Source organism: Streptomyces sp. NPDC107559, assembly GCF_055657365.1.
Genome location: NZ_JBVKBD010000008.1, coordinates 55,472 through 113,142 on the forward strand (window position 1 = coordinate 55,472; position 57,671 = coordinate 113,142).

A 57,671-nucleotide genomic window follows, 5' to 3' on the forward strand; every position below is an offset into this window, starting at 1 on the left:
TGGGGTCGCCGCCCGTAGCGTCCTTGACCTCGGCCTGAGCGCTGCGCGGATCCCCGGCACCCCCGCCACCGCCCGTGCCCCCGCCGCCGGCCCCGCCCGTACCGCCGCCGGTGCTCCCGGCCGTCGAGCCCGCCGCGGCACCGGAGCTCGGTGAGCCGCCACCCGCCGCGTCCTGTCCCTTTCCGCCGGCGCCCGCCGACGCACCGGACGAGCCACCGCCGCTCGCGGCGCCGGACGCCCCGGGGCTGGGCGACAGCGCGGCGGCCACCTGCTTCTTGGATTCCTCCCGCGCCGCCGACTGCACCACCGGGCGCAGCAGCGCGAACCACACGACGGCCAGGGCCGCCAGCGCGGCCACCGCCGCCACCAGGGCGCGCGGCAGCCAGCGCGGCAGTATCGCGTTCTGCTGGTAGGTGCCGTCCAGGACGACCGACTCGTGCGGCACGTCGCCCATGGGCGTCGCCACCACCTGGAAGGGATGCACCACGGGGGTGCCGCGCCACAGCCGCCGTGCCGGACGCACGGTGAGCCGCGACAGTTCGGCCGCGCCCGGCGCCAGCTCGACGGTCTCCCGGGAGAAGCGCAGCCGCACCCGGGAGCTGTCGCTCTGGGCCGTCAGCTGCACCGTCACCGGGGTGTTGCCGTGGTTGTCGACGGCCACGTCCGTGTTGCCGCGCCAGGCGCCGTCGAACCCGCGGGGCACCAGTTCCCCGGTGATCGAGGCGAACGGCAGGACCGTGAGCACGCCCTCGGGCACGACCGTCGTGTCGGGGGCGCTGGTGGGCACCACCCGCACCCCGAACGGGACGTCCCCGGCCAGTGCCTCCGAGCTCCGGGGCGGGCTCAGCGCGAGGACCGCGGTGCCCGTACTGCCCGGGAACAGCGAAAGGCTCGCCGGTTCGACGGTCGCCCAGGCCGCCGCCGGGCCCACGACCTCGAAGCGGTACTCCTCCACCGTGCTGCCGGAGTTGCGTACCTGAAGGGGAACGTCGATCCGCCCGCCGGGCTCGGCCGTCACAGCGGTCGTGTCCAGGCTTGCCGCAGTTGTCATGAGCGGCACGGTAAGGCCGGTGACGGCGGTTCACACGGGCCGCTCAGGAAGACTTTCGGGAAGCTGATGTGCCCATTGATGCCTTGTTGACTTCGTGTGGAGTCGCCTCCCGCATACTGCTCGACGCGCCGCGATGCGCTCGACCTGGGGGGAGACCGTTGTGGACCGGATAGTGGTGTGCCTGCGCGCGGATGACCCGATCTCCAGAGCGGGGGTCGCCTCACAGTTGCGGCCCCGGCCGGAGATCCGGTTGCAGGAGGAGGGGGAGGAAACGGCCGCCGCCGTGGTGGTGGTCGTCGTGGAGACCATAGACGAGGAGTCGCTGCGGATCCTTCGGCACATCAGGCGGACGACGGCGGCCCGGCTGGCGCTGATCGCCACCCGCATCGACGACCAGCAGGTGGTCGGTGCCGCCGAGTGCGGAGTGGCGGGCATCCTGCGCCGGTCCGAGGCGACGCCGGAGCGGCTGGTACAGGTGATCAACGCGGTGGCCAGGGGGGAGGGAAGCGTTCCCGCCGACCTGCTGGGCCGCCTGCTGGAACAGGTCGGTCAGCTGCAGAGCCAGGTCCTGGCGCCGCGCGGCCTGAACTTCAGCGGGCTCACCGACCGGGAGATCGAGGTCGTCCGCCTGGTCGCCGAGGGCTACGACACCGGGGACATCGCCGCGAAACTCGCGTACTCCGAACGGACCATCAAGAACATCCTGCACGAGCTGGTCACCCGGCTGCACCTGCGCAACCGCTCCCATGTCGTCGCCTACGCGCTCCGGCAGGGGCTGATCTGAAGGCCGTTCCGAAGGGCCGTTCCGAAGGGGCCGTTCCGAAGGGGCCGATCTGAAGGGGCCGTTCCGATGGGGCTGGCCTGGTGGTGGGGTCGGTCCGATGGGGTCGGCTCGACGGGGGCGGTCCGCCTCGGTGGGGAGGGTGAGGAGCGGATTGCCCGGAGGGGCAGCCCGCGCTTCCCCCTCGGGTGTCCCATGCGCCGCTCCGCCGGGGAGCGGTGCCGGGGACGGTGGGACAGACGTAGATCTGGGAGGGGATGTCGTGCGGGTGTTCCGGCTGCGGGCGGGCCTGATGGCCGCGGTCCTCGCGTTCTGCGCGGTAGGAGCCGGCATCGGAGACTCGGCGCCGCGGGTCCGGACGACGGCTTCGTCCACCGACCCCTCGCCGTCCTCCTCTGCCTCCTCTCCCTCTTCTTCCGTGTCGTCCGCACCGTCCGCACCCTCCTCCTCGCCTTCACCGCCCTCCCCGTCCGCCTCGCCCTCGGCGTCTGCGCGGTCCGCGCGGTCAGCGGTGTCCCCGGTCACCCCGGCGCTGGTGCAGCGGTCGCTGGACCCCGGTGCGTCGATCAGCGTGGACAAGCAGGTGCAGACCCCGGCGGTGCCGCCGAAGCCGGATGTCGTGCTGCTGGTGGACAACACCGGGAGCATGGGCGAACCCATCGCCAATGTGCGCAACAACCTGTCCACGATCGTCAACCGGGTCTTCGACGCACAGCCCGACTCCCGGTTCGCCGTGGCCAGTTACGGAGACGAGAAGGACCAAAGCCGGCTCTTCCTCCTGCACCAGGCGTTCACCGCCGATCGCACGGCCATCCAGAACGGTGTCAACGCCCTGACCGCCGGCGGTGGTGGCGACACGCCGGAGGACTGGGGGAACGCCCTCGACGAGGTGGCGAACGGCGTCGGTGGCCGGAACACGTTCCGGGAGGGCGCCAGCCCCATCGTCGTCCTGGTCGGTGACGCCTCCAGCCACGACCCCAGCAACGGGCACAGCTTCACCGACGTCATCAGTGCGCTCAAGAGCCACGGCGTGAAGGTGCTCGCCGTCGACGTGGACAGCTACAGCGACGGACTCGACGGCCAGCGGCCCAGCGACGGCGACTACGAGAACGGCCAGGCCACCCGCGTCACCCAGGCCACCGGCGGTACGTACTTCCAGGGCGTCGACCCGACCCAGGTGTCGAACGCCATCATCCAGGGTCTGACGAACCTGCCCGTCGCCGTCGGCCACCAGCTCGTCGACTGCGACCGCTCGCTGGACGTCTCCCTGTCCCCGGCGAGCACCCAGGTGATCAGCGGCCAGACCGCCGGCTTCGGCGAGCGCATCACGGTGTCCCCGGACGCACCCCAGGGCACCACGCTGAACTGCACGGTCCAGTTCACCCTCGGCCCGGCGGCCGACCCGGCCTACCGGGAGCAGATCCATATCACCGTCAACGACGTGACCCCTCCGGCGGTGACCGTCGACGACCGCACGGTCGAGGCCACCGGCCCGGACGGCGCGGTCGTCGACTATCCGGCCACCGCGCACGACAACGTCGACGGCGACGTCCCGGTCTTCTGCGAGCCGCCGTCCGGGACGCGCTTCCCCATCGGGCGGACGACGGTCACCTGCACGGCGACCGACAAGACGGGCCACACCGGCCGGGGCACGGCCGTGATCACCGTGGTCGACACGACCGGCCCGGTCGTCACCGTCGAGGACCGCACCGCCCAGGCGACCGGCCCCGACGGCGCGGTCGTGGAGTACCCCGCGTCGGCACAGGACACCGTCGACGGGAAGGTGACGGTCACCTGCGATCCGCCGTCGGGTTCGGTGTTCCCGATCGGGGAGACCAAGGTGACCTGCACGGCGACCGACTCCCACGAGAACACCGGCACCGGCACCGCCGTGATCACGGTGATCGACACGACCGCGCCCGTCGTGACCGTCGACGACCGCACGGTGGAGGCCACCGGGCCCGACGGCGCGACGGTGGAGTACCCCGCCACCGCGGTCGACAGCGTGGACGGACCGACGCCGGTCACCTGCACCCCGCCCTCCGGCTCCACCTTCCCGGTCGGCCGCACGACGGTGACCTGCACGTCGACGGACTCCCGTGAGAACACCGGCACCGACAGCGCCGTGATCACCGTGGTCGACACGACCCCGCCCGTGGTCACCGTGACCGACCGCACCGTGGCGGCCACCGGGCCCGACGGCGCCCTGATCGACTACACCGCCACGGCCGAGGACCTGGTCGACGGACCCCTGGCCGTCACCTGCACGCCCCCGTCCGGTTCCACCTTCCCGATCGGGAAGACCACCGTGACCTGCACGGCGACCGACAAGGCGGGCAACACCGGCACCGACACGGCCGTCTTCACCGTGATCGACAACGCCCCGCCCGTCGTCCGGGTGGACGACCGCACCGTGCGCACCATCAGCCCGAGCGGTATCCCCGTCCGGTACACCGCCACCGCCCAGGACGTCGTCGACGGCACGCTCCCCGCCAGCTGCACGCCCGCCTCCGGGACGCGCTTCCCGATCGGGAAGACCACCGTCACCTGCACGGCGACCGACAAGGCGGGCAACATCGGCCGAGACACCGCCGTGGTGACCGTCACCCTGATGCCGCCCGGACCCGTCCCGCCCGCCGCCGACCTCGCGGTGACCGCCGCCGTCGCCCCGCAGCCCGCCTTCACCGGAGGCACCCTCACGGCGACGTTCACCCTCACCAACGCCGGACCGGACAACGCGACGAACGTCGTCCTGACCGCCGTACCCCCCGGGACCTCCACCGTGGTGAGCCCCCAGAACCGCTGCACCGCCGCCAGCCCCTGCACCCTGCCGGCCGGCGGCCGGATCGAGGTCACCACCCGGCTGTCGTACGACAAGGCCACCACCGGCACTCTGACGGCTCGGGTCGCCGGCACACCGACCGACCCGTTCCCCGGCAACAACACCGACACGGTCCGGATTCGCGTCCTGCAGCCCGTGCTGACCGTCGGACCCGTCGTCGCGCGGCTCGGCGACGTCGTCCTCGCCGAGGGCCGCGACTTCCCGGCCGGAACCGTCGTACAGCTGAAGTGGAACGTGGGCATCACCGCCGCGACGGTCCCGGTGCGGGTGGACGCGGACGGAACGTTCCGCACCCAGGTCCTCGTCCTGCGCAAGGACCGCACCGGACAGCGGCTGCTGCGGGCGACCGGGCCCGGATACGACCCGGTCAGCGCGAAGGTCCTCGTCGTGCCGCGCAGCCTCCAGCCGCCGGACTTCATCGGCCGCGGGTGACACGGATGACCAGGACGGAGGTGGAACCGTGATCCACGAGGTCGACGAAGCACTGCGCGCCCTCGTCCGCAACGACGCCCTGGGTGGCACGCAGATCAGCGTCATGTTCGACGCGCCCACCCGGGAGTGGGCGGCCAAGGTCAACGCCCCCACCGTCAATCTGTACCTCTACGACATCCGGGAGGACATGCGCCGCCGCTCCCGCGGCCTGTCCAACGAGTACGACGAACGCGGCACCGTCGTCGCCCGGCACCGTCCGCCCCGGTACTTCAAGCTGTCGTACCTGATCACCGCCTGGACCCGGCGCCCCGAGGACGAACACCGGCTGCTGTCCTCCCTCCTGCTGTGCCTGATCGGCAGCGACGCCATGCCCAGCCGGCACCTGACCGGCTCGCTGGCCGAGCTTCCGCTGCCGGTGCCGATGACGATCGCGCTGCCGCCTCCCGAGGACCGTTCGTTCGCGGATGTGTGGAGCGCGCTCGGCGGCGAGCTGAAGCCCTCCCTCGACCTCGTGGTCAGCGTGCCCCTGGTCGGCACGGGTGCCGTCGCGGTGGGGCCGCCGGTCACCGAGGAGGGCGGCCTGCGGCTCGGGGTGGAGAACACCGAGAACACCGGAAATACCGGGACCACCGGCCGGGGGCCCGCCGGAGCGGACGACCCGGCGGCGCGTCGCCCGCGGCCCGCGCTGTCCCGGCGAGTCCGTGAATGAGCCGGGTCCGTGAATGAGCCGAGTCCGTGCGTGAGCCGGGTCCATGGATGAGCACAGGCTGCCGGGTGCCCCGGTGGCGGGGGCCCGCGCCGGGATCCGGCGCGGGCTCGCCGATGCCGTACCCGCGGTCGTGCCCGGTCCCGGCGCGGCACCGTGCCCCGTGAGGGCCGCGCGGACCCGCGCGGCCGGCCACGCCCGGCCCATGCCACCCCACCCGCACCCACCGAGCGGAGCGAGGAGCCTCCCATCGCCGAGAACCCCAGCCTTCGCCACCTGCTGGACCGAGTGGTCCTCGTCGAGGAACGGGTACGCCGCGCCGTCGCCGCCCGCAGACAGACCGACCCCAACCCCGACGACGCCTTCCGGGGCCTCTACCTCACCGACGAGGCCGTGGAGCGCCTGCTGCGCACGCCCCACCTGCCCGCCGCCCCCGACCGTACGGACGCAGTCCGGCACGCCGAGGCCGAGACACGGGCCGACACCGCCGGCCCGCCCACCAGCCTGCGCCGGCTCACGACCGGACTGGGCCTGACCGACCTCGACGTCGAGATCCTGCTCATCGCCCTCCTGCCCGATCTGGACGCCCGGTTCGAGTCCTTCTACGGCTATCTCAACGACGACGTCACCCGGCGCCGCCCCTCCATCGGCCTGGCCCTGGAGCTGTGCGGACTGTCCCCGGCGGACGCCTCCGCCCGCGCCCGCCTCGGCGCCGGCGCGCCCCTGCGCTCCGGCGATCTGCTGCTCGTCGAGGACCCGGACCGCCCGTTCCTCGGACGCGCCCTGCGGGTGCCGGACCGGGTCACCGCACATCTGCTCGGCGACGACACCCCCGACCCCCGGGTCGCCGACCTGCTGACCCCGGCCCGGCCCGTGCCCGGCGCGGGCGACGCCGCCCCGCTGGCCCGGGCCCTGACGGCCGAGATCCACCTGGCCTACCTGCGCGAGGACCAGGGCGGCGCGGGCCCCGCCCTCGCCGCGACCGCTCTCGCCGCGGCCGGGCGCCCCGCCCTCGCCCTGGACCTGGCCCGCCTCGCCCGCGACCCGGCCCCGGCGGACGCCGTGCGCACCGCCGTGCGCGAGGCCCGGCTGACCGGCGCCGGTCTGGTCTGCGCCCCGGTCGACGCCCTGGACCGCGACCGCGAACGGGGCTCGCTGCTGCGGCAGTTGACAGACGTCCCCGTCCCCGTCGTCCTCGTCGGCCGCGCCCCGTGGGACGCCGCCTGGTCCACCCGGCCCCCGCTGCTGCTGCACGCCCCGCGCGTCGAGCCCACCGCGCGAGCCGCGCTGTGGCAGGCCGCGTACGGGCTCGCCGTGCCCGACGGCATCGACGTACCAGACCTGTTGGCCCCCTTCCTGCTCACCCCCGAACAGATCACCCGGGCAGCCCGCAGCGCCGCCCAGAACACCGTCCTGGACGGTGCCGGGCTGCGCCCCGAGCACATCCGCCGCGGCGCCCGGGCCCAGAACTCCGCCGGACTCGACCTGCTCGCCCGCCGCATCGAACCCGCCGTCGGCTGGAACGACCTCGTCCTGCCCCCCGACACCCTCACCCAGCTCAAGGAACTCACCGCCCGCGCCCGTCACCGCGACCGTGTCCTCGGCGAATGGGGGATGCGCCCCGGAGGTGCCCGCGGCCGGGGCGTCGTCGCGCTGTTCGCGGGCGACTCCGGCACCGGCAAGACCATGTCCGCCGAGGTCATCGCCGCCGATCTCGGCCTGGACCTCTACACCGTCGACCTGTCGACGGTCATCGACAAGTACGTAGGCGAGACGGAGAAGAACCTCGAGCGCATCTTCTCCGAGGCGGCCGGGGTCAACGGCGTCCTCCTCTTCGACGAGGCCGACGCGATCTTCGGCAAGCGCTCCGAGGTCAAGGACGCCCACGACCGCTACGCCAACGTCGAGAGCGCCTACCTGCTGCAGCGCATGGAGTCCTTCGACGGCCTGGCCGTGCTCGCCACCAACCTGCGCGCCAATCTCGACGACGCCTTCACCCGCCGCCTGGACCTCGTCATCGACTTCCCCGTCCCCGACCCCGTCCAGCGCCTGGCGCTCTGGCACCGCTGCCTGGCACCTCTTCTGTCCGGCACCGACGACCTCGATCTCGCCTTCTGCGCCGACTCCTTCGAGCTGGCCGGCGGCAACATCCGCTCCATCGCCGTCACCGCCGCCTACCTCACCGCCGAGGCCGGATCCCCGCTGACCATGCGACAGTTGATCCATGCCGTCCAGCGCGAGTACCAGAAACTGGGCCGACTGACGCTGGCCAGCGAGTTCGGACCGTACGTCGACCTGCTCGTCTCGTGACCCGATCCAAGGAGGACTCCCTGTGCGCGCTCACGACGAACGGCTTGCCGAGCAGGCCCCGGAGCGGACGCGCCGTGCGGGCACTGTGCGCGCGGGCGAACCGCACGCCTCACCGCTCGCCGCCCTGTCCGACCTGCAGCAGACGGCTGGCAACGCGGCGGTGGTCCAGTTGGTGACCGCCCAGCGGATGGTCGGCAGGCAACGGCCCCCGAAGCGTACGGCGGTCGCCGACTCGCCGTACGGCAACAGGCCGGTGTCCGCCCGGCAACAGGTCCAGCAGGGCTTCGACCCCGATGCGCCCCGGGCCGCGGAGCTCCCGAGCCGTGGACCCAGGGACGAGCACCTCTGGAGCGGCACCCGGGACGACATCGGATTCACCGAGGCGACGACGACCGCGGTGCTGGCCGCGGCGAATCCCCAGGCCGCCAACGGGCGGACCGAGTACGAGTGCGCGATGTGCGGCACGCACATCCCTCAGCTCAGGGACGCGACGGCGGCGGACGGCAACCGCACTGTCACCATCGACCACATCAGGGAGATCATCGCCTACGTCCAGGACAACGCCCGCGAGATCACCTGGCAGGTCGACGGCCGCGACGTCAGGGCCATCACCCGCGCCGAGGCCAAGCGCCTCGCCAACGACATCACCAACCTGCGTGTCCTGTGCGCCCAGCCCTGCAACGGCGGCACCCGAGCCGCCAACAGCGCCAGCCGCAACTACGACACGAACAAGGCGGTGTGGTGGGCGACGTAGGCGCGCCCGGGCCCGGCCGGATCACGGCGGACCTTTTCTCGGGAGTGACACCATGGCGCCATGCTGAACTACAACCTTGCCGTCTCCGATGCGGACGACGCAGATGTCCTGTCCGCCCTGGTGGCCGAGGGCGATGAACTCGACGCCCTGGTCGGGGCAGTTGACGATTGGTCTCTACCGACACCGGCAGCGGGCTGGACGGTCGCCCACCAGATAGCCCACCTCGTGTGGTCGGACGCCAACGTACTCAGCGCGTTACGCACTCCGGAAGCGTTCGGCACCGAGCTCGCGCGGGCCGAAGCCGAAGGCGGCGGGTACGCGGACAAGGCCGCCGCCGAGGGAGCGGCCAAACCGCGGCCGGTGCTCCTGGAGGAGTGGCGGGCCGGTCGGGCGGAACTGGCGGCGGCGCTGCGCGACACGCCGTGGGACCACGCCTTCCCCTGGTACATGTCGCAAGTGACCCCGGCCCTGATGGTGCCGCTCCGTCTGATGGAGACCTGGGCACACGGGCAGGACGTCTTCGATACCGTGGGCGTGGCGCACCGCCCGACGGATCGGCTGCAGCACGTGGCGTCGCTGGGGGTGCTGGGCCGGGCGCTGTCCTTCGCCGCCGTCGGACTTCCCGAACCGGCGGAGCCCTTCCGCGTCGAGCTGACAGCACCTGACGGCCGGACCTGGGTGTGGGGCCCCGAGACCGCCGCACAGCGGATACAGGGCGACGCCATGGACTTCTGCCTGTGCGTCACCCGCCGTCGCCCCTGGCCCGAGACCGCCTTGACGGCGACCGGCGAGGACGCCCAGAAGTGGCTGGAGGTGGCGCGGGTCTTCCTCTGACAGCGGGTCGGGGTGCTCGGTCATGGCGGGGTGGGCTGCGCGCCTGGTTGTGCCGTCTCATGACGTTGCCTACTCGCGGTCAGGCTTGGCGGGCGCAGGACGCGAGGCGATCGGCGAGGGCGATGACGAGGTCGCGCAGTTCGTCGGGGCGCTCGATGACGAACGGCCGGTCGAGTGAGGCGAGTACCGGAGGCAGCCAATCGAGCCGCTCCGCCCGCAGCTCGACGCGCAGCCAGCGCTCGGTGGCCCGGTCCTCGCCCGGCACGGGCGCGTACTCCTCCAGGCTGGCGACGCCGGCGGGAAGGCGGGCGCGGATCTGCTCGACCGTTCCGTGGATCCGCAAGGTCACCTCGTGCCGGTACTCGGCCGTGGCGAACGCTGACAACAGGCGATCTGCCGGATCGGGACCCACAGGAGCTTCGAACGAGCCGGGCAGGGTCCGCGCGTCTGCGATGCGATCGAGCCGGAAGGTTCGGTCCGCGCCGATCCGGGCGTCCTTGCCCGTGACGTACCACCGGCCCGCATGGGCGACGATCCCGTACGCGTGCAGCGTGCGTTCGCTGCGCCGTCCGTCGCGGTCGGTGTAGCGGATCGAGACCGGTCGGCGGTGGCGCACCGCATCGGCGATGGTGAGCAGGGCCTCGGCGTCCGGGGTTTCGAGATCATCGGGCTGATCCGTGAAGGCGAGAGCTTCCAGGAGTGTGTCGAGCCGGCGGGCGATGCGCTTGGGCAGCACCCGCCGGATCTTCGCCGATGCCGTCTCGCTCGCCGTACGTTGTGTCGTCGTCAACCCTGCTCGGCGGCCGGCGATCAGGCCGAGCAGCACGGCCAGCGCCTCGTCGTCGCCGAGCATGAGCGGAGGCAAGCGGTACCCGGGGGCGAGCCGGTACCCGCCGTAGCGGCCGCGCACCGACTCCACGGGCACGTCCAGGTCGATCAGCTGGTCCACATAGCGCCGTACGGTGCGTCCTTCGACGCCGAGCCGGTCGGCGAGTTCGGCCACCGTCCGAGTGCCGCCCGACTGCAGCAACTCCAGGAGGGTCAGCACGCGGCCGGTGGGTCGGGACATGTGCACAGCCTAATGCGAATAGAGGACCGATTCTGTCCACTATTTCTCCTAGCCTGCGACGTACCGCGATTCCGGCAACCCAGGAGAGCACCATGGACTTCGTTTCGATCCGCATCATCACCAGCGACGTCGCACGCCTCGTCGAGTTCTACGAGCGAGCCACAGGGGTGCGGGCGACGTGGGCCACCGAGGACTTCGCCGAGCTCAGGACCGCGGGCGCCGCCCTCGCGATCGCCGGCACCCGCACCGTCCCGCTGTTCGCCCCGGGCTCTGCCCGCCCGGCGGACAACCACAGCGTGATCACCGAGTTCCTCGTCGACGACGTGGACCGCGTTCACCGGAACCTGGCCGGCTTCGTCACCGACTTCGTCAACGAGCCCACGACGATGCCCTGGGGCAACCGGTCGCTGCTGTTCCGCGACCCCGACGGCAACCTCGTGAACTTCTTCACCCCCGTCACCCCGGCGGCCGTCGAAAAGTTCGCACGCTGACGCCACGCACAGCCGCTCACGCGGGAGCGCCGAGATCCCAGGGCTCCCGGTGAACGTGGCCGCCGAGTCCACTTACCGGGCGAACAGCTTGTGGACTTCTTCCGGGCCCCGTTCCAGGACCGCCTCCAGCTCGGCGGGGCCGATTTCCGCGTGTGCCGCGTTCGGCTTGTCGGTGAATTCCAGGCCGGGCCGGCACAGGAGGTAGGTGTCGCCCCGCCGGAAGTAGTCGAACGGCACCCCGGCGGCATAGAGCTTGCGGGTGATCTGCCACTCCCGTTCCTCGGAGACGGTCACGGTTTCCCTGACTCGCTGCCGCAGCTCGGGCACCACCTCGCGATAGCTCTCCTCGGAGAGCGGATTGCCCGTGAGGACGACCTCGCGCAGCTTGGGCATCCCGGACCGCAGGGCGGTGATGTCCTCGATGGCGTTGAGGGGCAGCTGGAGGCGGCGGATCATGGGCAGTGTCTGCACCGCGCTCACATCGGCGAGCGCACTGAACTCCATGGAGAGCGACGCCAGTCGCGGGTGGCCGGTCAGCGCCGAGAGGTCGCGTCCCCCGTAGCCGACCACGTGCAGCGCCCTCAACATGGGGAAACGGGCGAGGTCGTCGAGGTTGCGGGGGAAGAGGACGGCCAGAGCGTCGAGCTCGGCGATGTCGTCGTCGCTGAAGGGCGGATTTCTCTGCAGCCGAAGCTGAACGGCCCGTTCCAATTGGGGTTCGAGAAGCGGCATCGGTCAGCTCACCTCTTGCACAGCGTCGTCGGCGTTGTCGAGGTCGTCCATGATGATGTTGAAGTTGACTCGCTGCGCAGCACCGAGCTCCTCGACGGTCATCGGGACTATACCGGCAGCGGTCTTCACAAGCGCCGCGACCGGCTTGTCGAGGAACTGTGGGTCATGATTGTCGAGGTTTCCGTTCCAGATCAGAGGGTTGTTCGCGTCCTGCAACTGGGCTCGCAGGGCACTCACATACTGAAGTGCGCTGCCCTGGTGCTGGTTGAAGACGTCGCGCAGTCTCTTGTGGAAAGCGTCCTGGCCGTTGGTCAGAGTGAACTTGTACTTGGTCTTTCCGTCCTCGACGTACTGCTGCCAGAGGGCGCCGGAATGGCCGTTGGGTGATACTCCCTGGATGGCCCAGATGACGTGCTCGGTCTTCGACCGCAGGGCGTGGTGCAGCGCCACCCAGCGGGCCGCTTCGAGCTTGTCGCCCCGTGAGAGGTGGCCCATCGCGCGCGAGAGGACGGCCGGGATGTAGTCGGTGGGAATCCACTCGTGCTTGCCGGAGTCGGCCTGCCGGAAGAGATTCATCAGGAATTCCTTGGACGGCTTGTGCTTCGCCCACAGGTCGAGAGTCCTGGTGTTCCACTCCGAGCTCTCGGTGGCGACGAAATGCAGGAAACCGATGACGCCGCCCTTGGCGTTGACGATGGCCTCGAGGTCCTTGTTCACTTCGGAGCCGGAACCGGGCAGCGGCGCGAACTTGCCGTAGGGGCCCGACGCCTCTCCGTACCCCATGGTGTTGACCTGGTTCGTGGCGTTCTCCGAGCGGTCGGCGCGTGGCTTCTTGAGTTCTCGCAGCGCGGCCTCGCCGAGAGCCTTCAACATCTTCTGGCGCAGTGGCCCGCCGTCCTTGAAGGCGTGGTTGTAGAAGCTGGCGGTGCTGGCAGCGGTACCCGGATTGTCATCCTTGCCGCTTCTGCGGCGGGGCTTCTCCTTGAAGTAGCCGAGGAGTTGTTTCAGGACGGCCTGGTCGGTCAGGAGACCCGCAGCCTCGGCGGGGAGGCCGGCGAGTTGGACCGGAGGGTTGTCCCACACCGACTGCCCGTCGACCTCGGTCTCCTTCAGCGTCCTGTTCCACGCCTCCTGCGCCTCCTTGGAGAAGGCCGCGGCGTGCGCCGGCAGCGCCTGGCGGATCATCTCGAGGTAGCGGGCGTCCGACGGGTCCTGCGTTCCCTGCGCGCTGTCCTCGCCGTCGCGGGCCTGGACGCCGAGGCTGACCTCGTCGGTCGGGTTCACCGTTCCACGCGCCGACCAGCTGCCGCCCCGGACGACTGGCTCCAGGGAGGTCATGCCGTAGCGGACCCGGATCGCCGCGAAGGCCGCGCGCAGGGCGGCCCGGCTGACCCGGCCGCTGCCGTTCAGGCGCTGGGCGGCGGACCGGGCGGCGGCGAGACCCTTGGCGAGGCGCTGCCGCTTGCCCTCGGGACTGTCGTCGCCCCCACGGACCTTGCTCTTGAATTTGCTCCAGATCTTCTTGCCGAGGCGGACGATCTTCCCGACGATCCAGTCGACGGCCTTCATGACCGGCTTGGACAGCGCGGTGAAGAATTTCTTGACCTTGTCGGCGATGCCGCCGATCCCGAGGATCGCGGCCAGGGCCCCGATGAGTACGGGGATCGACTTCGCGAGGGCCGCCTCGATCAACCCGGGTACCCCGCCGGATCCTCCGTTGGCGATGGCGACCACCGCGTCGAGTACGGCGTTGACGAACTCGACGATCTGGGCGCCGCGTTCGACGATGAACGTGACGATATCGACGATCATCTTGCAGGCCTTGATGAACGCGCTGGCCGGGTTCAGCAGGCTGATGATCCAGGTGATCCCGGCGACCAGGACGGTCGGGATCAGGTACTGCGAGATCTTGCCGAACAGGTTCCCCTTCAGATCCCCGACCTGCTCCTTGACCTCCTCCGTCACTCCGGCGACACCCTCGGACTGCAGCTTCGCGACCAGCGGTACGCCCGATTCGACCGCGGACATGGCCTGTTCGGGGATGCCCTTGCGGGTGATCCGGGCGCGGATCGCCGACCAGGTCAGGCCCAGCAGCGAAGCGACCATGCCGAGGATGCCCCGCAGGTCGAACTTCGCGGGAAGCTGCAGGCCCGCGCCCGACATGGTGCCCAGCAGCCATCCGAGCAGGCCCTTCTTCAGGTGGGTGCCGATGTTCGCCATGAAGGCTTGCAGCCCGGCACCGACGGAGTGCACGAGGTTGCCGAGGAACCCGATCGGATCCTTGATGATCTTCATGACCGCGGACGCGGCCTTCGCCAGGACGCCGAGCAGCATGTTCTTCAGCTCGATGATGGTCTGGATGACCCCGACCACGGCGTCCTTGGCCTTGGCGATCAGGCCCTTGTTCTCCTCCTGGAGCTTCTTGATCTCGTCGTCGACCGCGTTCAGCGCCTGGGTGTACTTCTGGGCGAGGTCCTGGACCAGCTGGTCCGACTTCGCGTTGACGTCGGCTTCCAGTCCGTCGAACTTCTCCGTGAAGTCCTTGGCGGCCTGACTGCCGAACTTCTTCAGGTCGGCGGGGAGTTTGTCGACCTCGGCCCTGAGCTCGGCCCGGCCGCGCGCGATGCGGTCCTTCGCCTTGCCCAGTTCGGTGCCGATGAGGTCGGCGACGGAGGAGATGACCTGCTGCATCTGGGCCACGTAGAGCTTGCGGGACTCCTGGAAGAGAGCGTTGGCCTCCGCCGGCAGGCCCGCGAACTTGTCCTTGACCCACTTGAGCTTTCCGGACCAGCCCGAGTACCGCTTGTCCTTGTAGGCGTCCATCCGGCGCTTCTGGTCCGCCGTGAAGGCGTCCCGCGCGGCCTTCTCGCCGGCCGTGAAGCGCTCGTCGACGAGCTTGTCCAGACCGGAGAGCGTCCTCTCCACATCCGTCCTGGTGCCGTCGAAGACCTTCTGCAGGCGGGCGGTGACCTCGGCGCGTCTGCGTTCGTCGGCGGATTTGGTGGAGCTCTTGCCGCCGTCGACCTGCTTGCCGGTGGCGGTCCGGGCGGCGGCCAGACCGGTCATGGCCTGGGCGCCGGCGGCCGCCGCGCCCTGCTTGGCGGCGGCCAGTTGCTTCGCCTCGGCGCCGCGGGCCTGTCCCGGCGCCGCCGCGGAGTGCTGCTCGCCCTCCTTCTTCGCCGTCAGGGCATCGGTGAACTGGGGCTCGTTGCTCCTGGCCAGCTGGTCCTCGGTGACCTCGGCGTCGGCCATCTGCTCGTTGACCTGCCGCGGGCCGCCGGAGAAGTCGGTGACCGCATCCGGCTGCCTGGCCGGGACCGCGCCCGCCGGGTTCGGGGCGCCGGGGACGGGCGGGGGAGCGTCCGGAGTGAGCGGGGTGACCGGCTTGTCCTTGGCCTTGGACAGGTCCGGGGCCGCTTTGGTGGTGGTGTCGATCTCCTTGGCGGAGGCGGCCTTGCCCTGGCCGACCTGGCCGCTGACCTGATCCTTGACGGCTGCCGCCTTGCCGGACCCGGAGAAGTGGTCGGCCTCGTCGAGGTTCTTCGGAGCCTGGGCCGCGATGGCCTGGCCGACGGCGGCGATGAAGGCGGCCTTGTCGAACGTGCCGGGCTTGGCGGCGTTCATCTTCTCGGCCTGCGCGGCCTTGCCCTGGGCTTGCTTGTCGTCCGGCGGGGCGACGGCGGCGTCCTGCGCGGCCTTCGACTCCGATGCGGCGGGAGCGTGCCGGGCGGCCGCGGTCTTCTTCGCCCGCACCTCGGACTTCAGGTCCTGGAAGGCGGGTGACGCGGACGGCGGCGGCTTGACCGGCGGAGCGGGAGCCTCCGCGGAGGACGGGGCAGGGGCGGCCGTGGACGGCGGAGCCGCGGTCTGGCGCTGTGCGACCAGTCTGGCCACTGCCGCGTTCCCCGCCCGTGCCTGCAGCAGGCGCAACTGCTGCGGGGCGAGGTTCGCGGGAGGGGCGGTCTCCGGCCCGTCCGCCGTGATGGGTGAACCGGCTCCCTCGACCGTGGGCCGAGCGGTCTGGGCCTGGGCAGGGGCCGCCGGACGGGCCGGCGGCGCGCCGGTCCTCGCGCTGGTCTTTTTGTCCGGCACCGCCTTCATGGCCGAAAGCGTCGAGGTTCGTGGCCACTCGTACACGAGGACGGCGGGTACGGCCGGGGGAAGCACGGTCTGCCTCATCGGGCAGCGGGCTGTGCACCGTGACGCGGCCCGACGACGCGTTCCGGGTGATCGAAACCGGAGTCAGAATCAGCTTCGGCCGCTGGTCAAGGAGGAGTGGGTATGCCGTCGTATCTGTCCCCGGGCGTCTACGTCGAAGAAGTGGAGGCCGGGGCACGACCGATCGAGGGAGTGGGCACCTCGGTCGCCGCGTTTCTCGGCTTCGCCCCGCAAGGGCCCCTGAACGAGCCGACGCTCGTCACCAACTGGAGCCAGTACGTGGGGGTCTTCGGCGACTTCGTCGAGGGTTCCTACCTGGCGTCCGCCGTGTACGGCTACTTCGCCAACGGGGGCGGGAACTGCTACGTCGTCCGGATCGGGGACGGCGGGAACGGTGTCGCGGGGCAGCTGCCGGGCGGGGCCGCCGCAGGGACGGCGGGCGCAGGGTCCGCGGCCGAGGCGCTGCTCGGCGGATTCCGGGTCCGGGCACTGCCGGGCGTCACCGGTGAGATCACGGTCGAGGTCGGCGGGGCCGAGGGCGAGGCACCGCCCAACGAGGCGTTCAAGCTGGTGGTCAAGGTGGACGGGGAGGAGAAGGAGACCTACCCCTCGGTGTCCACCCGCCGTGGCAAGGACAACGTCGTCACGAAGGTCAAGGAGAAGTCGCAGCTCATCTCCTTGGAGGAGGTCAGCCGCGCCGCCGCGTCGGCCAAGCCCGACACCGGCACGGTCGTCCTCGCGGCCGCAGCCGCGGCCCCCGCCCCGGCCGGGTCCGGCACGGTGGCGCTGTCGGCCGACGACTACATCGGTGACGCGGACGAGCGGACCGGCTTCGGCGGGCTGGAGGCCATCGACGAGATCACGATGGTGTCCGTGCCCGACCTGATGAGCGCTCACCAGCGCGGCATCCTGGACGCCGAGACCGTCATCTCGGTGCAGCAGGCCCTGATCGCCCACTGTGAGCTGATGGGGGACCGGGTCGCGATCCTGGACGCTCCTCCCGGGCTGTCGCCGCAGCAGATCAAGAACTGGCGGATGGACACGGCCGGGTTCGACTCGAAGTTCGCGACGCTCTACTACCCGTGGATCAAGGTCTTCGACCCGTCGGTCGGCCGCAACAGCTTCGTCCCGCCGAGCGGGCACATCGCCGGTGTGTGGGCGCGCAACGACGCCTCGCGCGGTGTGCACAAGGCGCCGGCGAACGAGGTCCTGCGGGGCGCCGTCGGCCTGCAGACGCAGATCACCAAGGGCGAGCACGATCTGCTGAACCCGATCGGCGTCAACTGCGTCCGCGCCTTCCCGGGCCGCGGCATCCGGGTGTGGGGCGCCCGCACCCTCTCCTCCGACGCCGCCTGGCGTTACCTGAACGTGCGTCGGCTCTTCAACTACCTTGAGGAGTCGATCCTGACGGGCACGCAGTGGGTCGTCTTCGAACCGAACGACGACGCCCTGTGGGCACGCATCCGGCGCACCATCTCGGCGTTCCTGGTCAACGAGTGGCGCAAGGGCGCGCTGTTCGGACTGACCCCGGACGAGGCCTTCTACGTCAAGTGCGACCGGGAGACCAACCCCGCCGAGGGCATCGATTCCGGCCAGGTCGTCTGCGAGGTCGGGGTCGCTCCGGTCAAGCCCGCTGAGTTCGTGGTGTTCCGGCTGGCACAGCTGTCGGGCGGCACGGGATCGGTCGACGAGTAACAGGGCGACAGGCGGGTCACGGCCCCACGGCAGTGGGCCGGCCGCCGATCGGTCCCGGGGCGGTGGAGAACCGCCGCTCCCCACAGGATGAGCCTAGGAGGCTGGGATGGCACTCCCCGATCTTGACAGTTCTGTCGGCCACTCCTTCGGGCTGGAGTTCGACGGTGTGGTGATCAAGCAGATCACCGAGGTCAGCGGTCTGAAGATGGAACAGGACGTCATCGAGCTCAAGCAGAACACCGCCGACGGAAAGTACGCCATCAAGAAGCTGCCGGGCCGGCCCAAGGCCGGCGAGGTCACCGTCACCCGCGGTCTGACCGAGGACAACAGCTTCGAGACATGGATCAAGTCGTCCCGGTTCGGGAAGATGACCGACGCCCGCAAGAACGGCGCGATCATCGTCTACGACTACGAGGGCAGCGCGATCAAGCGCTACCAGCTGGTCAACGCATGGCCGAAGTCGCTGGAGATCGGCACCCTCAAGGCGGGCGACACCTCCGTCCTCACCGAGAAGCTCTCGATCACGTACGAGAGCATGGAAGTTGAGTGATGCGCAGGACGATGCCCGCCCAGACGCGGCAGGCGGTACAGCAGTTCCCGGACGCACCGGGGCAGGACCACACCCAGGGACCGGGTGAGAGCGCGAGCGGTGCGGGGCGTGACACGCTCCGCACCGAGTTCGCCTTCGAACTGCCCCGGGGCTACGTGGACGACTCCGGCACCGTGCACCGGCACGGTGTGATGCGGCTGGCCACCGCCCGGGACGAGCTCATCCCGCTGCGCGACGACCGGGTGCGGGAGAACTCCGCGTATCTGTCGGTGGTGCTGATCGCCCGGGTGATCACCCGGCTGGGCACCGTCGAGGACGTCCACGCGGGCATCGTGGAAGACCTGTTCGCCTCGGACCTCGCCTTCCTCCAGGACTTCTACCGGCGGATCAACGCGGAGGGCCACACCCGCGCCGCGGTCACCTGCCCCTCCTGCCAGGAACACTTCGCCGTGGACCTCGCCGGGGGCCGCCTGGGGGAATCGTGACGTACGCGGTCGAGCGCCTCTACGAGGAGATCGCGTACCTGGCCTACCACTTCCACTGGCCGCTCGACGAACTGCTCGATCTGGAACACCCCGAACGGCAGCGGTACGTCGAGCAGATCGCCCGTCTCAACGGGCGGTGAGAGGACACCGAGATGGGACTGCTGTCCTGGCTGACGAGGAGCGGTGACGGCTCGCGGGGTGCCGTGCAGCCCGGAACGCGAGCGGACGCCGACGCCGGGACGACATCCCCCGCCCCGGCGGCGACGGACCCGCAGGGCCCGGCCGGCTGGCGGTCGACGCCCCCTGTGCAGCGGGCGCTGAGCGCTCCCATGGGGCTGGTCAGCGACCCCGGCGGGTTCGGCCGTCGGCTGGGCGCCTGGCAGGACCCGACGGTCACCGGACCGCTCGGCCATCTGGTCAGCGCACAGGCGCCGTCCGGCGTCGGCCACGGGCTGGCGCAGCCCACCGTGCCGGTGCAGCGGACCGGCACACGGCCCCGGGCGCACGTCTTCGACGTACCGCGGGGCGTGCAGGACCCGGCCTCGGCGTGGGCGGGCGAGCCCGGCGCGGCGTCGGCCGTCGCCCACGGGGCCGGTGACCGGCATGGTGATGCCGGAGGGTCCGCGGACCGGCCGGGTGACCTGTCCGGCACGGCCGGCCCGGTCGTCCTGCGGTCGGTGTCCCCGGCCGGGGACACCGCGCGTCACCCGGAGCATGCCCCGACCTCTCCCGGACCGGCGCCGCTTCCCCTGGTGCCGCTTCAGCGGATCACCGACGCGTCGAGCGGCCCCGGACCGGACTCGGCACCGCCCGCCCCACTGATGGTCATGCGTGTGCCGTCCGCCCCGGCGGCCCCCGCACCCGCCCGCCCCCTGGTCGTCGCGGAGCCACCGGACGTACCGGCACGGGAACTCGCCGCGGCCCTTCCGGCCGGGCCCGACGAGCATCCCGGCTCACTGGCCCCGGACGCGCCGGCCGAGCCGGTCGCCGACCTGCTCGCGGCACCTGGCATGTCTGCGGGGCAGGACCGGCAGGGGGCTTTCGTCCAGCGGACCGAGGCGCCGGGTACCGCCGGGTCGACGGCGGGACGGGAGACGGCCCCGCTCCCGCTCACCACTCCGGGCCCCGGCACGGCGGCAGGCCGGGGAGGACCGGACGCGGCCGTCTCCACCGCGCCCCTGGTCGGCGGAGTGGACGGCACCGGCCCTGCCGTACAGCCGATGGTGCAGCGTGATGTCACGACCCCGCCGCGTCCGCGCCATCGGGGTCTGGGCGAGCCGCTCTCCGCGCTGCCGCCCACCGCCCTGCCGCTTCCCGGTCCCGCGGTGCCCCTGGTCGAATCCCCCGTGTCCCCCTCGATCCCTTCCATGCCGTACGTCTCCCGGACCGTGGCGGAGCCTCAGGTGCCGCAGACTTCGACGGCTTCCGAGGACCTGTACGCGCCGGACGCTCCGGCGGTGCCGGATCTGACGGCGGGCCCGGCCGGGCCCGAAGTGCCGTCGACCGGCGCCGAGGACACCGCGCCGCTGCTCGGTGACACACCACCGCTGACCACGGACCCGGTGGACCTCGGCACAGGCTTCCCGCCCGAGCCGGTGACCGGCACCGAAGCCATGCGGGCCGGTCCGGTGCCCGGCCTCGCACCGGGCCCCCGCGCCGGATCGGGCCCGGGAGCGGACGCTGTTCCCGGTTCCCCCGCCGCGTCCGACGGCGCCACGTCGCCGGGGCCGGTCGCGGTGCAGCGCCTCGACGTTCCCGGCGGCCCGCCCCAGGCGTCCCCGTCGACCGGCGCGACGCCCCAGCCCGCGCAGGCCGACCGGGCACCGCTGCTCGGTGACGCCTCACCGCTCGCGGTGAGCGACACGGTGGTGCCCGAGGCGCCCGGCCCGGGAGAGATGGTGACGGCCGCGACACCCATGCCGATGCGGCGGCTGGACGCCGTGGACGAGGCCACGCTGCCCGGCGGGCTGTCCGGGTCGGGCATCGGGTCGGCGGGGCAGGGCGCCGGTCCGGTGTTCCCACTGGTGGCGCAGCGGTCGCTGCCTCTGTACTCGGTGCCGGCACCCTCCGCCGAGGCACCGGTCGCGGCCGGGCCTCCGGCCGCGGTGCCGGTCCGCTGGGAGCCGGTCGGAGGCTCGCGGTCCGTCCCGGGAACCGGCGGTTCCGCAGGCCGTGCCCGGTCCGCCGACACCGCGGCCGAAGGCGTTGGCAGGTCCGGCGGCGACGGCGACCACGGCAGCTACGGCAGCTACGGCAGCTACGCCAGCTACGGCGGCCACGGTGGATCCGGAGGCCTTGGAGGCGGGCCCACCCCGACCGGCGGCAGCGGGTACCCCGACGCCGCCTTCGGCCACACGGGTGGCGTCGTGCAGCGGGTCATGAGCAGCGACAGCGCCGCCCCGTTCACCCCGTCCGCCCGGTCCCACGGCGTCTCGGGCGGACCCGGCGGATCCGCGCTTCCCGGCCGCCCGGGCCATTCCGGAACCACGGAATTCCCCGGCGCCCCCGGTGCGGTGCTCCCCGACGCCGCCCCCCAGCCGTACCTCCAGACGCTCCAGGCGCTCCAGGGCCCGGGCGCCCTCGGCCCCGCGGTCCCGCTGCAGCGGCTCGCGACGGTGCCGGGCGTCGCCGCGCAGCCCGTACGCCGCTCCGGCCCGCCGGTGCCCACCGTCCCGTCGGTTCCGGGACAGGCGCCGTCGGTCTCCGCACCGCCCGAGGTCAGCGCGGGGGCCGTGGCGGTCGCCGCCGGGGTGGCCCGGTGGATGCCGGACGGCTCCGTGGAGTTCACCGAACCCTTCGTGCAACGCGCCGAACAGGGCGCGCCGCCGCCCGAGCCGCCCGCCGACCCGCCGGCGCAGCCCGAGCCGGACGGTCCACCGGCGGTGGCGCCGCCGGCCCCGTCGGCCTCGGCCGACACCCCGGAGAAGGCCGGCGGCACGGGCGCGCCCAAGGTCACGGACGAACTCGTCCGGGCGCTGCTCGCCCCCCTCAGCCGACTGCTCAGGGCGGAGCTGCGCATCGAACGTGAGCGCGCCGGTTCCTTGATCGACATCCGGCACTGACAGAGCACCCGGTACCGACAGAAAGGCAGGGCATCGGATGTCCATCACCCAGGACCCGGCGGTCTCGGTCTGCTTCGTCGTCACGATCGACGGGATCGAGCTGGGCTCGTTCAACACCTGCGAGGGGCTGGGCTGCGAGGTGGTGATCGAGCCCCGCGAGGAGGGCGGGAACAACGGCCATGTCTGGCAGTTGCCGACGCGTCTGAAATACCCCAACGTCAAGCTCTCCCGGCCGCTGACCAAGGACACCCAGAAGGTGGCCAAGTGGTTCGCCAGCATGACCACCGGGTTCGCCCGCAAGACCGCGCACATCGAGGCGCGTACCGGCGACGGCGTGATGGTCGCCCGCTGGGGCCTGCTGGAGGTGGTGCCGGTGCGCTGGACCGGCCCGACGTTCAATCCCGAGTCGCCCAAGGTGGCCACGGAGACCATCGAGATCGCGCACCACGGTTACCTGATGGAGCCCGGAGCATGAGCGGGCCCGTGGCGTTCAGTGCGGCGGGCGGCGGCGCGAAGTCGGCGTCGGCCTCGGGCGGCGACGCGCGGCCCAAGCTGGAGCACGCCTACCTCGAACTGCGCACCCCGCCCTCGGGCGGCAGCCTCACCCCGGGCGGACCCTGCGGCCGGATCGACTTCCAGTTCAATCCCAAGGAACTCAGCCTGGGCAAGTCGGCGTCCTGGAAGCGCACCCCCGCCAAGGGCGCCAAGAGCGCGGGCCCGCCGGAATACCAGGGGCCGCAGCCCAGCAAGCTCACCGTCGAGATGTTCTTCGACGCCAGCGACACCCAGGACACCAGTGTCGTCAAGGCGGTGGAGAGCCTGTTCGCCTGCTGCGTACCGACCAACGAGACCCGGCAGGCGCAGCGGTCCTCACCGCCCTGGGTGGTCTTCCACTGGGGCGGCATCACCGGCTTCCCCGGCTACGTCAGCCAGGTCCAGGTGAAGTACACCCTGTTCACCACGTCCGGAGTGCCGATCCGCGCGGTGTGCCAGGTGACGATGGAGGAGATCAGCGGGGAGACGGCCGGCCAGAACCCGACCTCCGGCGCGCTCACCGCCCGCCGGGTCCACCGGCTGCGCGCCGGCGACACGCTGCAGGGTCTCGCCTGGGCCGAGTACGGCGACGCGGGGGCCTGGCGGGCCATCGCCGAGGCCAACAACATCGACGATCCGATGCGGCTGACCGAGGGGCGTGAGCTGCTGCTCCCCGCAGCCGACGAACTGGACACCGTGCCGGGCGGGGCCGCGCAACCCCTCGCTTCCGGGGCGGCCGGCGGACGGAAGGCCCTCTGATGGCCAATGACACCGTCGCCAAGGTCCTGGTCGTGGAGATCGGCGGGACCAGGCTGCCCGCCGACCTCGCCAACAGCCTGGTGGACGGCTACGTCGACGACAGCCGGACGCTGCCCGACACCTTCGTCCTGCGCTTCCGCGACCCCAGCAGGGTGCTGATCGACAAGGCCGGTATCAAGATCGGCTCCGAGGCGCGGCTGCTGGCCTCGTCCGGCGCGGGCGGCTCGCCCAAACCCCTGCTCAAGGGCGAAGTGACCGCACTGGAGCTGGAATTCGACGAGAGCGGCACGTTCACCGTGGTCCGCGGGATGGACAAGGCACACCGGCTCTTCCGGGGCCGACGGGTCGCCGCCTACCAGAACATGACCGTCGCGGACATCTGCCGCCGGGTCGCCCAGCGGGCCGGGCTCTCGACGGGGAAGATCGACGTCTCCGGCCCGGTCCTCGAACATGTCGCCCAGGCGAACGTCTCCGACTGGGAGTTCGTCCGCGATCTGGCCGAGGACGCCGGAGCGCAGGTGTTCGTGATCGACGGCGCCCTGCATGTCACCAGCCCCACCGAGGCGTCCGACGCGCCCGGCTCCTCGGCCCGCGCCGACCGTGACCCGCTGGTGCTGGAGCTCGGGAAGAACCTGCTGCGCTGCCGTGCCGGGGTGACCGCCTCCGGGCAGGTCTCCCAGGTCCAGGTGCGCGGCTGGGACACCAAGACCAAGCAGGCCCTGGTCGCCACGGCGGACGCGGGCCGGACGGACGCCGTCCAGCTGGGCATCGCCCCGGCGGACGCGGCGAGCCCCTTCGGCAAGGCCGACTACCTCGTCACCGACAACACCTACGGCGCACAGGCCCGCGTCGAGCAGGTCGCCAAGGCGCTGGCACAGCGGATCGCCGGGTCGTTCGCCGAGATGGAGGCGGCCATCCAGGGCAATCCCGAGGTCCGGGCCGGTGGCGCGGTCGCGCTGTCCGGGGTCGGCGCCCCGTTCGAGGGCCGGTACACCGTCACCTCCTCCCGGCACGTCTTCGACGCCCATCGCGGCTACGAGACCTGGGTGACCGTCTCCGGCCAGCAGGAACGCTCCCTGTCCGCGCTGGCCGGCGGCGTCGCGGGCCGGTCGGGCCGGGTTCCCGAGATGGACGGGGTCGTCATCGGCGTCGTCTCCGACACCAAGGACCCGGACAAGCTCAGCCGGGTCAAGGTGAAGTTCCCCTGGCTGTCCGACGAGTACGTCAGCGACTGGGCCCGCTGCGCGCAGACCTCCGGCGGCGGGGGCAAGAACGGCAAGGGGACCTCCGCGTTCGTCCCGGAGGTGGGCGACGAGGTGCTGGTCGGGTTCGAGCAGGCCCGGCTCGACCGCCCGTACGTCATGGGCTGTCTGTTCAACGGGCAGGACAAACCGTCCACGGCCAGCGGTGAGCTGATCGACGGCACCAGCGGCGCGGTCAACCGGCGGACGTTCTCCTCCCGCAGCGGCAACCAGCTCGAACTGCTCGACAACGCCTCCGGCCCGCAGGGCGTACGGATGGTCACCGGCGACGGCAAGCTCACCATCGACCTCGACCGCAAGGGCACCAAGATCATCGTGCACAGCGACGGCACGGTGGAGATCGACGCCAAGGACAAGGTCACCGTCAAGGCGGGCAACGGCGCGCTGATGGACGCGGGCAACGGCACCCTCGAACTGACCGGCAAGTCGGTGAAGGTGACCGCGCAGACCGGCGTCCAGGTGGACGGCGGCAGCGGCCAGGTCGGACTCAAGACCAGCGGGGGAGTGGAGGTGAAGGGCACCCAGGTCGCGGTCAACGGCACCGCGCGCACGGAGATCAAGGGCGGGGCGACCTGCACGATCAACGCGGGCCTGGTGCGCATCAACTGACAGGGCGTCACCAGGCGGGTACGACACCCGCCGCGTACGACACCCGGCACGACGGCGACCGGCCTCACGAGCGCACACCCCACGACCGGCACCGGCACCACGAACAGACGACCAACAGCGAACAGCCGACGAGAAGGAGCCTCCCCCATGCCACCCGCTGCCCGCGTCGGCGACCCCACCGGTCACCCGGGGACGGTCGGCCCGCCCGGCGCGCCCACCGTCCTCATCGGGGGCATGCCCGCCGCCACCGTCGGCACCACCCATGTCTGCGCCTTCCCGCCGCCCGCGGTGCACCCGCCGTCCGTGATCATTCCGCCGGGGTGCCCCACCGTACTGATCAACGGCAAGCCCGCCGCCCGCATGGGCGACACCGCCGCCTGCGGCGCCCCGATCATCGCGGGCTGCCCGACCGTCCTGATCGGCGGGTGAACGGCTGATGGGACAGCAGTTCGTCGGCGCGGGCTGGGCGTTCCCGCCGCGCACCGACGCCACCGGGAGCATCGCCCTGGTACGCGGTGAGCGGGAGATCGAGGAGTCGATCCGGCTGGTGCTCGCCACCTCTCCGGGGGAGCGCCCCATGCGGCCGGAGTTCGGCTGCGCCATCCACGACTACGTGTTCGCCCCCGCCGACGCCGGCACGGCGGGCCAGGTCGCCTACGAGATCCGGCTCGCCCTGGACCGCTGGGAGCCGCGGATCGAGGTCGTGGGCATCGACGTCCGGTTCGACGCGGTGGAGGACGGCGTGCTGTACATCGACATCAGCTACACCGTGCGCGGCACGAACGACCCCCGCAACCTCGTGTTCCCGTTCTATGTGATTCCCGCGCACGAGGAAGGTACGGGTCGGTGACGCTGCCCAGCCCCAATCTCGACGACCGCAGGTTCCAGGGTCTCGTCGACGACGCCAAGAGATTCGTCCAGCAGCGTTGTCCCGAGTGGACCGACCACAACGTCTCCGATCCGGGCGTGACCCTGATCGAGGCCTTCGCCACCATGGTCGACCAGCTCCTGTACCGCCTCAACCGGGTGCCGGAGAAGAACTATCTGGCCTTCCTCGACCTGATCGGCGTCCGGCTGCACCCGCCCACCGCGGCCCGTACGGACGTCACGTTCTGGCTGTCCGCCCCGCAGCCCGAGACCGTCCGGGTCAGCGCAGGCGCCGAGGTCGCCACCGTGCGTACCGAGACCGAGGAGGCGGTGGTGTTCACCACCGTCCGCGATCTTTCCGTCGTGCCGTGCGGGCTGGCGAAGCTTGCGACCTGTCCCGGCGGAGGCGAGGCCGCCGACCGTACGCAGGAGCTCGCCCTCGGCCGCGACGTGCCCTGTTTTGGGCCCGAGCCCGCTCCCGGCGACGCCGTGTACGTCGGCCTGACCAACCCCGTCCCGACCGGGGTGGTCGTACTGCGTCTGGACTGCCGGGTCGACGGCGTCGGCGTCGACCCGCGGCGCCCGCCGCTGCGCTGGGAGGCGTGGGACGGCACAGCGTGGGCGCGCTGCGATGTCGAGGAGGACACCACCGGCGGCTTCAACCGTCCCGGCCAGGTGGTGCTGCATCTGCCGGCCGGTCACGCGGCATCCACGATCGCCCGCGGATCCGCCGGCTGGCTGCGCTGCCGGCTCATCTCCGCCGAGCCGGACCAGCCCACCTATCTGCAGTCGCCCACCATCCGTGAGGCCGAGGCCTTCACCATCGGCGCGACGGTCGAGGCCGTGCACGCCGAGACCGTGACGGACGAGGTCCTGGGCCTGTCCGAGGGCGTACCAGGACAGTCCTTCCAGGTCGCCCGGCCGCCCGTGGTCCCCGGCGACGAACCGTTCGTCGTGGAGGTGGCGGACGGCTCGGGCTGGTCACAGTGGCAGCGCGTCGACGACTTCTCCCACTCGGGCCCCGGCGACCGGCACCTGACGCTGGACCCGAACTCCGGCCGGATCGACTTCGGCCCGGCCGTCCGCGAGCCCGACGGGACGGTCCGCCACTACGGCGCCGTACCGCCCAAGGGCACCCCGGTGCGGATCCGCTCCTACCGGACCGGCGGCGGCAGTCAGGGCAACGTCGCCAGGGGAACGCTGCGGATGCTGCGCACCTCGCTGCCGTTCGTCGCACGGGCCGAGAACCGGCGGGCCGCCGTCGGCGGGGTCGACGGGGAGAGCGTGGAGAGCGCCAAGGTCCGCGGCCCCATGACACTGAGCACCCTGTACCGGGCGGTCGTCCCGCGCGACTACGAGGTGCTGGCCCGCGAGGTCGCCCCGGACGCGGCGCGGGTCGCCTGCGTACCCGCGGGAGAGGGCGAGGAGGGCGGGGTACGGCTGCTGCTGGTGCCGGCCGTGCAGGGCGACGCACAGGGGCGGCTGCGCTTCGACGACCTGGTGCCGCCCCGGGAGACGCTGCGCAACCTCGCCGACTACCTGGACGAGCGCCGCCCCATCGGCACCCGGCTGGTGGTCGAGCCGCCCTACTACCAGGGTGTCACCGTCGTGGCGTCCGTACTGGCGGCCCGTGGTGCGGCCGCCGAACCGGTCCGCACCGCGGCACTGGCCGCCCTGTACGGGTACTTCAACCCGGTCACCGGAGGCCCGAGCGGGCAGGGATGGCCGTTCGGGCGGCCGATCCACGCCGGTGAGGTGTACGCCGTCCTCCAACGGGTGCCGGGCGTCGACCTCGTCGAGGACGTCAGGCTCTTCCCGGCCGACCCGGTGACCGGGCAGCGCGCCGAGCCGGTCGCCAGGATCGTGCTCGACCCGCACGCCCTCGTCTTTTCGTACGAGCACCAACTCCGAATGCGGGAGGCCTGAATGCGCGGAACAGTCGAGGGACTGCCCACGCCCCATCCACTCATCTACCAGCTCCCCGCCGTGTACCTGGGAGAGGACTTCATCCAGCGGTTCCTCGGGGCGCTGGACGACGTGCTCGCGCCGGTGCTGCTGACCGTCGACAACCTCCCCGCCCACCTCGACCCGCGCACCGCCCCGGAGGACTTCCTGGCGTGGACGGGGCAGTGGGTGGCCGCCGACCCGGCCCCCGACCAGCCGACCGGACAGCGCAGGGCCGCGGTCCTCGGGGCGATGGAACGGCACCGCAGACGCGGAACGCGAGGCGGACTCGCCGCAGCCGTACGGCAGGAGTTCGGCACGGAGGGGGAGATCGAGGAGACGGGCGGCACGTCGTGGTCCGAGACGGCGCGCAGCGCCCTGCCGGGGGCGGCCGGCACCGGGCCCCGGGTCACCGTACGGGTGAGGGTGGCCGACCCGGACGCCGCTGGCACGGAGCGGCTGCGACGGCTGGTGGCCGGTGAGGTGCCGGCGCACGTCGGGTACGACACGGAACTGCTGCCCCTCAAGGACGCGTCATGAGCGGCCCCGGCGGGAGAATCTGCCCGAACTGCGGACACCACAACGCGCCGGACGCGGCGTTCTGCGCGTCCTGCAACGAGTTCCTGGAGTGGGAGGAGAGCGAGAGCGGCACCGGCTCCGCGAGCGGCGGCCAGGGTACGACGACGGCGCCGCGCGCGGCCGTCGCGGAGCCCGCCGTCTCCGGCCCGGCGGTGCCCGGTCCCGCGGCCCCGGCCTCCGCGACACCGGATGCCTCCGCTTCCGTGACGTCCGTCCAGGCGGCCGCGACCGCCGGTGCCGGTGCCGGTGCCGGTACTGGGCCGGAGCCGGCGACCGCCCGGACCGCTGCCCTGCCGCCCCGGCCGCAGACCCCGGCACCCGTTCCCGCACAGCCCCGGACACCGCCGCCCGGTGCCGCGCCGGAGCAGACTGTCCCGAGTCCGGCGATACCGCCTGTCCCCGCCGGTCCGGCGGAACCGGTCCGGCCCGGGACCTCGGCGGAACGCGGGGCTTCCGGCACCGTACGGCGGCCCGGTGAGCGGCCGGCGGACCCGGACGACCTGCCCGCCTCGCCCGGCACGCAGGACACCACGGTGCCCGCGCCCCCGGCCGACGACTTGATCTGTCCGGCCTGCGCCCAGGCCAACCCGCGTACGCGCACCCTGTGTCTTCGCTGCGGCGGCGTTCTCGACGCGGCCGTGGTGCAGGAGGAGCGGCTCTCGTGGTGGGCGCGACTGCTGCGGAGGTTGCGCCGCCGCCCGCCGCGCCCGCTCGCGGCCGGGCAGCGTCCCCCGGTCCGGGCATGGCGACGGCCGAGCCTGGCGATCCCGATCACGCTGGTCCTCCTGCTCGGCGGCGGCTACCTCGCCCGGCCCCACCTGAGCAGCCTCATCGACAACCTCCGCAATCGGACGGCCAAACCCACCCCCGTCAACCCGAAGTTCGCGAAGGCGTCCAGCCACCTCAAGAACCACGGGCCGAACCTGGCCTTCGACGGGGCGAACAACACCTACTGGGCGCCCGCGGCGGCCGGCGCGGGCACGGGAGAGGCACTGGAGGCAGGCTTCGAACAGCCCGTCACGCTCAAGGAGCTCATCGTCCACACCGGGGTGTCGGTCAACAAGGACGAGTTCCTCAAACAGGCCAGGCCGTCCGTCCTCGACGTCGAACTGGGCGAACAGGGCGGCAAGGTCGAGAAGAAGCAGCTCAAGCTGGAGGACAAGCCGGGTCCGCAGACGCTGGACCTCGAAGGGAAGAACGTCAGCACGGTGCGGTTCATCGTCCGGTCCGCTTACGGGGCCGAGGCGAAGAACCGGCACACGGCGATCCTGGAGATCGAGTTCTTCGGCCTGCGACAGTGACGTCGGTCCGGGACGCCCGCTGCCAGGGCGTCCCCCTCGTGACGGTGTCCGGTCCGCGATGCGCGGCGGGGCAGGGGGCCGGCGGTCACGCGCCCCTGCGCCCGCCGCTACATGGGGTGGGAGAGCATGCCGGACGGCGGGAGCCCCAGGGAGGCCAGCATCGCCGAGTAGCCACGACGGGCCCGCGCACTGTCGGCCGCCAGTCCCGCGGCGTCGCACGCCCGGATCAGCGCCCTCCACGCGGCGTCACGGTGCCCGTCGATCTCCAGACAGCTCTCGGCCGCCTCGGCCGCCTCCACGGGCCGGTCCTGGTCGAGACGTATCTCCGCCAGCGCCACGGCCGCGTTGGCCGCCTCCCGGCGCAGCCGTTCCCGGTCGGCGACCACCCACTCGGCCTGTCCGTCCCCGGGCAGCAGCTCACCCGCGTAATGGTCCAGAGCGGTGCGGAACGCGTCGGCCGCCTCCTCCGGCCGCTTCTGTGCCCGGGATCTTCGCCCGTCGCGCACCGCGCGCTCGAACGCGGCGACATCGCTCACGTCACCGGGCGCCAGCACCAGCCGGTAGGAGTCGCCCTGCCGCGCGATGAGCCGCGAACCACCCCTGGGCCGTTCCGGTTCCAGGAAGGAACGCAGACTGGAGATCGTCACCTGGAGGTTGTGCAAAGTGGACGGGGTCGCCACTCCGTCCCAGAACGCGAGCAGCAGCTGGTCACGGTGGACCGCCTGCCCGGCGCGTACGGCGAGCAGCCGCAGCAGCGCCTGTGCCCTGGGGCGCAGCTTGGCCCAGTCGTGCGCGCGCCCGGCCAGGGTGAACTCGAAGCCGCCGAGGCAACGCACCGTCAGAGCAGGAGCCGACGGCGCTTCGTGGGCGCGCGGAGATGCGGTGACGGTCTGCCCGTCGCCCCTGGGTCTTGCGGCCGCCGCCGTGCCGTCTCCGGCCGGTCCGGCCGGTCCGGCGGGGGACGCGAGAGCGGTGAGCCAGGAGCGCAGCCCGGACACCGGCAGTCGCGCGGACCGGGCCGTCGACCAGGCGGCCTCCAGCAACTCGGCCCGGTTCGCCGCGTCGGGCGTCGCCATGGCCATCGCGCCGATGGCCAGCGCACGCGCGCCGGGTACACCCGCCGAGCGGGCGAACGCCTCCGCCTGGGCGGCGCGCTGCTCCGCGTCCGGCAGGTCGTGCGCGGCCTCCACGACGGCGAGGGCGGCCCGGCCCCACGCCTCCAGCGTGCCCCAGCCCAGTGCCCGGAACCGCCGTACGGCCTCCTCCAGCTCGCCGATGCCGGGGCGCCCCCGCCACACCGACCGCAGGCACACGGCGGACGCGGCGAGCGCCGCCCCTTCGGCGTCGCCGAGACGGGTGCACTCCTCCAGCACGGCGTCGGGCTGCCCGGCGTCCTCGGGGTGCGGCCCCAGGCCCAGCAGGCACCGGGCGGCACGGCTCAGCCACAGCAGGTCGAGCCGTTCGGCGTCGTACGCGATCCGTTGGAGCTCCGGGTAGGGGACCGGCCCGGCCGGGCCCTGGGCCAGCACGGCCAGCGCCACCCGTACCAACTGCCCGGACAGTACGACCAGGGCGTCCTCGGTCGCCCCCGCCAAGGCCCGGCGCACGGTGTCGCCGGCCGTCCCGTCACCGGCCAGGGCGGCCGCTACGCCCTGGACGAGGAGGACGGCGGAGCTGCCGGAGCCGGCCCCGGTGACGTGCCCCTCGGAGCGGCCGGGGAACACGTCCGGGGTGCCTGCGACGACGGCGCGCAGCGGGCCGGTCCAGTCGGCGGTCCCGAGACGACGGCGCACCGCCGCGGACGGCGCGTCCTGCCGATCGCCGCCACCGCCACCGCCACCGCCACCGGCACCGCCACCGGCCCGGCCGCGCAGCCGCGCGAGTTCGGCGTCGGTCAGCGCATGGGTGAGCCGCGCGCGTAGACATGCGCGGAGCAGGGGCTCGGCGGCGTACGTCTGTCCGTCCGCGGCGGCACGCAGGACCCCGTGCTCGTGAGCCAGGGAGTACAGCAGCTCGGCGCTGTCGGCCCGGCCGGTGAGCGCGTGACAGGCGTCGGCGGTGAGCCGGCTCAGCAGACAGGTCTCCGTCAGGAAACGCCTGAGCCGGCCGGAGAGCGGGGCGAGCACCTCCCGCTCCAGGTATGCGCGACCGAACAGCCCGTCGGCCAGGATCTGCTCCTGAGCCGCGTCGGGGTCGGCGGCCACGGCTCTGCCGAACAGTCTCAGCATCGCGGCCCGGCCGCCGGTGACCCGGACCAGGGGCACCGCGATTCCGGGGCGCAGAGCCGTGCCGTAGAGACGCGGGAAGAGATGCTCGACCTCCCAGGAGCGGAAGCGCAGCGCGTCGGCGTTCACCACCGTCGTGCTCGACGCCTCCATCGCGGTCATCGGCAATCCGGCTGCGGGGCGCGTTCCGATCAGGACCAGTGGGTGTGGCGGTGCCAGCTGGCCGAGCCGGACCGCGAGCGTCTGCGCGGCCGGTGAGAGCAGGTGCATGTCATCAATGACGACCAGCCGTCCGGCCGCCGCGCCGCCCCCGCTGTCCCGGCGCCGCGACATCTGCTGGATCGCACCGGACGCGCCGGCGAGCTCCGCCGGTGTGTCCGGCGGGTATCCGAGCGCGGTCAGCAACTCCCGCTGGTCGGCGCCGGGCCGGGCCTGGTACCACGTCACCGGGCCCGGGTGCGCTTTGGCCGTCTGCGCCAGCAACGCGGTCTTGCCGAAGCCGGGCGGGGCGACCACCAGGCCCGACGGGCAGTGGGTGAACTGCTCGGTCAGACGGCCTCGGGACATGGTCTCGGAGGCCGGAATCCGGAACGTGGTCCACTGCGCCGCCGGTAAAAGACTCGTCATATATCTAATCTCCGTATACCGGACACCCTGCTGTGAGTGTCCCGTTTCGGCTATTTCTTCTTTTGTGCTGCTTTTGATATTTCAATGCCTCACAGGCTACGGGGTGTGGGGCTTGTGTGTCCGTAGGGTGTCATTTTCGTGCTTTCCCTCATCCGTAGCGCCCGGAAACGGCCGAAGGCAAAGAGAATGCCGTTTCACGACCGGACGGACGGCCGACTCGCCACCGCGCCGACGGCCGCCGACTTCCAAGCCGCGACCGGCACCGGGGAACGGCCGGGCAACGGCTGGGCCGACCTGATCGGTGCCGGCCGTACCGACCGTGCGGGAAGCCATCGGCCGTACTCGGCCGCTCGGTTCTGGCCTCGTTCGGTTCGCTACGGTCCGAGCGTCCCGGCAGCCGTACCGGGGCGCTCGACTTCCCGGATCAGAGAGCGTCGATCCGCCAGGCGATCACACCGGTGGACCCCTTGGTGCCGTCGACGTCAACGCGTACCGGCGGGTGCACAGTGATCCGCTGCTGGACCACCGACCGGTCGCACGGCACCGCGGCCCCTGCGCCGGCACTCGCCGGTGCGAACGTCAACCGCGCACTGCCGGAGCCGACGCACACCAGGCTGAGCCTGTAGGTCCTGCCCTGGCTCAGACTCGGCTCGGTGTGGACGCCGTCGGTCACCCGCTCCGCGCCGGCCTCGACCATCCTCCCGCCGCTCACGGCGGCCAGGGCCGCCTGAGCCTGTTGGACGGACTTCTTCTCGGACGCCCCTGTCGCGGCCCGCGCCCCACTCGCGGAGGGCGACGGGTGACCTTCGGAGGTGCTGCCGGACCTGCACGAGGTGAGCAGGAACAGTGTTGCCGCCACGACGCATCCGGCGAGCCGTGCTCGCGGCCTCACACAGTTCATGCAGTGGTCTCCCCGTACTTCCAACCGGTCTCGGACGTGGGCCGCGTGGCAGAGCCGTGAGCGATCTCGACGCCGCCACAGCCGCCTGATGTTACGGGAGCAGTTGTGACCGATGGCGACAGAGACACTGCAACTGTCTTGATATCGACGTTGGTCTTGGCCTTCGCGAGAATCGCCCCGGCCGCGCACTCCCCATTGGCTGAAAATCCCGCAGAAATGGTGCTGGTTCTGGTCACGGACACAGACACGCTGCCGATGGTGACCAGGCTTCAGCAGTCGATGAGCCCGTCGGCCCGATTCCTCGGCGCCTTTCCTGCCTCAACGGAGGTGATGCAAGATCCTCTTCCGATACAGTCCGCGACATGGTTGGGACAGTCTTGTCGGCTCGTGGTTCGGCATCGGCAGCGATGGGCCCGGGAGCAGAGCGGTTATTGAGGTTGAGCTCGTGCTCCACACGCAGATCCATGTGCCCGAGCCGACAGGAGCGCTGGCAGTTGGATCAGGACGCCATGTGCCGGACGAGCCCCCGTGACTTCTGCTGCAGTGCGGCTGTCCACTCCTTTGCATGGGGATCGGAAGCCGTCTGGAGGTAGTGGCTCTCGGCGTGCTTGGCCGCCTGCCAGCTCACCTCGATGTTCGCTATTTCAGCCAGGGCCAGCACCGTGGCAACGAAGCCCTCTGACACGGTGGCCATGACCGCGTGCCTGGTTTGGCTGTGCCAGGCGAGCAGGGCGTCGACGAACGCCGCGAAGGCGATGGGGTCGATCTGACACTCATCAGCTTCCATGGGGCCGATGCCGGACGGCAGCCCCACTTCGGCTTGATAGACGGCGACCTGGCTCATGAACAGCCGCGACGTTCCGCTGGACGGGTTCCACAGGGTTCGGTCGCCCAAGTCGTAGTACTGGCTCACGTCGGCCTTTCGCAGCTGATCATGGGAGGTCGACATTACGGCCGGTCAGCCCTCCACGGAAAGCGGCCGGGTGGCCGGGCCGCCGGGAGGGGGCGACGGTGGCCCTTGTGCCCCTGGGGTGGTGTGTCAGTGGTGGGTGACACGATTCGGTCATGAGTGATGAGTCTTTCGACTGGGTTGAGTTCTTGGGGCGTTGGCAGGCGGAGTGGGTGCCGCGTGCGGGCGAGGACGGGGACGGCGAGCAGAGCGCCGTAATCCTGGGCTGCCCCGGTGCCGACGAAGCGGCGATCGCTGCGGTGGAGGAGCGGCTGGGGCGGCGGCTGCCGCCTTCGTACCGTGCGTTCCTGGCGGTGAGCGACGGCTGGCACGTGGAGCAGACGGCCGGGATCTATCAGCTCGGTGGCGTCGCGGACATCGGCTGGTTCCGGGATCCGCACGACATGGCCGAGATATACCGGGAGAGTCTGGGCGAGGATCCGCTGGAGGAGGAGGTGCGGCTGGCGGGGATGTGGGAGCGGGCGCTACAGCTGGAGACGGACTCCGACATGTCGTATGCCCTGCTCGACCCGGGCGACTGCGACGGGGACGGCGAGTGGGCGCTGTATGTGTACAAGGGCTGGAGCGGTGAATTCCCGGACCGGTACCCGTCGTTCCGTGCCTATATGGAGGCCATGTACCGCAGTTTCCACGGTGACCGGGTGGAGCGGCCCGACTTCGTGAACGCAACCACCCGCGCCCAGGACGCCCATGTGGAACAGGCCCGGCTGCTGGCCCTGCGCGGACAGTATGAACAGGCTCTGTCGCTGCTGGAGGAGGCGCGGTCTTTCGGGCGGCCGCGCAGTGCCGTCCTGCTGGACCAGCTGCGTCATTGGCTGGATCCGCGCAGGCTCCGGGACTACGGCCACCTGGCGGCCGATCCTGACTATCTGACCGAGACCCTGCCCGTGCAGGCCATGACACAGACGGATGGCCACCGGCGGCGCTCCGGGGACGAGGACGGGCGCTGGCTCGCGATGATGGCCGCGCGTGGGGTGGACCGTAGGACGGCCGAGGAAACGCTGGCCGAGATACAGGAGGGCACCCACCGCTACGCGCCGCCCGGGCCGTGGGGGAGGGCCGTCGCCGAGGCCCGGGAACTGGCCCGCTGGGGTTCGACGGACGCCGCGTGGCGGCTGCTGCGCGACGCGCTGCCGCTGTGGCAGGCGCCCGGTCCTTTGCTGATCACGCCGGTCGGCCTGCTCGCCGACCCGTTCCTGGGAGCGCTGGTCACACCGGAGCGTGGACGGGAGATCCTCGCGACGCCACGGGCCGGGCAGACGGGCCCCGCGCCCGAGCCGGTGGCCGCTCTCGACCCGCCCGGCCTCGCCTGGCTGACCGAGCCGGCGGCGAACGGGCAGCGCCGCGAGGGATACCGCTGTGTCTGGGCCGAAGGAGTCGACCCCGTTCGCCTGCCCGCCCTGATCGGGGAGGAAGGCGCGGAACTGGGCCCGCCCGCGGACATGCGCATGGCGTCCTGGACGGCGTCCAGGGCCCATGAACGCGAGGGCGTGCAGCCCTGGGAGGACCGGGCGTTGGTCGCTGCCGGACGCATCATGGGAGGGTGGGCCTTCGCCTTCGACGGCCACTGCAGCCGCCACCTGGGCACCCGGTTCGTCTCTCCCGCCGTGGCCGCCTCGGTCTCCGGCCGGGCGGTAGTGGTCTGGCGTGACACACGAAGCACGTTCCCGGGCGCCGGCCCGGCCGCGTTCCACCTGTCGGTGGCCGAACACGGCAAGGAACTCTACGCGTTCACCGTGAGGGGCACGCAGATCGAGAGCTCCGGCACGATTCCCGAAGCCCTCGATCCCGTACGGCTGTTCCGTCCGGACGAGCCCGAAGGCGCCGGTGAACTTCGCGCATTGCAAGCCCTGCACACCGAACTCGGCCTCGGGCTGCCCCGTTTCGCACTCACCCAGGGCAGGCTCCACACCTTCACCACCCGGTCGTGGGCCCGGGCACCACAGGCGGGCGAAGCCTACGTCCACCTCCAGTTCGTCCGGCGCAAGACGTGAACCCTCATGGACCCAGCGCCGGGTGAACGACGGGTCTGTCGGTGACTGCGGCGCCGGGGCAAGGCCGTGAGCAGAGCTCCGAACGCATCGGCCAGTGCGAGCTGAGCACCACCAGGCGGTGGAAGATGAGTACGGCGACTCAGGCCCGACAGACACTCCACCTCCGACAATGAAGATCGACATCGTCGAGATGGGGAGACCGCTCCGTGCTCAGCCGCATCGCCGACATCCTGGTGCCCGCTTTCGGCCGCCTGTCGGTGACCACCGACCCCGGCGCCGCTCTGGCGCCGGGCAGCATCATCGCCGCCAACCACACCTCGCTCGCCGACCCCGCCATCGTGATCGCCGCCCTGCATCGCCTGGGCGTCGAACCGGTCGTCATGGCCGCCGCCGGCCTTTGGCGCGTGCCGGTGCTCGGCCGCTTCCTCACCCGCGAAGGACACATCCCCGTACACCGCGGCGACCGACGCGCCGCGGCCGCGCTCGACCTGGCCGCCGACGTCCTGGAGCAGGGCAGGCACCTGCTCATCTACGCCGAGGGCGGCCTGCCCCGCCGCAAGGACGCCGCCGAAGCGGCTCCCGGCGACTTCCGCACCGGCCTTGCCCGCCTCGCCGAGCGCACCGGTGCCCCCGTCGTGCCCGTCGGCCAGGCAGGTGCCCGCCGCGTCGCCTCGGGCAGCGGGATCAAGCAGATCGCGGGCCTCGCCACCGCCCCGCTGCGCCGCCCCGGGCTGCACGTCCATGTCGGCACCCCCGTCGTTCTGACCGGCGACAGTACATCGCGCACGGCAAGGGCCCGCGCCGCGGTGACCACTGCGTGGCGGACAGCAACCGCGCACCTCGCTGAGCCCGCGGCACGTGCGGCATAGCCTTGCTCGTCCCGGCGTCCTGCTCAGTACCGGCGTGAGGGAGCCGGAGCGGCAGGTTGTGGCCGCGGACCGGTCCACCGTGCCCGGGCGAGCTCGTGGAAGATGTCTGCCGCCCTCTTCCATCACCTCGTCCCGGACGGTCAGCGCCCCCTACGATTCCCAGTTGACGTACAGGCCGTTGTCGAGGTCGAAGCGGCCCGGCGACGGCTCTATCGGTTGGTGAAAGGCAGACCGAGGTGCTCCTCAAGAATGGTGAGGACACCGGTCAGCTGCTCGTCCTCGTGGTAGGCGTCGGCAGTCGCGGGGCGGTTTACGCCGGGACGAAAACGGTGAGCCATTCCGCTGCTCGCGGCCGGTATCCGTAACGATTCATCAGCCCGGATACGATTGCAGGGACGTGGCCGGCACCGTAGACGACGGCAACCCGGATCGGCTCGTCGCCGCGTCGCGTGTGGATCTCCCCGAGCGCGGCCAGCAGTTGCCGATCGCGCCGATCAGTCATCGCGTGGATGATTGGATCGTCGGCCATCAGCTCCGCCTGTAGCGTCGACGGCAGATCCTCGACCACCATGTCCTCATCGAGAAAGGCGCGCGGACCGCGCAGCGCGAAGACCAGGCCCATCACCGGGGCTGCGACCATGAGCAGCAAGTACGTCCAACGCGGCAGCGCCTTCAAGTCCGCGAGCGCCTCCGCGGCCGTCACATCCGGGTTGATCACCGGCACGCCCTTGGGAAGCAGCAGCGAATCGCGCTGTTCCTGCAGGCCGTTGCGCCCCCGACGGGGGGCGAATCGGTAGGCAAGAGTGAGGGCAGTCACTCCGATCGACTTCCCCCGGATTCCTTCGAGGACTATGAGGTCGCACTCGCGGAGCCTGAGGCGGACCTGGGAGTAGAACGTCGGCGAAGCCACATGCACCATGGGGAAAATGACGAACTCAAGGGGCTTCCCTGTCCGTCTCATGGTGATCACGGCAGATCGGACGGCGTATCCGGTCACCTCGATGATCTGCATGATTCCCTCCTCGTGCACATCGCCCGGTTTCCCGTCTCCGTACCAGGACACGAGTCCGTCCCGGACCGCGGTTCCCTCCCTGAGGGGGAGCCGAAGGGCGGCTGGACGAAGGCAACGGGGCCACTCCGACGGCTACGAGCGGCGTCCGACGTTCACAGGCTGAGGGCGCTGGACGGGGTCGGATACGACGAAGCTCCTGGCAGCCGGCGGGTGACCTTGGCCGTCACCCCGTCTGCCAGGAGCTTCATCACTGCGTGCCCGCAAGGGCGCCTTGCTTCGGGGGCGCCCCCGTGGGTGAACCGTTCTGCGTGGTCGGTGAGATCAGCAGGGGAAGGTGCCGCTGTAGAGGGCGTGTCCGTAGGAGGTGCTTGCGGAACCGAAACCGTAGATGCCGTCGTCGCTCCACACCGCTTCGCGGAAGCCGCTGACGCAGGTCGAGGTCGGCGCGATCGCGAAGCCCTCCAGGTTGTCGGTCGGCATGACGGCCGGGTTCGTGTAGGTCACGTCCGGCACGATCGCGCCGGAGGCGTTGATCTTCATGAAGGTGTGGGTCTCACCGCAGGTGTTGTCGCAGGTAGCGATGAGGCGCTGGGTGCCGGCGTCGTACGTCACGTCCATCACGGAGGCCTTGCCGGTCGCGATCGTGCCGAACGTGGTGAACGTGCCGTCCGAGTTGAGGCCATAGACGTGCAGCGAGCCGTCGTACTCCAGACCGGCGAAGAACAGGCCCGATCCGTGCAGCGGGTAGTTCGCCGGGTTGTAGGCGGCGCCGGTGAGCGGGTCGACCCAGCCGTTCGCGGTCAGCCAGCTGTCCGGCACGTATCCGACGCCCTCGAAGCCGAGGTTGGCGTCGTCCTTGCTTCCGGTGTTGAGCTGCGGGAACTGCGAGGTCATGTCCCACTGGTGGACCGGCGTCAGGGTCGTTGCCGTCGCGGCCGGGTCGAACTCCAGGACCGTGTCCTTGGGCACCGTGTTGTTGGTGTTGTCGCGCTCGGAGGTGACGTAGATGTGGCCGTTGCTGCCGACCGTCAGGCCCTCGGAGTCGGGCTCGCCGGAGCCGCCCGTGAATCGGATCTGCTTGCCGGTCGCGCTCCAGGTCGCGTCCGGGATCCACTTGCCGTTGCTCTTGACCAGCTTGTACAGCCAGTTCTTGTTCTTGGCGGCCCACAGCACGGACGGGTTCGACGGGTCGAACGCCAGGCCGCTCACGTCCCGGCCTTCGGGGCCGGTGGACGTGGTGAACGCGCAGACGTTGTCCGCGATCGTGACGTCCAGTCCGCCCGGCCACGCCGTGGTGCCCGTCGGGGTCGAACCCGTGCCGGACGGCGCCTCGGGGGTGCAGCCGCTGGTGAGCGAGCCGCCGCCGCCGAGGAGCTGGCCGGTCGGCGTGCCACCGCCACCGCTGCCGCCGCTGCCGGAGCAGGAGTTCGCGCTGCCGAGCGTGGCGGTGACGGCGGTCTGGAACCAGCCGGTGCCGTTGGCGCAGCGCTCGTCGGACGGCTTGGCGGCGTCGGTCGCCCACGTCACCGAGTCGATGGTGTTGCCGCTGCCGTCGAGCAGGAAGACCGAGTCGTTGTCGCCCAGCCCGATGGTGGAGTTGAACGTGACGTAGCCGCCCGCGGGGATGCTGGTCGCGCTCGGCGAGGAGGACGAGATCGTCGCCGCGGAGTGGGAGGTGTCACCGTCGACGTACTTCCACGAGCCGACGCTGACCGTGCTCGTCCCGCCGTTGTACAGCTCCACGGTGTCGGAGCCGTCCGAGGTGACCTCGTTGATCCGCACCCGGCTCGCCGCCGGGATCGACGACGGGCAGCCCGAGGCGTTCGCGGCGCCGAACGTGGCCGCCGTGGCCGCTGTCACCCACGCGCCGGTGCCGTCGCCGCCGCAGCGCGCCATCGCCGGCTTCGCCTTGTCCGTCGCCCACTCGACGCGGTCGACTACGGTCCCCCCGGACGTGTAGATCACCAGCTTGTCTGAATCACCCAGCCCCTTGGGCGAGTTGAAGGTGACGAAGCCGCCGGCCGCGATCGTGGTGGAGGAGGGGCTGAACGACTGCGCCGAGAAGCTGTCGTCGGACATCTTCCAGCCGCTGATGCTCACTGCGGTCGAGCCGGAGTTGTACAGCTCCACCGTGTCGTTGCCCGACGAGGTGACTTCGTTGATCCGAACGTTCTGGTAGCCGGCCGGGTCCGCGGCAGCCGCAGGCTGAGCGGCCAGCATTCCGGTGACGAGCAGTCCTGAGAGCGTCAAAGCCACGGCGCACACTGAGGTGACGTCGGCACGCGAATGTGAGGTAGGCACGAGGAGGAACTCTGATGAAACGATCTTGAAACGACATGTACTCCAACTGAACGCCACCTGCTGGCCGCCGGAACACCCGGCACGCACGCATCGCCACCTGGCGACGCCACGGAACCGCCGAAAACGATCGAGGCCACCGGCCTGAACCAAACCGTCCCACGTGGCGGTGCACCGCCCTGCCCGTACGCTCGCACCCACGCGGGGAGGGCCACTGGATACGACAAAGCCGCTGCTTCGTGTGAAGCAGCGGTCGGTGTCGTGTGTTTCTGGCTGTGGGCGGTGGGGTCGCCCGGTGCTGGTTGGTTTAGTACCAGTGGTGGGTCTGCCAGAAGTCCCAGGCCTGGGCGGGGCTGCCGTAGCGGGAGTTCATGTAGTCCAGGCCCCACTTGATCTGGGTGGCGGGGTTGGTCTTCCAGTCGGCACCGGCGGTGGCCATCTTCGAGCCGGGCAGGGCCTGGACGAGGCCGTAGGCGCCGGAGGAGGAGTTGGTGGCGGTGTGGTTCCAGCCGCTCTCGTGGGTGACGATCTGGTTGAAGGCGTTGTACTGGGCCGCGTCCGGGATCATCCGGTGCGCGATCGCCTGGGCGGAGGAGGCCGAGGTGGTCGCTGCCTGGGCCGGGGCCGCGGTCAGGGCCATGCCCGCGGCGGCGCCGGCGATGGCGACGACGGAGAGGGCCTTCTTCGGGCTGGCGATGCGGCGGATGGTGGACACGGACACAGAGAGCCTCTTTCTTCGGGGACAAGGAGGTCGCTCGCTCGCCGGGGGACCGTGTGTTCCGGTCCTGGCATGCGTCGGCACCGTGACCCCTGGGGGGCCGTGGTGCCTGGCGACGTCCTCAAGACAACCAGCCCCGACCGATGTCCGCAATGACCCCTTTTACTAGTTGTGGCCGCATTGGGGTGTTTGCCGACCTGTGTGAGCTGGCTCTCAATCCCCAGGTCAGGGCATGGATGTGCGCCTAAACCTGTCTCTTTTTGTCCACTATCGCGGGTAGTGGGTGACGTGGGTCATGTGGGGTGCTTCACCGGTTCCGCGACGCTCCGCGCACGAGGGCTCACGGAGCGGTCGGGGTGGATGTGACCGCGGTCTCGAAAGTGGCCCGGCGCATGGGGCGGACGCCTGGGCGCCCCGCTCCTCAAGCGCGAGGGCTTGGCCGTTGTCGGCAGGGTCGCCCGGCAGATCCGACCACCCAGGTTGATCCCGGTCCTACGGGCTGCCGTACCGGTCGTATGGGTCAGCCGTCGACGCCAGTCTCTACCTGCGGCGTCGGCGCCATATGCCCGGAGATCGAGCTGAACCTGACCGATGCCGATGCCGATGCCGATGCCGATGCCGATGCCGATGCCGATGCCGATGCCGGGCCGGCCAACCGCGTGGCCTCAGATCCGGTCCGTCAGGTCTTCGGCGTACACCTGTGACAGTGGCTGCGGACCGACGTACTGCTGGCAGTTGCACTGCCCGGCCTCGTAGCGCAGCGGCTTCTTGTTCTCGTCCCAGGCTGTCGCGACCTCGACACGTTCATGGCAGCGGCCCTGTTTGTCATGCTTGGCCAAGTGGTGCGTGCACCCGCACAAGGGTTCCGGTGCCTGGTGTGCCGCCTCGACGGCGATACGTTCCTGCTGCGCCGCGTCCATCAGCTCCAGCTTCCGCTCGTGCCGGTTGCGCAGCGCGGTTCGGAGGGTGTCGGCCATCCAGGCGAAACCACCCGTCCAGAAGAGGATCAGCACCCACCAGAACCAGTCCATCATCAGCCTTCCCCCTGTGCGGCCGTGTGTCGGGCCGCCGCTGATCGACGTCGTTGCCGGGTGCATGCGCACCGAGGCATACGAGTTGAGAATAGCCGGGTCCCACACCAGTGCAGGAGTGCAGTCCTGGTATGGGCGGAGGACGACAGTGACTTCGCCCCGACGCTTCGTAAGCCGGAGGCGGCAGTTGCGTCGGGGTGCGTACTGTGACCGCGTGTCCTTCTTCGCCTTCTACGACGTCGAGCACTTTTACGGCGAGCCGGAGCCTGTGCCTGGGGCGCGCGTGTCCTTCGCTCCCGACAAGCTGATTGCTGCTCGTGAGCGTCCTGCCGGGCGACAGGTGGACCGACAGCCGGCCGGTGACGAGGGGCTGCTGGTGAACGAGATCGCCACTGATGTTGTGCAGTGGCCGTCCAGCCTGTGGCGCGTGGCCGATCTCGAGCTGATGCGGCCCATACCGGCCGCCAGGTGGCTGCGTTGCCGGGCCTTCACGGTCATGGAGCAGGTCCCCGCATGGCTGGTCGCCGGACCGCACGGGGACGTCGTGGATTGGGTGATCACCCAGACGCGAACGCTGACCGGCGCCCAGGCCGAGGCCCTTGCCGCGCTGTCGGACGACGGCGAAGAGGCTCTGAAACGAACGCTGTGGGCCCGCTGGTTGCGGGACCATCACACGGGTTCGCCGGTCGGATGCGCCCTGACGGCTCTCAACAGGGTGATCACGGAGGCCGCCCGCCGGGTGGGCCCGCAGTTGTTCGGCCCGGATGACGAAGAGGAGGTCGAGGTGCTCACCGATCCGGCCTGGCTGCGGGCCTTCGGCGCGGCATACGCTGCCGCACTGGCACTCGGCGCCCCCGAGTTGCTCACGCCCCAGGAGAACGCGGTGCTCGCCCGCCGGTGGACCACCGTGCTCGGCTCACCTGACTTGCCCGAACGATAGCGAGTACGCCCCGGTCGGGACGCGGTCCAGTGCGCGGGACTGTTCGGGATGGCCGAACTGCCGCGCCCGCCTGCCTGGGTGACGAGAGAACGGAAAGCAATCGGGTCGTCGATCACCCTTCGGCGCGGTTCCGCTGCTGATACATGCTGTAGTAGCGGGCGCCGATGGCGTCAGGGTCGGTCTCGCCGCCGGGGACGATGCCGGAAGCGATCGTCACCGTGCCTGCGTAAATCCCGCAGCGCATGCACACCCTGACACTGCGGCAACTCGAACGTGACGGATTGTTGACCCGTACCGGCCACCCCAGCGTTCCCCCGCGCGCGGACTACACGCTCACCGAACTCGGCGCGGCACTACTGGAATCCGTCATCGCGCTTGGGGATTGGGCCACCGCACATCGCCACGAGATCAACGACGACCGAAATCGCTTCGACGCCGCACACCCAACTCAGGCACTGTCCGGAGAGGTTGTTCTATCTGAGGTCGCGAGTGCGAAAAGTGCGCGGGTATTCGCAGGAAGGCGACATCGAAATGGTGCTCCTGTGACTGGAGATGTCTCGTGCGAATAGGATGGCGAGCGCTGAACATCTTTATATTCCATACGTGTTCCGGCTGAACGGTTACATTGGTGACCATGGTCGAGCCCCATTCAGCACAGAGGAAGGTGATCGACCGGCGCGTCGCTCTGGCGCGTGAGTGGGATGAACTCGTGGGCCGTGCCCGTTCGCTGGGCCCCGAATTCGCCGGCCTCCTCGATCCGCCGCGGTTGAGCGATCTGACACCGGACGCCGGCAGGGGCACCGCGGTTCTGATCAACGTCACGCCGGAACGCTGCGACGCGCTCCTAGTCTCGGCCGGCGGTGTCCGGTCGGTCCCGCTGCGCGACCTGACTTTGCGCGAGGCCGCCGACCGGACGACCGCGCACCTGGCGCGGCTTGCGCGTCTCGAGGCCGCCGCCGCCAGGATGATGCACACGGCGCACTGGGCCCGGGTCCGTCCCGCCGCCACCAACTTCACGGCACATCATCGGGCCAAGACGGAACTCCTCCAGGCGCAGGACGACGTCGACGGGCACCTGTCGGCGGATCTCGTGTGGCTGTGGGACGCGGTGACCGGGCCGGTGCTCGAACACGTCGGCTCCGGCAGCGTTCCCGGACGTCCTGACACCCGGGTCTGGTGGTGCCCGACCGGCCCGCTGAGCTTCCTGCCGCTGCACGCCTCGGGGTACCACGACGGCAGCGGCGTCAGCGTGCTCGACCGGGTGACCTCCTCGTACACGCCGACGCTGCGCGCGCTCGCGCGAGCGACGCGGTCACCGCGCGAGGAACGGCACCAGCGGATGCTGGCGGTCATCGTCGAAGACCTGGCGGGTCAGCCGCCGCTGCCACAGGCCGAGGCTGAACTGGCGCTGCTCCGTGAGCTGTTCCCCGGCGATCTGCTGACCGTCCTCGACGGCCGGGCGGCGACCCGGGCCGCCGTACTGGACGCGCTGCCACGCCACCGGTGGGTGCACTTCAGCTGCCACGGCCGTCAGAACCTGTCCACCCCCTCACGAGGCGCGCTGCTGCTCGCCGACGGACCACTGACGGTGACCGAACTGGGCCGAGGCCGGTTCGACGGCGAGTTCGCCTTCCTGTCCGCCTGCATGACCGCGACCGGCGGAGTCCACCTCAGCGACGAGGTCGTCACGCTGGGAGCGGGACTTCACTACGCGGGATTCCGGCACGTCCTGGCGACCCTGTGGTCGATCGACGCGGATGTCGCGGCAGACCTCGCACTCAAGATCATCAAGCCGCTGGTGATGGACGGCCGACTCGATCCGACCGGCTCCGCCGCCGTCGTCAACGAGGCGGTCCGGTCGCTCCGTACAGACTTCCCGACCAGGCCCAGCAGATGGGCGCCCGTCATCCACACCGGCCCCTGACGCTCTGGAGCGAGCTTGAGCCACCTGGACTACCTCCCCGTCACGGACGACAGCTTCGCGACGACCGCGGCATCGACGTTCACCGCGAAAGTCGTCTCGGCGGGTACGACCGAACTGACCGGCCCGTGCCCTCGGTGCGGAACGATCATCCGGATACCCGTGGTCACCGGCATCTACAAGAGCTTCCGCCTGCTGCGACGGCGGCACGCCCCGCCCGCGCCGGATGCCCGGCTCGAACCCGTGATCTGCACGTGCGACGACGACCACCCGGGACGACCGGAGGGCGATGTCGGGTGCGGCGCGTTCTGGATCTTCCAGCTCGAGCCGGCCGCCCAGTGAACGTACGTCTGACTGCAGGGGGACCTGCCGATGACGCAGCCGGCATCAATGCCCGACAGCGTCACAACGCGCTGCGCACCGAGTTGCCGAGGGTGCGCGCCGCGGCGCTCGCCTGGCGCAATGGCGTAGCCGCTCTGCTGGCGGGCCTGGTCGGCTTCAGCGCGATCCGCGGCCGCTCGGAGATCGACAAGGTGGCGGGGCCCTGGGACCTGGTGGCCGGCGCCCTGCTGCTCGGCGCGCTCACCGTCGGGGTGGCGGGAGCGCTCTGGGCGCTGCGCGCCTGCCACGGGCCGACCAGGGCGACCCCGGTGGACTCCACGACCTCCACCGTCACGCAGGATCACGTGATCGCCGAGACCGCGTTGCTGGACCTGAGGCGCGGCATCGCCGGAACCCTCCTGTGCGGAGCCCTCCTCGTCGGAGCCATCGCGGTCACCTGGTACGCCCCTGCCCGATCCGACCCCAGACTCCGCCTCCAGATTCCTGGAGCGGTGGTGTGCGGAACGAACGCCGGGATGGATCACGGCACGCTCACGCTCGACACGGACGCGGGGCCCGTCCGCGTGAACCTCGCCCGGGCGCTGACGATCCAGGCGGTGGCAACGTGCCCGTGAACTGGGATGACGAGATGCGCGACCGGGCGATCGAGCGCCTTCGCAGCCGCATGGACGACATTGCGGACCCCGAACTCCGCGCCGCCGCTCTCGGGCACCTGGCGACACTCCTCGAAGCACGCTCGAGGGAACCGGGAGACCTCGGCCAGGCCGCCGACGCGTGGCGTGAGGGCGTACGGCTGACCGGCGATGCACAGACTCGGGGCAGGTACCTCTACAACCTGGGTGTGCTGTTGCAGACCACCGCCGACAGGACGCAGAGGTTCTCGGCGTTGGCGGAGGCCGTCGATGCCTACCGGAGGGCACTGCCGCTCGCCGACGCGGAGATACGCCGTGACTGCCGGCACAACCTCATCCGCGCCCAACTGGGGCTGGGCAGGATCGCCGACCGTCCCGACCTGGCCCGGGAAGCATTCGACATGGCTCGGACCTGGCTGGCCGAAGGACGCCTGGAGCCCCGCGTCGAGTCCGGGGTCTGGGACGCGGTTCTCTGGGGGCTCCAAGAGTCATGGGCAACGCTCGACATGTGCCTCGACGTCCTGGACAGGGCCCGCGAGAACGCCGCCCTCCCCGGACCGGACGCCTTGCGTGGCGAACGGTTCCACCGGTTGTCCTGGATTCTGCTCCGCGTCGAAGGACTGACGAGCGACGCCCGGTACGCCGCCGAGGCGGTTCGGGCCGGCCGGAGCGCCGTCGCCCTGCTGCCTCCAGGAGCGACGACGGACCCCGGGCATGCCGAGGCGACACTCGCCGACGCACTGCGCGCAGAGGGCAGCCACCGGCGTGATCGCGTCCTGCTCGAAGAGGCGGTGCAGGTTTCGCGCTCGTTCCTCGCACGCTTCGCGACCGGGGATCCCGACCGCGCCAGGGCGAGTGGCCGGCTGGCCGAAGCGCTGCTCGCCCTGGACCAGGCGGCGCCCGACGACACCCATGCCCGGGAGGCCGTCAGCCACGCGACGGCCGCTGCCGAATGGGCGGCGGATGCGCAGGAGCTGACCGGGGCACTGCCGACCCTCGCAGAGGCCACGCATCGCATGGCGCTCACGTCCGACGATCCTGGACTCGTGGACGCCGCCGTCGATCACTACCGGCGGGCACTCACCCGACCCCGGGATCGGAAGGGCAGGGTGGCCGTTCTGCTGAACCTCGCCGAGCTGCTCTTGCATCGCGCCGAGCACCGGGACGCAGCCAGGACCGCCGACCTCGGCGCAGCGATCGCGGCCCTCTCCGAAGGCCTCGCGCTGATGCCCCCCGGGCATCCGCGCCGACGGCAGGCCGCCACCACGCTCATGGGCTCCTACATCTGGCTCTTGTCCATCGAAGACTCGGACCAGGTCCTCGACGAGAGCATCGCCGCCGGGGAGAGCCTGGCGAGTTGGGCGTGCGAGGATCTGTCGGACGGGCTCGCTTCGCTCTGCCTGCTCGGTCTGCTCGACGGCTACCGCATGCGGTACGACCGGCACCGTGACAGGTCCGATCTCAGCCGGGCCGTCGCATGGGCGGAACGCGCCCACGCGACGATCCTCGACGACGTCCCGGACCCCGCGGCGTTCCTGAGCACTCTGGGCGTCACCCTGCGCATGCGCTACGGCGTGACCGGTTCCGCGGAGGATCTGACCAGGAGCGTCGACTACGGCGAGCGCGGGCTGTCCCTCGCCACACCGGGCGATCCCGCCCTGCCCGAGCAACTGGCGCATCAATCGGCGAACCTCCGTGAACGGTTCCACGCCTTCGGCGAACCCGACGACATCGAGCGCGCCGTGGACCTCGCACGGCAGGCGCACGATCAGATGCCCCAGCCCAGCCCCGTCGTCCTCACGCATCTCGGAGCGGCGCTCTGCGAGCGATACCAGGCGTATGGAGACGACGCCGACCTCAACGACAGCATCGAGGCCTACCGGGACGGCCATCGGGCGATCCCACCGCAGGAGCGATCGGACGACAACCACCTCGTGGTCCTGCACAATCTCGCGGTCGCCCAGGCACAGCGCTACGCACGGCACGGCATCCCGAGCGACCTGGACGACGCGATCGAAGCCACCGAAGAGGTGATCGCAAGGACACCGCGAACGCATCACGAATACGCCGTCCGGTTGAACACCCTCATCCAGGTTCTGCGTCACCGTTCCGCCCTGCCCGGTCACAAGGAGGACCTGGACCGGACCATCACCTACGCACAGCAAGCCGCACAGACGTCCTCACCGGAATCGGTCGTGCACCGGACAGCGGTCGCCGCGCTGCTCGGGCTGTTCGCGGTGGCCGGGCACACCGCGCGAAACGCGCGTTCCTTCGACGACACGGTGATGCTCGGACTGCGCATCGTCGATGACGGCGACAGCGGGAACCCCGGCTGGGCGGCCGTGGCACACAACACCGGCCTTGCCCTCCTCAGCCGTTGGACGGTTCGCGGTGTCGCCGCGGACCTGGGCAAGGCGATCGACATTTTCCGCGTGGACGCCGCGAGCGGTTCCGCCGGCGCCGCACAATCGGCGCTCAGGCTGGGCGAGGCGCTGATCCACCGGGCCCTGGCCGACGACGACGCCGCAGACCGGGCGGATGCTGCGAGCGTGCTGTGGAAGGTCGCCTGCCGGGACACGGCGCCCGCCCGGATCAGGTTCCGCGCCGCACGCTCCTGGCTGACGGTGGCGGACCGCTCATCGCCGGAGCTGCCCGAGCGTCTCGACAAGATCATGGGTCTGTTGTCACTGTCCGCGTGGCGGGGTTCCTCCCGGGCGGCGCAGGAGTCCTGGCTGGTCGCCCATCGCGGGTTCCCCGCGCAGGCGGCCCGGATCGCACTGGAGGCGGACCGGCCCGACGTCGCCGTGGAGCTGATGGAACAGGGACGCGGAGTCCTCTGGTCGCAACTGCTGGAGCTGCGCACCGATCTGGCGCGGATCGCCGAGGTCGATCCGCAGCTGGCTGCCCGCATGGCCGAGGTGCGCGCCGGCCTGGACGAACTCGCCTTCCTGGACGCCGGTCCCCTCGAGGAGCCGGCCGGGGCGGAGCCACATGCCCCGGACCGGGCGCAAACCCTGTCCAGGGCACTCGAACTGCTCGCGCTCGGTGACAGGGCGGGGGCCATCGAGGTTCTCGGGCCGTTGGCCGTCGTCGACGACCCGGAGGCGGTCGCGATGGTCGAGACGGTCACCGGCGCGATGCTGCTGGCATCCGAGGACCTCGGTCAGGCCAAAGCCGCCTTCCTCCGATCGATGACCTTCGGCGCCGGGTACTTCGCGGCCAAGGCGGCAAGGGCGCTCGGTGACATACGCGGCGGCGAAGGGGATTTCGACGGATGTGCCACCGCCTACGAGCGGGCGATCGTCCTGGACGACGGCGACGGCGACGGCGACGACGGCGCGTCAGCGTCTTCGACGCGGGACGCCCTGCGGTGGCTGGCGGCCCGCAAGCGCAGAAGGGTGCAGGCTCCGCCGGCCATCGACCGCATGATCCTCCTGAGCGATCCGCAGGCACGAGCCCGCGCCGCCAACGAACTGTTCCGGCACGGCGAGGACGCCGAACCGCTCGTCGCGCTCGAATGGGCCGTACGAGAGATGCCCGGCCTCGCCCATGGCACATTGCTCGGCGCGCTACGGGCACGCCTCGGTGACTACGCCGGAGCACGCAGGGCTCTGGAGTCCGCCCTGGCCGCACCGGATCCCCAGGTCGCGGGACGAGCGGCCCTGTGTCTCGGTGACCTGTGCGTGTCGGAGTTCACGGTGGCGCAGGCCCGGGACGCCTACCGGCTCGCCCGCGACGGCGCGGACCCGGAGACGGCGCAACTCGCGCGGGAACGGCTCGCGGCCGTCGCATCGGCCGAAGCGGCTGCGGTGCCCGGCGACCTGTTCGACTTCGGCCGGTACGTGGCTCACGGCCAATCGGCGGCCCAGGCCCTGAAGGCGCTGACGGCCTCCCTTGCCGCAGGAGACGTACGCGCCAGGACCCACTACTACCTGGCCGAGATCCAGCAGCGGCTCGGCGGCTTCGACGTACCCAGCACGCTGCGCCGGGCCATGGCCCTGGCCGGAGCCGACGAGACCGCGTTGACCGCGCTCTGCCGGGCCTGGCTGCGGGAAAAACGCGGAGACGCAGCAGAGAGCCGCAAGGCCTACGAGACCGCGTACCGCACGGCCCGCACCAGCGGTGACACCGAAGCCGCCGCGCTCGCGGCCACCGCGCTGGCGGCGTCGCTCGCGGCGGCGGGAGACCTCGACGGTGCCGTGGCCGCCTATGAACGGGCGGTGGAGACGGGGCACGCACAGCACTCCCCGGCGGCGGCCTTCGACTTCGCACTGCTGCTCGCCCAGCACAACCGGAAACCCGAGGCCAGACAGGTCTACCGGCAGGTCATCGCGACCGGGCATCCCGTACAGAGCCGAAAGGCGGCGATCAACCTGCGTCGGATGGGCGACGACGGAGCCGGCTGATGCCGTCCACGGACCGCGCAGCCGCACGGCCGAGCGGTCCGGTCAGGGGATGATGCTGCTCACCACGCCGCCGTCGACGCGTAGTGCGGCGCCCGTGGTGGCGGAAGCGCCGTCGGAAGCGACGTACCGGACGAGGCTGGCGACCTCTTCGGGGCGGATGAGTCGTCCCAGCAGCGAGGTGGGGCGTTCCTCGGCGATGAAGCGGCGTTCGGCTTCGTCGAAGGGGATGCCGTCGCCGACGCGGTCGGCGATGAATACCTCGACACCAGGGGTGAGGGTGGGGCCCGGCAGGACGGTGTTGACGGTGACGCCGGTGCCGGCGACCTCCTGGGCGAAGCCGCGGGCGACGGCCAGCTGGGTGGTCTTCGTGGCGCCGTAATGGATCATCTCCTTGGGGGTGTTGATGGCCGACTCGCTGCTGACGAAGACGACGCGGCCCCACCCGCGCTGCACCATGCGGGGAGCGTAGTGGCGGGTGAGCCGGACGCCGCTGAGGACATTGGTCTCGAAGTAGCGGACCCATTCCTCGTCCGTGATCTCGAATGCGGGTCTCGCCTCGAAGATCCCGGCGTTGTTGACGAGGACATCCACGTCCGGCACGGCGTCGGTGAGGATGCGGGCGCCTTCTGCGGTGCTGACGTCGGCGGCGACAGCGCGGATCTCGCCGCGCGTGTCGGTGGCACGGATGCGTTCGGCAGCGGCGTCGGTGCGCTGGGGGTCACGGCCGTTGACCACGACGTCGGCTCCGTCGTGGGCGAAGGCGGCGGCGATCGCTTCGCCGATGCCGGAGGTGGAGCCGGTGACGAGTACGGTGCGGCGGGGTGCTGCGTTCACGCGAGTGCCTCCTGGGCTGGTGGAAGTCGTCCGGGCTTCCCGAGCCGCACCGGTCGCGGCTTCGACTTCGGCGAACAGCTGGCGGGGCTGCCCTCGCCAGAGCGGCCCACGTCTGGTGACGCTAGAGCGCCGCAGCGGTGGACGCATCCCGGAAGGGGGCGTGGGCGGGCGCCGTCCTGATCACGCTGCCGGTCGGTGGCGTCCCCGGTTCCGCGGCCCGTACGGACCGGTTCGGGCGGGGCTGTCATGGCGCGGGCACGCTGCGCGCCTGGGCCGCGACCATCCGATCACCGGGGCCGTCTCGGCCTGGCGAAGGCTGGACACGGACATCGCGCCTCTCGTCTGGGACGAGCGCTCAAGCGCCGGGCTCACGGCAACGGGCTGACACGAGGCCGCGTCCGAGCCGCAGTCGGCTCGGACGCGGCCTCGTGTCGGTGCTCCGATCCGCGCCCTGCGTCATGGCGTCCGGCTGCCGCCTCGGAAGGCAGGACGTCGTCACTCTCCGGCCTGCCGTCGGCTGCTTCCGCCCGCACCGGATCAGGCGCGTTCCGAGTCCACGCGTTTCGCGCTGCCGATCGACGCCAGCAGTCGAACAGGGTGACGACGGTGGCCGTGAGCGCCGCCATCGCCTCGGGACGAACCCCCAGAACAAGGAGCACAGTGCTCCCGGTCAGGAGAGATCAGCACCTCAAGGCGCCACCGGTGCGCCGCTGGAGAAGGCTGGACAAAGGAAAAGCCGGCTCAGGTCAGGCCTGTCCTTTTCCACATCCCAGGCGCGATCACCGCTGCCGGCGGCTACGGAACCGGGCATTCCCCGGCTCCGTGGCTCCCATCAGGCGGCGGGGCGGTGGCGGACGAAGAGCAGGGTGGGCACGGTCACGGCTGCGACGGCGATGGCTGCGACGAGGAGAGCGGTGTGGTAGGCGTCGGTGAAGGCGTGGTGCACGGCGTTGTGGACGACACCGGCGATCTCGTCGGGCAGTGTGCCTGTGCGGGATCCGTGTTCGGCGCCGTTGACGATCCGGTCGGTGGTGTCGGCGGGCAGGCCGGCACCGGTGAGCCGGTCGGTGAGGTTGCTGGTGAACTGGCTGGTCAGGATGGTGCCCAGGATGCTGGCGCCGAGGACGGTGCCGAGCTGGCGGAACATGTTGACGGCTGAGCTCGCCATGCCGGCTTTGTGCTGGTCGACACTGGTCAGGGCGGCAGCGGTCGAGGGTGCGACGAGCAGGCCGCCGCCGATGCCGACCGCGGCGAGTCCGGGCCAGAGGTGGCTGAAGTCGGGCTCGGGCAGGGTGGTGAGGAGCAGGAAGATGCCGCCGGACATGATCACGGCACCGAGGGCGAGGAGGAACTTGAACCCGATGCGGTGGACGAGCTTGGCGGCGAGGGGGCTGATCACGATGAACGGGACGAACATCGCCAGGATCCGGACCGAGGCGCCGAGGGCCGTCAGGTCCTGGGAGTGCTGGAGGTAGAGGACCGTCAGCAGCGCGGTGCCGGTGAACCCGAACATGGTGAGGGTGGCGACGCCCATGACGGCGCTGAACGAGCCGGAGGTGAACAGTCGCACGTCCATCATCGGGTCGCGGTGGCGGGCCTCGTAGAGTGCGAAGGCGATGACCGCGGCCGCGGCGGTGGCGTAGGAGCCGAGGATCACCGGAGAGGTGTAGCCGAGGGACTTGCCCTCGATGATGCCGAAGGTCAGGCTGCCGATGGCCAGGGTCGCGAGCGCGATGCCCACCGGGTCGAGCCGGCGCTGCGGGTGACGGCTCTCCGGGACCAGGCGTGCGGCGCCGGCGACGGTGACGACCGCCAGGGCGACGTTGATCAGGAACACCGCGTGCCAGGAGTACGCCTGGAGCAGGAACCCGGAGCCGAGGGGGCCCAGCGCGAGGCCCAGGCCGGAACTGCCGGCCCAGACGGAGACCGCTTCGGTGCGCTCCTTGGGGGTGACGAACAGGTGGCTGACCACGGCCAGGCCGGCCGGGAGGACCATCGCGCCGCCGATTCCCATGACGGCCTGGGCGGCGATGAGGACTCCGGCGGAGCCGGCGGTGAACGCGGCCAGGCTTCCGGCGAGGAAGAACACGGCGCCCGCCGTGAACACCAGGCGGCGCCCGATGCGGTCGGCCAGGGTGCCTGCGGCCAGGATGAGGGTGGCCACCAGGAGGCTGTAGGTGCTGGTGATCCACACGATCTCGGTCGCGTCGGCGCCGAGGTCGGTCTGGATGGAGGACAGGGCGCCGATCGTCGAGGAGACGTTGACGAACGTCATCATCGTGCCGATGCAGATGACCGCGAGCGCCGACCAGCGGTGGCGTGCGGGTGCGGGTGGGGGCGCGGGGTGGCCGGTGCGGGGAGCACCGGCCATGGCGCTGGGGCCGGCCGGGAGGGTGGCCGTGGGGGAGGTCTGCTGGTTGGTCACTGGGCGTCCTCGGCGACCGGTGCCTTCGGGCCGGGCGCGGTGGGTGCGAACGGGGCTGTGGCGGCGAAGGCGCCGGTGGTCAGCTGCGGCAGCAGGGCGTGCATGTCGGCGGTGAGCTGATCGGCGAAGACCTCGTCGGCATCGGCTTCGAGTGCGTCGAGGATCCGCCCGGCGATGTCGGCGGGGCTGGACTTGGCGACGTCGAGGCCCTCGGTCATCGGGGTGTCGACGTAGGCGAAATGCGCGCCGACGACCCGGGTCGACCGCCCTGCGAGCTCGGCGCGCAGGGCGTTGGTCAGACCCCACAGCGCGGTCTTCGTCGGCGCGTAGGAGCCGGGGACGGTCAGCCAGCTCAGCAGGGAGTGGACGTTGACGACCGCTGTTCCGTCACGGCCGGCCAGGGCCGGGGCCAGCGCCCGTACGAGCGCGAGGGGGCCGAACAGATTGGTCTCGTAGGTGCTGCGGATGTCCTCGAGATCCGAGGTCAGCAGCGAGGGGTCACCGGACGCGCCGGCGTTGTTGATCAGCACGTCGACGTCGGTTGCCAGGGTCGCGGCCGCCGCGATGTCCCCGGCGTCGGTCACGTCCAGCAGCAGCGGCACGACCCGGCCGTCCTGCCAGGCCGCCTCGCGGCGTGCGCCGGCGTACACCTTCGCCGCCCCGCGTTGCAGCAGCTGCCGTACCAGCTCGGTCCCGATGCCGCCGCCGGCGCCGGTCACCAGCACCACCTTGCCGTCGATCCGCATGACGCTCACTCTCCCAGATCTAACTTTAATCAACTGAAGTCAGAGTGACCGTACCATGGTGACTTCAGTACAGTGAAGTCAAGGTCGGAAGAGGGAGAGGTCATGCACCTGCTGGAACCGCTGTCGGACCGAGAGGGCTGGCCCATGACGGGCCGGTGCCCCGTCGAGAAGACGATGAAGATCATCGGCTCACGCAACGCGATGCTCACCATGCGCGAGGCGTTCTACGGGACCCGCCGGTACGACGACTTCGCCGCGCGGGTCGGGATGTCCGCGGCGACCACCGCGTCGAACCTCAAGACACTCACCGAGGCCGGACTCCTGGAACGTCGCCCCTACCGTGACGAGGGCTCCCGTACCCGTGACGAATACGTGCTGACCCAGGCCGGCGCCGACCTGATGCCGGTCGTCCTCGGCCTCCACGCCTGGGGCATCCGCTACGCGAGCGACCCGCCGCCCATCGAGCTCACCCACCTCGACTGCGGAGAGCCCGTCGAGATCCACGTCACCTGCCGCGCCGGCCACCAGCTCTCGACCGACGACATCGCCGCACACATCGCCAAGCCCTCCGGCGCATAGTCCGGCGGGCTCTGAGTGGCCCCATCCGCGCGAGACGGCAGCCGAAGTCCACCCGTGACCCCGGCTGCGCCGGCCTCGACGTCCGGGGAGGCGATCGCCGTCACCGGAGCCGGCCGGGCATGCAGTGGACCGGCACAGGCCGGCACCGCCGGTCCGCTCGGGGGCGTGGATCACGCGCGGCGACGTCCGGCCATGCCCGGTGCCGCTTCAGCCGGTGCCGGTCACGAGCCCGACCCGGTAGGCGAGGACGACCGCCTGGACCCGGTCGCGCAGGCCGAGTTTCGTCAGGATGCGCGACACATACGTCTTGACCGTCTCGGGCGTGATGAACAACCGCGCGGCGATCTCCGCGTTCGACAGGCCCTCGGCGATCGACTCGAGTACCTCCAGTTCGCGCGGAGTCAGGGCGCGTACGACGTCGTCCCTGGCCGGCCGGGCGGTGTCGGCGGGACGCAGGCGTTCGGCGAAGTGGCCGATGAGGTGGCGGGTGACGGCGGGCGCCAGCAGGGCCTCGCCCGCGGCGACCGTCCTGATGCCGCTCACCAGAGTGGCCGGAGGCGCGTCCTTGAGGAGGAAGCCGCTGGCTCCGGCCCGCAGCGCGTCGTAGACATAGGCATCGACGTTGAACGTGGTGACGACCAGTACCCTCGGCGCGGACTCGGCATGGGGACCGGCCAGTTGCCGGGTCGCCTCGATGCCGTCGAGCAGCGGCATCCGGATGTCCATGACGACCACGTCGGGGCGTAACCGCCGTGCGGCCTCCACTGCCTCGCGGCCGTTCTCGGCCTCCCCGACGACCTCCATGTCGGGCTGCGCGGAGAAGATGGTGACGTAGCCGGTCCGCACCAGTGCCTGGTCGTCGCAGACGAGTACACGGATCGGCGGCGGTGCATCGCTCACGGGGGGCACAGGGGTCACTCCTGAACGGACTTGGACGGAATTGTGGCGCGGATCTCGAACCCGCCCTCGGGCCGGGGTCCGGCCTCCAGTTCACCATTGACCATGCGCACCCGTGCACGCAGCCCGGCCAGCCCTCGTCCGCCCGCCGGGCCCGGCCTCCGTGTGACCGGTGCGGCCGTCGGCGAGTCGTCGGGGGCGTCGGTGCTCACCCCTATCTCGATGCGCTCCTCGCCGTGTTGGACCACGACCTTCGTAGGCTGCCCGCTCGCGTGCTTCATCGCGTTGGTGAGCGCCTCCTGCACCACGCGGTACGCGGCCAGTTCCACGTCCGCAGGCTGCGGTCGCCGCTCACCCTGTTCCCTGAACTCGACCGGCTGACCTGCGCTGCGGGCCTGCTCCACCAGGTCTCCCAGGCGCCCCAGGGTGGGGGCACGGTCGGTATGTGCAGGGTCGGCGGCCGGGGAATCGCCGGTCGCCTCCAGTACGCCGAGCAGATGCCGCAGCTCCGTCAGCGCCCGGCGGCCGGTGTCGCTGACGGCCGACAGCCCCTCGCGGGCCCGCTCGGGCGCGGACGTGAGCAGGAACTGCGCGGCGTCCGCCTGGACCACCATCGCCGTCACATGGTGGGTGACCACATCGTGCAACTCGCGGGCGATCCTGGCCCGTTCGGTGGCCGTGGCCACCTCGGCGGCCAGCCGCCGCCGCTGTGCCTCTTCGGTCCGCCTCGTGCGCACAGTGCCGCCCACCAACCAGATCACGGCCAGAGTCAGATAGAACGCGAGATAGTCGGGGACGCCCAGCGGTGAGCCGAGACGGTTCAGGACGACGGCCAGTGCGGTGTAGGCCGCGCTCGCCACGGCAGTCGAACCAAGGCGTAGGCGGACCTGGTGGGCCCCGGCCGAGTACACGGCGAGATACAGCCCCAGGCTGCCGAACGTCGTTGCGAAGCCCAGCGCCTGGTACACGGCGAACGCGCAGCCGACGACGCTCAGCGTGCCCGCCGGCCACCGGCGGCGTGCCGCCAGCGGCAGGGTCTGGGCCAGGATCAGCCCGAAGCTCAGTGCGCCGGCCGGCCGCTCGGGCAGATCGCCGATCTGCGCCCCGATCTTCGACAGGGTCGGTACGAACGCCAGCACGGCGAGCATCAGGGCGTACAGGCCGTCCTTGTGGGAGTCGGCCTGCTTCTGCCACCAGCCGAGCGGCGCCCGGAGCTCGGGACGGCTCCAGGGCGCCTGACGGGACATCACTTCTCGTTACCTCCAGTCGGCGGCTGTCAGTGCCGGGCGCGGAGCCGGGGCAGCAGACCGCCGCTGCGGCGAGCGCGGACGACCATCTGGACGGTGATCAGCACACTGATGAGGATCGGCACGATCGACGTCTCCAGACCGAAAGTACCGCCGGTGAGCAGAGCCGGGCCGTGGGTGTCGACGGTGAACAGGCCTTCGGGGGTGTGCCCGGACACCGGGATGCCGAGCAGTTGCTCGACGGTGTTCC

Annotated in this window: 47 protein-coding genes (2 of these 47 running past the window's edge); 30 read left to right on the forward strand and 17 right to left on the reverse strand. The window is 71.2% G+C overall.

The annotated features are described in order from the left end of the window. On the reverse strand, window positions 1-1,051 hold the 5' portion of the coding sequence (locus tag ACZ7OY_RS23715; RefSeq protein ID WP_471913197.1) for a COG1470 family protein. Its footprint begins 329 nt before the window's first position; the window shows 1,051 of its 1,380 coding nt (coding positions 1-1,051); the start codon lies at window positions 1,049-1,051; its stop codon lies beyond the left edge, outside the window. A gap of 160 nt (window positions 1,052-1,211) precedes the next feature. Here ACZ7OY_RS23715 and ACZ7OY_RS23720 point away from each other — a divergent pair, with 160 nt between their 5' ends. From ACZ7OY_RS23720 to ACZ7OY_RS23745, 6 genes are all read left to right on the forward strand, one after another. After that, the gene (locus ACZ7OY_RS23720; protein WP_351612803.1) at window positions 1,212-1,835 is read left to right on the forward strand and encodes a helix-turn-helix transcriptional regulator; all 624 of its coding nucleotides are present in this window, start codon (window positions 1,212-1,214) and stop codon (window positions 1,833-1,835) included. Between the two features lie 508 nt (window positions 1,836-2,343). Next, window positions 2,344-5,106: an HYR domain-containing protein gene (locus tag ACZ7OY_RS23725; protein WP_471913198.1), complete on the forward strand. Its 2,763-nt coding sequence runs from the start codon at window positions 2,344-2,346 to the stop codon at window positions 5,104-5,106. A 28-nt stretch (window positions 5,107-5,134) separates the two neighbouring features. Further along, window positions 5,135-5,815: a Pvc16 family protein gene (locus ACZ7OY_RS23730; protein ID WP_471913199.1), complete on the forward strand. Its 681-nt coding sequence runs from the start codon at window positions 5,135-5,137 to the stop codon at window positions 5,813-5,815. Window positions 5,816-6,061: 246 nt separating this feature from the next. Continuing rightward, window positions 6,062-8,122, forward strand: coding sequence for an ATP-binding protein (locus ACZ7OY_RS23735; RefSeq protein ID WP_471913466.1), 2,061 nt, complete (start codon window positions 6,062-6,064; stop codon window positions 8,120-8,122). Between the two features lie 22 nt (window positions 8,123-8,144). Further along, window positions 8,145-8,876, forward strand: a complete 732-nt coding sequence (locus ACZ7OY_RS23740; RefSeq protein ID WP_471913200.1) for a hypothetical protein — start codon at window positions 8,145-8,147, stop codon at window positions 8,874-8,876. A 60-nt stretch (window positions 8,877-8,936) separates the two neighbouring features. After that, the gene (locus tag ACZ7OY_RS23745; RefSeq protein WP_471913201.1) at window positions 8,937-9,710 is read left to right on the forward strand and encodes a TIGR03084 family metal-binding protein; all 774 of its coding nucleotides are present in this window, start codon (window positions 8,937-8,939) and stop codon (window positions 9,708-9,710) included. A gap of 79 nt (window positions 9,711-9,789) precedes the next feature. On the opposite strand, the gene ACZ7OY_RS23750 is transcribed toward ACZ7OY_RS23745, so the two are convergent. Next, entirely contained in the window at window positions 9,790-10,779 is a 990-nt protein-coding gene (locus ACZ7OY_RS23750) for a helix-turn-helix transcriptional regulator (RefSeq protein WP_471913202.1), read from the reverse strand. A gap of 92 nt (window positions 10,780-10,871) precedes the next feature. Between ACZ7OY_RS23750 and ACZ7OY_RS23755 the strand changes: the two genes are divergently transcribed. Next, window positions 10,872-11,270: a VOC family protein gene (locus ACZ7OY_RS23755; RefSeq protein ID WP_471913203.1), complete on the forward strand. Its 399-nt coding sequence runs from the start codon at window positions 10,872-10,874 to the stop codon at window positions 11,268-11,270. 72 nt (window positions 11,271-11,342) lie between these two features. Here ACZ7OY_RS23755 and ACZ7OY_RS23760 read toward each other — a convergent pair whose 3' ends face one another. Both ACZ7OY_RS23760 and ACZ7OY_RS23765 read right to left on the reverse strand, forming a co-directional pair. Continuing rightward, window positions 11,343-12,002: a hypothetical protein gene (locus ACZ7OY_RS23760; protein WP_471913204.1), complete on the reverse strand. Its 660-nt coding sequence runs from the start codon at window positions 12,000-12,002 to the stop codon at window positions 11,343-11,345. A gap of 3 nt (window positions 12,003-12,005) precedes the next feature. Next, entirely contained in the window at window positions 12,006-16,103 is a 4,098-nt protein-coding gene (locus ACZ7OY_RS23765; protein WP_471913205.1) for a phage tail protein, read from the reverse strand. Window positions 16,104-16,283: 180 nt separating this feature from the next. On the opposite strand from ACZ7OY_RS23765, the gene ACZ7OY_RS23770 reads away from it, so the two are divergent. The 13 genes from ACZ7OY_RS23770 (at window position 16,284) to ACZ7OY_RS23830 (ending at window position 29,807) form a co-directional block, all read left to right on the forward strand. Beyond that, on the forward strand, window positions 16,284-17,855 hold the full coding sequence (locus tag ACZ7OY_RS23770; RefSeq protein ID WP_471913206.1) for a phage tail sheath family protein: 1,572 nt from the start codon (window positions 16,284-16,286) through the stop codon (window positions 17,853-17,855). 106 nt (window positions 17,856-17,961) lie between these two features. After that, complete coding sequence (locus ACZ7OY_RS23775; RefSeq protein ID WP_152895158.1) at window positions 17,962-18,405, forward strand: phage tail protein; 444 nt, start codon at window positions 17,962-17,964, stop codon at window positions 18,403-18,405. Then, complete coding sequence (locus tag ACZ7OY_RS23780) at window positions 18,405-18,890, forward strand: hypothetical protein (protein ID WP_471913207.1); 486 nt, start codon at window positions 18,405-18,407, stop codon at window positions 18,888-18,890. The genes ACZ7OY_RS23775 and ACZ7OY_RS23780 overlap by 1 nt, the downstream gene beginning before the upstream one ends. Then, the gene (locus tag ACZ7OY_RS23785; protein ID WP_167455655.1) at window positions 18,887-19,030 is read left to right on the forward strand and encodes a DUF6760 family protein; all 144 of its coding nucleotides are present in this window, start codon (window positions 18,887-18,889) and stop codon (window positions 19,028-19,030) included. Before ACZ7OY_RS23780 ends, ACZ7OY_RS23785 begins: the two co-directional genes overlap by 4 nt. Before the next feature lie 12 nt (window positions 19,031-19,042). Next, window positions 19,043-21,952: a hypothetical protein gene (locus ACZ7OY_RS23790; RefSeq protein ID WP_471913208.1), complete on the forward strand. Its 2,910-nt coding sequence runs from the start codon at window positions 19,043-19,045 to the stop codon at window positions 21,950-21,952. A gap of 37 nt (window positions 21,953-21,989) precedes the next feature. Next, a complete protein-coding gene (locus ACZ7OY_RS23795) occupies window positions 21,990-22,427 on the forward strand; it encodes a phage tail protein (RefSeq protein WP_471913209.1) in 438 nt (145 codons plus the stop codon). Beyond that, window positions 22,424-23,245 carry a CIS tube protein gene (locus ACZ7OY_RS23800; RefSeq protein WP_471913210.1) on the forward strand — a complete coding sequence of 274 codons (822 nt, stop codon included), beginning with the start codon at window positions 22,424-22,426 and terminating at the stop codon, window positions 23,243-23,245. The genes ACZ7OY_RS23795 and ACZ7OY_RS23800 overlap by 4 nt, the downstream gene beginning before the upstream one ends. Next, window positions 23,245-25,116, forward strand: coding sequence for a VgrG-related protein (locus tag ACZ7OY_RS23805; RefSeq protein WP_471913211.1), 1,872 nt, complete (start codon window positions 23,245-23,247; stop codon window positions 25,114-25,116). The genes ACZ7OY_RS23800 and ACZ7OY_RS23805 overlap by 1 nt, the downstream gene beginning before the upstream one ends. A gap of 147 nt (window positions 25,117-25,263) precedes the next feature. Then, window positions 25,264-25,545 (forward strand): PAAR domain-containing protein, encoded by a 282-nt coding sequence (locus tag ACZ7OY_RS23810; RefSeq protein WP_375976747.1) that lies wholly within the window; start codon window positions 25,264-25,266, stop codon window positions 25,543-25,545. A gap of 7 nt (window positions 25,546-25,552) precedes the next feature. Further along, window positions 25,553-25,966: a GPW/gp25 family protein gene (locus ACZ7OY_RS23815; RefSeq protein WP_351611175.1), complete on the forward strand. Its 414-nt coding sequence runs from the start codon at window positions 25,553-25,555 to the stop codon at window positions 25,964-25,966. Further along, a complete protein-coding gene (locus ACZ7OY_RS23820) occupies window positions 25,963-27,909 on the forward strand; it encodes a putative baseplate assembly protein (RefSeq protein ID WP_471913212.1) in 1,947 nt (648 codons plus the stop codon). Before ACZ7OY_RS23815 ends, ACZ7OY_RS23820 begins: the two co-directional genes overlap by 4 nt. Further along, on the forward strand, window positions 27,910-28,467 hold the full coding sequence (locus ACZ7OY_RS23825; protein ID WP_471913213.1) for a phage tail protein: 558 nt from the start codon (window positions 27,910-27,912) through the stop codon (window positions 28,465-28,467). Beyond that, window positions 28,464-29,807 carry an NADase-type glycan-binding domain-containing protein gene (locus ACZ7OY_RS23830; RefSeq protein WP_471913214.1) on the forward strand — a complete coding sequence of 448 codons (1,344 nt, stop codon included), beginning with the start codon at window positions 28,464-28,466 and terminating at the stop codon, window positions 29,805-29,807. The genes ACZ7OY_RS23825 and ACZ7OY_RS23830 overlap by 4 nt, the downstream gene beginning before the upstream one ends. Before the next feature lie 107 nt (window positions 29,808-29,914). On the opposite strand, the gene ACZ7OY_RS23835 is transcribed toward ACZ7OY_RS23830, so the two are convergent. The 3 genes from ACZ7OY_RS23835 to ACZ7OY_RS23845 all read right to left on the reverse strand — a co-directional run bounded on the left by ACZ7OY_RS23835 (window position 29,915) and on the right by ACZ7OY_RS23845 (window position 34,473). Then, window positions 29,915-32,659, reverse strand: coding sequence for a winged helix-turn-helix domain-containing protein (locus ACZ7OY_RS23835; protein WP_471913215.1), 2,745 nt, complete (start codon window positions 32,657-32,659; stop codon window positions 29,915-29,917). A gap of 424 nt (window positions 32,660-33,083) precedes the next feature. Then, window positions 33,084-33,518: a hypothetical protein gene (locus ACZ7OY_RS23840; RefSeq protein ID WP_471913216.1), complete on the reverse strand. Its 435-nt coding sequence runs from the start codon at window positions 33,516-33,518 to the stop codon at window positions 33,084-33,086. Window positions 33,519-34,059: 541 nt separating this feature from the next. Further along, on the reverse strand, window positions 34,060-34,473 hold the full coding sequence (locus ACZ7OY_RS23845) for a DUF6086 family protein (RefSeq protein WP_471913217.1): 414 nt from the start codon (window positions 34,471-34,473) through the stop codon (window positions 34,060-34,062). A 152-nt stretch (window positions 34,474-34,625) separates the two neighbouring features. Between ACZ7OY_RS23845 and ACZ7OY_RS23850 the strand changes: the two genes are divergently transcribed. Both ACZ7OY_RS23850 and ACZ7OY_RS23855 read left to right on the forward strand, forming a co-directional pair. Beyond that, on the forward strand, window positions 34,626-36,524 hold the full coding sequence (locus ACZ7OY_RS23850; RefSeq protein WP_471913218.1) for an SMI1/KNR4 family protein: 1,899 nt from the start codon (window positions 34,626-34,628) through the stop codon (window positions 36,522-36,524). A 206-nt stretch (window positions 36,525-36,730) separates the two neighbouring features. Further along, window positions 36,731-37,393 carry a lysophospholipid acyltransferase family protein gene (locus tag ACZ7OY_RS23855; protein WP_471913219.1) on the forward strand — a complete coding sequence of 221 codons (663 nt, stop codon included), beginning with the start codon at window positions 36,731-36,733 and terminating at the stop codon, window positions 37,391-37,393. 310 nt (window positions 37,394-37,703) lie between these two features. On the opposite strand, the gene ACZ7OY_RS23860 is transcribed toward ACZ7OY_RS23855, so the two are convergent. The 3 genes from ACZ7OY_RS23860 to ACZ7OY_RS23870 all read right to left on the reverse strand — a co-directional run bounded on the left by ACZ7OY_RS23860 (window position 37,704) and on the right by ACZ7OY_RS23870 (window position 41,424). Continuing rightward, a complete protein-coding gene (locus tag ACZ7OY_RS23860; protein ID WP_471913220.1) occupies window positions 37,704-38,405 on the reverse strand; it encodes a hypothetical protein in 702 nt (233 codons plus the stop codon). 321 nt (window positions 38,406-38,726) lie between these two features. Beyond that, entirely contained in the window at window positions 38,727-40,661 is a 1,935-nt protein-coding gene (locus ACZ7OY_RS23865) for a lamin tail domain-containing protein (RefSeq protein WP_471913221.1), read from the reverse strand. Window positions 40,662-41,010: 349 nt separating this feature from the next. Next, window positions 41,011-41,424: an aggregation-promoting factor C-terminal-like domain-containing protein gene (locus ACZ7OY_RS23870; RefSeq protein WP_471913222.1), complete on the reverse strand. Its 414-nt coding sequence runs from the start codon at window positions 41,422-41,424 to the stop codon at window positions 41,011-41,013. A gap of 512 nt (window positions 41,425-41,936) precedes the next feature. Here ACZ7OY_RS23870 and ACZ7OY_RS23875 point away from each other — a divergent pair. Further along, on the forward strand, window positions 41,937-42,125 hold the full coding sequence (locus ACZ7OY_RS23875) for a hypothetical protein (RefSeq protein ID WP_471913223.1): 189 nt from the start codon (window positions 41,937-41,939) through the stop codon (window positions 42,123-42,125). Here the strand turns inward: ACZ7OY_RS23875 and ACZ7OY_RS23880 are convergent. Further along, window positions 42,087-42,452: a hypothetical protein gene (locus tag ACZ7OY_RS23880; protein WP_471913467.1), complete on the reverse strand. Its 366-nt coding sequence runs from the start codon at window positions 42,450-42,452 to the stop codon at window positions 42,087-42,089. The genes ACZ7OY_RS23875 and ACZ7OY_RS23880 overlap by 39 nt on opposite strands. A 214-nt stretch (window positions 42,453-42,666) precedes the next feature. On the opposite strand from ACZ7OY_RS23880, the gene ACZ7OY_RS23885 reads away from it, so the two are divergent. From ACZ7OY_RS23885 to ACZ7OY_RS23910, 6 genes are all read left to right on the forward strand, one after another. Further along, window positions 42,667-43,392: a hypothetical protein gene (locus ACZ7OY_RS23885; protein WP_471913224.1), complete on the forward strand. Its 726-nt coding sequence runs from the start codon at window positions 42,667-42,669 to the stop codon at window positions 43,390-43,392. Window positions 43,393-43,634: 242 nt separating this feature from the next. After that, window positions 43,635-43,961: a winged helix-turn-helix transcriptional regulator gene (locus ACZ7OY_RS23890; RefSeq protein ID WP_471913225.1), complete on the forward strand. Its 327-nt coding sequence runs from the start codon at window positions 43,635-43,637 to the stop codon at window positions 43,959-43,961. Window positions 43,962-44,026: 65 nt separating this feature from the next. Further along, entirely contained in the window at window positions 44,027-45,316 is a 1,290-nt protein-coding gene (locus ACZ7OY_RS23895) for a CHAT domain-containing protein (RefSeq protein ID WP_471913226.1), read from the forward strand. Window positions 45,317-45,331: 15 nt separating this feature from the next. After that, window positions 45,332-45,655: a hypothetical protein gene (locus ACZ7OY_RS23900; RefSeq protein WP_471913227.1), complete on the forward strand. Its 324-nt coding sequence runs from the start codon at window positions 45,332-45,334 to the stop codon at window positions 45,653-45,655. Window positions 45,656-45,747: 92 nt separating this feature from the next. Further along, the gene (locus ACZ7OY_RS23905; protein ID WP_471913228.1) at window positions 45,748-46,269 is read left to right on the forward strand and encodes a hypothetical protein; all 522 of its coding nucleotides are present in this window, start codon (window positions 45,748-45,750) and stop codon (window positions 46,267-46,269) included. Continuing rightward, window positions 46,266-50,693, forward strand: a complete 4,428-nt coding sequence (locus ACZ7OY_RS23910) for a hypothetical protein (protein WP_471913229.1) — start codon at window positions 46,266-46,268, stop codon at window positions 50,691-50,693. Before ACZ7OY_RS23905 ends, ACZ7OY_RS23910 begins: the two co-directional genes overlap by 4 nt. Before the next feature lie 42 nt (window positions 50,694-50,735). Here ACZ7OY_RS23910 and ACZ7OY_RS23915 read toward each other — a convergent pair whose 3' ends face one another. The 3 genes from ACZ7OY_RS23915 to ACZ7OY_RS23925 all read right to left on the reverse strand — a co-directional run bounded on the left by ACZ7OY_RS23915 (window position 50,736) and on the right by ACZ7OY_RS23925 (window position 54,698). Next, entirely contained in the window at window positions 50,736-51,527 is a 792-nt protein-coding gene (locus tag ACZ7OY_RS23915) for an SDR family NAD(P)-dependent oxidoreductase (RefSeq protein WP_471913230.1), read from the reverse strand. A gap of 832 nt (window positions 51,528-52,359) precedes the next feature. Beyond that, on the reverse strand, window positions 52,360-53,952 hold the full coding sequence (locus tag ACZ7OY_RS23920) for an MFS transporter (RefSeq protein ID WP_471913231.1): 1,593 nt from the start codon (window positions 53,950-53,952) through the stop codon (window positions 52,360-52,362). Then, on the reverse strand, window positions 53,949-54,698 hold the full coding sequence (locus ACZ7OY_RS23925) for an SDR family oxidoreductase (RefSeq protein ID WP_471913232.1): 750 nt from the start codon (window positions 54,696-54,698) through the stop codon (window positions 53,949-53,951). The genes ACZ7OY_RS23920 and ACZ7OY_RS23925 overlap by 4 nt, the downstream gene beginning before the upstream one ends. 102 nt (window positions 54,699-54,800) lie before the next feature. On the opposite strand from ACZ7OY_RS23925, the gene ACZ7OY_RS23930 reads away from it, so the two are divergent. Continuing rightward, complete coding sequence (locus tag ACZ7OY_RS23930; RefSeq protein WP_471913233.1) at window positions 54,801-55,277, forward strand: winged helix-turn-helix transcriptional regulator; 477 nt, start codon at window positions 54,801-54,803, stop codon at window positions 55,275-55,277. Window positions 55,278-55,484: 207 nt separating this feature from the next. On the opposite strand, the gene ACZ7OY_RS23935 is transcribed toward ACZ7OY_RS23930, so the two are convergent. The 3 genes in view from ACZ7OY_RS23935 to ACZ7OY_RS23945 are tightly spaced (at most 29 nt apart) and all read right to left on the reverse strand, a layout consistent with a single transcriptional unit that may run on beyond the window. Continuing rightward, a complete protein-coding gene (locus ACZ7OY_RS23935; protein ID WP_471913234.1) occupies window positions 55,485-56,177 on the reverse strand; it encodes a response regulator in 693 nt (230 codons plus the stop codon). 14 nt (window positions 56,178-56,191) lie between these two features. Next, window positions 56,192-57,421, reverse strand: a complete 1,230-nt coding sequence (locus ACZ7OY_RS23940) for a sensor histidine kinase (protein WP_471913235.1) — start codon at window positions 57,419-57,421, stop codon at window positions 56,192-56,194. Between the two features lie 29 nt (window positions 57,422-57,450). Beyond that, on the reverse strand, window positions 57,451-57,671 hold the 3' portion of the coding sequence (locus tag ACZ7OY_RS23945; protein WP_471913236.1) for a lysostaphin resistance A-like protein. Its footprint extends 661 nt past the window's final position; the window shows 221 of its 882 coding nt (coding positions 662-882); its start codon lies off the right edge, out of view; the stop codon is at window positions 57,451-57,453.

Excerpts from the sequence above, each read along its gene's own strand:
- ACZ7OY_RS23745 (WP_471913201.1), top strand. The coding sequence starts at position 8,937 with ATGCTGAACTACAACCTTGCCGTCTCCGATGCGGACGACGCAGATGTC.
- ACZ7OY_RS23750 (WP_471913202.1), bottom strand. The coding sequence starts at position 10,779 with ATGTCCCGACCCACCGGCCGCGTGCTGACCCTCCTGGAGTTGCTGCAG.
- ACZ7OY_RS23755 (WP_471913203.1), top strand. The coding sequence starts at position 10,872 with ATGGACTTCGTTTCGATCCGCATCATCACCAGCGACGTCGCACGCCTC.
- ACZ7OY_RS23760 (WP_471913204.1), bottom strand. The coding sequence starts at position 12,002 with ATGCCGCTTCTCGAACCCCAATTGGAACGGGCCGTTCAGCTTCGGCTG.
- ACZ7OY_RS23765 (WP_471913205.1), bottom strand. The coding sequence starts at position 16,103 with ATGAAGGCGGTGCCGGACAAAAAGACCAGCGCGAGGACCGGCGCGCCG.
- ACZ7OY_RS23770 (WP_471913206.1), top strand. The coding sequence starts at position 16,284 with ATGCCGTCGTATCTGTCCCCGGGCGTCTACGTCGAAGAAGTGGAGGCC.
- ACZ7OY_RS23775 (WP_152895158.1), top strand. The coding sequence starts at position 17,962 with ATGGCACTCCCCGATCTTGACAGTTCTGTCGGCCACTCCTTCGGGCTG.
- ACZ7OY_RS23780 (WP_471913207.1), top strand. The coding sequence starts at position 18,405 with ATGCGCAGGACGATGCCCGCCCAGACGCGGCAGGCGGTACAGCAGTTC.
- ACZ7OY_RS23790 (WP_471913208.1), top strand. The coding sequence starts at position 19,043 with ATGGGACTGCTGTCCTGGCTGACGAGGAGCGGTGACGGCTCGCGGGGT.
- ACZ7OY_RS23795 (WP_471913209.1), top strand. The coding sequence starts at position 21,990 with ATGTCCATCACCCAGGACCCGGCGGTCTCGGTCTGCTTCGTCGTCACG.
- ACZ7OY_RS23800 (WP_471913210.1), top strand. The coding sequence starts at position 22,424 with ATGAGCGGGCCCGTGGCGTTCAGTGCGGCGGGCGGCGGCGCGAAGTCG.
- ACZ7OY_RS23805 (WP_471913211.1), top strand. The coding sequence starts at position 23,245 with ATGGCCAATGACACCGTCGCCAAGGTCCTGGTCGTGGAGATCGGCGGG.
- ACZ7OY_RS23810 (WP_375976747.1), top strand. The coding sequence starts at position 25,264 with ATGCCACCCGCTGCCCGCGTCGGCGACCCCACCGGTCACCCGGGGACG.
- ACZ7OY_RS23815 (WP_351611175.1), top strand. The coding sequence starts at position 25,553 with ATGGGACAGCAGTTCGTCGGCGCGGGCTGGGCGTTCCCGCCGCGCACC.
- ACZ7OY_RS23825 (WP_471913213.1), top strand. The coding sequence starts at position 27,910 with ATGCGCGGAACAGTCGAGGGACTGCCCACGCCCCATCCACTCATCTAC.
- ACZ7OY_RS23830 (WP_471913214.1), top strand. The coding sequence starts at position 28,464 with ATGAGCGGCCCCGGCGGGAGAATCTGCCCGAACTGCGGACACCACAAC.
- ACZ7OY_RS23835 (WP_471913215.1), bottom strand. The coding sequence starts at position 32,659 with ATGACGAGTCTTTTACCGGCGGCGCAGTGGACCACGTTCCGGATTCCG.
- ACZ7OY_RS23850 (WP_471913218.1), top strand. The coding sequence starts at position 34,626 with ATGAGTGATGAGTCTTTCGACTGGGTTGAGTTCTTGGGGCGTTGGCAG.
- ACZ7OY_RS23860 (WP_471913220.1), bottom strand. The coding sequence starts at position 38,405 with ATGCAGATCATCGAGGTGACCGGATACGCCGTCCGATCTGCCGTGATC.
- ACZ7OY_RS23875 (WP_471913223.1), top strand. The coding sequence starts at position 41,937 with ATGGGTCAGCCGTCGACGCCAGTCTCTACCTGCGGCGTCGGCGCCATA.
- ACZ7OY_RS23880 (WP_471913467.1), bottom strand. The coding sequence starts at position 42,452 with ATGGACTGGTTCTGGTGGGTGCTGATCCTCTTCTGGACGGGTGGTTTC.
- ACZ7OY_RS23890 (WP_471913225.1), top strand. The coding sequence starts at position 43,635 with ATGCACACCCTGACACTGCGGCAACTCGAACGTGACGGATTGTTGACC.
- ACZ7OY_RS23895 (WP_471913226.1), top strand. The coding sequence starts at position 44,027 with ATGGTCGAGCCCCATTCAGCACAGAGGAAGGTGATCGACCGGCGCGTC.
- ACZ7OY_RS23925 (WP_471913232.1), bottom strand. The coding sequence starts at position 54,698 with ATGCGGATCGACGGCAAGGTGGTGCTGGTGACCGGCGCCGGCGGCGGC.
- ACZ7OY_RS23930 (WP_471913233.1), top strand. The coding sequence starts at position 54,801 with ATGCACCTGCTGGAACCGCTGTCGGACCGAGAGGGCTGGCCCATGACG.
- ACZ7OY_RS23940 (WP_471913235.1), bottom strand. The coding sequence starts at position 57,421 with ATGTCCCGTCAGGCGCCCTGGAGCCGTCCCGAGCTCCGGGCGCCGCTC.